Source organism: Pseudomonas sp. Tn43 (genome assembly GCF_014192635.1).
In the GTDB taxonomy this organism is placed as follows: Bacteria; Pseudomonadota; Gammaproteobacteria; order Pseudomonadales; family Pseudomonadaceae; genus Aquipseudomonas.
In genome coordinates this window covers 57,672-115,342 of the sequence record NZ_JACHYG010000011.1, presented here as the reverse complement: position 1 = coordinate 115,342, position 57,671 = coordinate 57,672, and the positions used below count along the sequence as shown (strand labels likewise).

Annotated in this window: 34 protein-coding genes (2 of these 34 cut by a window edge); 16 read left to right on the top strand and 18 right to left on the bottom strand. The window is 58.3% G+C overall.

All coding sequences use genetic code 11. The annotated features are described in order from the left end of the window. Positions 1–1,001: the 5' portion of an alpha/beta fold hydrolase gene (locus FHW68_RS23175; protein ID WP_183683296.1), read on the bottom strand. The gene continues 34 nt to the left of window position 1, outside the view; only the first 1,001 of its 1,035 coding nucleotides appear in the window; its start codon is at positions 999–1,001; the stop codon falls past the left edge of the window. 258 nt (positions 1,002–1,259) lie between these two features. On the opposite strand from FHW68_RS23175, the gene FHW68_RS23170 reads away from it, so the two are divergent. Both FHW68_RS23170 and FHW68_RS23165 read left to right on the top strand, forming a co-directional pair. Further along, positions 1,260–4,460 (top strand): hypothetical protein, encoded by a 3,201-nt coding sequence (locus tag FHW68_RS23170; RefSeq protein ID WP_183683294.1) that lies wholly within the window; start codon positions 1,260–1,262, stop codon positions 4,458–4,460. Positions 4,461–4,656: 196 nt separating this feature from the next. Then, complete coding sequence (locus FHW68_RS23165) at positions 4,657–10,230, top strand: dermonecrotic toxin domain-containing protein (protein WP_183683292.1); 5,574 nt, start codon at positions 4,657–4,659, stop codon at positions 10,228–10,230. Positions 10,231–10,274: 44 nt separating this feature from the next. Here FHW68_RS23165 and metE read toward each other — a convergent pair whose 3' ends face one another. Continuing rightward, entirely contained in the window at positions 10,275–12,599 is a 2,325-nt protein-coding gene (metE, locus tag FHW68_RS23160; protein ID WP_183683289.1) for a 5-methyltetrahydropteroyltriglutamate--homocysteine S-methyltransferase, read from the bottom strand. A gap of 119 nt (positions 12,600–12,718) precedes the next feature. On the opposite strand from metE, the gene metR reads away from it, so the two are divergent. Continuing rightward, positions 12,719–13,636: a transcriptional regulator MetR gene (metR, locus tag FHW68_RS23155; RefSeq protein WP_183683288.1), complete on the top strand. Its 918-nt coding sequence runs from the start codon at positions 12,719–12,721 to the stop codon at positions 13,634–13,636. A 310-nt stretch (positions 13,637–13,946) separates the two neighbouring features. On the opposite strand, the gene FHW68_RS23150 is transcribed toward metR, so the two are convergent. From FHW68_RS23150 to FHW68_RS23135, 4 genes are all read right to left on the bottom strand, one after another. Continuing rightward, the gene (locus FHW68_RS23150; RefSeq protein WP_183683286.1) at positions 13,947–14,462 is read right to left on the bottom strand and encodes a GNAT family N-acetyltransferase; all 516 of its coding nucleotides are present in this window, start codon (positions 14,460–14,462) and stop codon (positions 13,947–13,949) included. A gap of 1 nt (position 14,463) precedes the next feature. After that, positions 14,464–15,102 carry a LysE family translocator gene (locus tag FHW68_RS23145; RefSeq protein ID WP_183683284.1) on the bottom strand — a complete coding sequence of 213 codons (639 nt, stop codon included), beginning with the start codon at positions 15,100–15,102 and terminating at the stop codon, positions 14,464–14,466. Between the two features lie 23 nt (positions 15,103–15,125). Continuing rightward, entirely contained in the window at positions 15,126–15,560 is a 435-nt protein-coding gene (locus FHW68_RS23140) for an NUDIX domain-containing protein (protein ID WP_183683282.1), read from the bottom strand. 217 nt (positions 15,561–15,777) lie between these two features. After that, positions 15,778–17,136: an HD domain-containing phosphohydrolase gene (locus FHW68_RS23135; protein ID WP_183683280.1), complete on the bottom strand. Its 1,359-nt coding sequence runs from the start codon at positions 17,134–17,136 to the stop codon at positions 15,778–15,780. Positions 17,137–17,390: 254 nt separating this feature from the next. On the opposite strand from FHW68_RS23135, the gene FHW68_RS23130 reads away from it, so the two are divergent. From FHW68_RS23130 to FHW68_RS23110, 5 genes are read left to right on the top strand one after another with little or no spacing between them, the layout of a single operon-like run. Continuing rightward, the gene (locus FHW68_RS23130; protein ID WP_183683278.1) at positions 17,391–19,697 is read left to right on the top strand and encodes an EAL domain-containing protein; all 2,307 of its coding nucleotides are present in this window, start codon (positions 17,391–17,393) and stop codon (positions 19,695–19,697) included. After that, complete coding sequence (locus FHW68_RS23125; RefSeq protein WP_183683276.1) at positions 19,694–21,562, top strand: EAL domain-containing protein; 1,869 nt, start codon at positions 19,694–19,696, stop codon at positions 21,560–21,562. The genes FHW68_RS23130 and FHW68_RS23125 overlap by 4 nt, the downstream gene beginning before the upstream one ends. 38 nt (positions 21,563–21,600) lie before the next feature. Beyond that, positions 21,601–22,560, top strand: coding sequence for a cytochrome-c peroxidase (locus FHW68_RS23120; protein WP_183683274.1), 960 nt, complete (start codon positions 21,601–21,603; stop codon positions 22,558–22,560). Next, positions 22,557–24,368 carry a DAHL domain-containing protein gene (locus FHW68_RS23115; protein ID WP_183683272.1) on the top strand — a complete coding sequence of 604 codons (1,812 nt, stop codon included), beginning with the start codon at positions 22,557–22,559 and terminating at the stop codon, positions 24,366–24,368. Before FHW68_RS23120 ends, FHW68_RS23115 begins: the two co-directional genes overlap by 4 nt. After that, a complete protein-coding gene (locus FHW68_RS23110; protein WP_183683270.1) occupies positions 24,365–25,768 on the top strand; it encodes an ATP-binding protein in 1,404 nt (467 codons plus the stop codon). Before FHW68_RS23115 ends, FHW68_RS23110 begins: the two co-directional genes overlap by 4 nt. A gap of 329 nt (positions 25,769–26,097) precedes the next feature. Here the strand turns inward: FHW68_RS23110 and FHW68_RS23105 are convergent, their stop codons facing one another. The 3 genes from FHW68_RS23105 to FHW68_RS23095 are packed head-to-tail and all read right to left on the bottom strand — an operon-like array spanning position 26,098 to position 30,165. Next, entirely contained in the window at positions 26,098–27,708 is a 1,611-nt protein-coding gene (locus FHW68_RS23105; protein WP_183683268.1) for a glycosyltransferase family 39 protein, read from the bottom strand. A gap of 5 nt (positions 27,709–27,713) precedes the next feature. Continuing rightward, positions 27,714–29,222, bottom strand: coding sequence for a glucosyltransferase domain-containing protein (locus FHW68_RS23100; RefSeq protein ID WP_183683266.1), 1,509 nt, complete (start codon positions 29,220–29,222; stop codon positions 27,714–27,716). 1 nt (position 29,223) lies between these two features. After that, positions 29,224–30,165 carry a glycosyltransferase family 2 protein gene (locus FHW68_RS23095; RefSeq protein WP_095631368.1) on the bottom strand — a complete coding sequence of 314 codons (942 nt, stop codon included), beginning with the start codon at positions 30,163–30,165 and terminating at the stop codon, positions 29,224–29,226. 221 nt (positions 30,166–30,386) lie between these two features. On the opposite strand from FHW68_RS23095, the gene FHW68_RS23090 reads away from it, so the two are divergent. Beyond that, positions 30,387–31,511, top strand: a complete 1,125-nt coding sequence (locus tag FHW68_RS23090; protein ID WP_183683264.1) for an OpgC family protein — start codon at positions 30,387–30,389, stop codon at positions 31,509–31,511. A gap of 156 nt (positions 31,512–31,667) precedes the next feature. Here FHW68_RS23090 and FHW68_RS23085 read toward each other — a convergent pair whose 3' ends face one another. Then, a complete protein-coding gene (locus tag FHW68_RS23085) occupies positions 31,668–33,089 on the bottom strand; it encodes an amino acid permease (protein ID WP_183683262.1) in 1,422 nt (473 codons plus the stop codon). 679 nt (positions 33,090–33,768) lie between these two features. On the opposite strand from FHW68_RS23085, the gene FHW68_RS23080 reads away from it, so the two are divergent. Next, on the top strand, positions 33,769–36,882 hold the full coding sequence (locus FHW68_RS23080) for a transglycosylase domain-containing protein (protein WP_183683260.1): 3,114 nt from the start codon (positions 33,769–33,771) through the stop codon (positions 36,880–36,882). 171 nt (positions 36,883–37,053) lie between these two features. Further along, entirely contained in the window at positions 37,054–41,721 is a 4,668-nt protein-coding gene (locus FHW68_RS23075; protein ID WP_260296789.1) for a dermonecrotic toxin domain-containing protein, read from the top strand. Positions 41,722–41,779: 58 nt separating this feature from the next. Here the strand turns inward: FHW68_RS23075 and FHW68_RS23070 are convergent, their stop codons facing one another. The 6 genes from FHW68_RS23070 to FHW68_RS23045 form a co-directional block, all read right to left on the bottom strand. Beyond that, the gene (locus FHW68_RS23070) at positions 41,780–43,036 is read right to left on the bottom strand and encodes a hypothetical protein (RefSeq protein ID WP_095631363.1); all 1,257 of its coding nucleotides are present in this window, start codon (positions 43,034–43,036) and stop codon (positions 41,780–41,782) included. Between the two features lie 36 nt (positions 43,037–43,072). Then, a complete protein-coding gene (locus FHW68_RS23065) occupies positions 43,073–43,567 on the bottom strand; it encodes a CS1 type fimbrial major subunit (protein ID WP_095631362.1) in 495 nt (164 codons plus the stop codon). Positions 43,568–43,583: 16 nt separating this feature from the next. Then, positions 43,584–44,330: a pilus assembly protein gene (locus FHW68_RS23060; protein ID WP_095631361.1), complete on the bottom strand. Its 747-nt coding sequence runs from the start codon at positions 44,328–44,330 to the stop codon at positions 43,584–43,586. A gap of 59 nt (positions 44,331–44,389) precedes the next feature. Continuing rightward, positions 44,390–45,691: a hypothetical protein gene (locus FHW68_RS23055; RefSeq protein ID WP_260296786.1), complete on the bottom strand. Its 1,302-nt coding sequence runs from the start codon at positions 45,689–45,691 to the stop codon at positions 44,390–44,392. A 3-nt stretch (positions 45,692–45,694) separates the two neighbouring features. Further along, the gene (locus FHW68_RS23050) at positions 45,695–48,217 is read right to left on the bottom strand and encodes a CS1-pili formation C-terminal domain-containing protein (RefSeq protein ID WP_183683256.1); all 2,523 of its coding nucleotides are present in this window, start codon (positions 48,215–48,217) and stop codon (positions 45,695–45,697) included. Positions 48,218–48,326: 109 nt separating this feature from the next. Then, on the bottom strand, positions 48,327–48,815 hold the full coding sequence (locus FHW68_RS23045) for a CS1 type fimbrial major subunit (RefSeq protein WP_095631359.1): 489 nt from the start codon (positions 48,813–48,815) through the stop codon (positions 48,327–48,329). Positions 48,816–49,325: 510 nt separating this feature from the next. On the opposite strand from FHW68_RS23045, the gene FHW68_RS23040 reads away from it, so the two are divergent. Together FHW68_RS23040 and FHW68_RS23035 are read left to right on the top strand one after the other, a co-directional pair. Continuing rightward, the gene (locus FHW68_RS23040; protein WP_183683254.1) at positions 49,326–49,901 is read left to right on the top strand and encodes a PadR family transcriptional regulator; all 576 of its coding nucleotides are present in this window, start codon (positions 49,326–49,328) and stop codon (positions 49,899–49,901) included. After that, positions 49,898–50,689, top strand: a complete 792-nt coding sequence (locus FHW68_RS23035; protein ID WP_095631357.1) for a siderophore-interacting protein — start codon at positions 49,898–49,900, stop codon at positions 50,687–50,689. Before FHW68_RS23040 ends, FHW68_RS23035 begins: the two co-directional genes overlap by 4 nt. 194 nt (positions 50,690–50,883) lie before the next feature. On the opposite strand, the gene FHW68_RS23030 is transcribed toward FHW68_RS23035, so the two are convergent. Together FHW68_RS23030 and FHW68_RS23025 are read right to left on the bottom strand one after the other, a co-directional pair. After that, a complete protein-coding gene (locus tag FHW68_RS23030) occupies positions 50,884–51,540 on the bottom strand; it encodes a Pr6Pr family membrane protein (protein ID WP_183683252.1) in 657 nt (218 codons plus the stop codon). Positions 51,541–51,542: 2 nt separating this feature from the next. Further along, positions 51,543–51,773: a VF530 family DNA-binding protein gene (locus tag FHW68_RS23025; protein ID WP_095631355.1), complete on the bottom strand. Its 231-nt coding sequence runs from the start codon at positions 51,771–51,773 to the stop codon at positions 51,543–51,545. Between the two features lie 339 nt (positions 51,774–52,112). On the opposite strand from FHW68_RS23025, the gene FHW68_RS23020 reads away from it, so the two are divergent. From FHW68_RS23020 to lon, 3 genes are all read left to right on the top strand, one after another. Beyond that, positions 52,113–53,495 (top strand): carbohydrate porin, encoded by a 1,383-nt coding sequence (locus tag FHW68_RS23020; RefSeq protein WP_183683250.1) that lies wholly within the window; start codon positions 52,113–52,115, stop codon positions 53,493–53,495. A 216-nt stretch (positions 53,496–53,711) separates the two neighbouring features. Then, positions 53,712–56,120, top strand: coding sequence for a glucose/quinate/shikimate family membrane-bound PQQ-dependent dehydrogenase (locus FHW68_RS23015; RefSeq protein WP_183683249.1), 2,409 nt, complete (start codon positions 53,712–53,714; stop codon positions 56,118–56,120). 180 nt (positions 56,121–56,300) lie between these two features. After that, positions 56,301–57,671 carry the 5' portion of an endopeptidase La gene (gene lon / locus FHW68_RS23010; RefSeq protein ID WP_221217247.1) on the top strand. 1,047 nt of this gene lie beyond the right edge of the window, so only the first 1,371 of its 2,418 coding nucleotides appear in the window; its start codon is at positions 56,301–56,303; its stop codon lies off the right edge, out of view.

Below are 57,671 nucleotides of genomic sequence, written 5' to 3'. Positions count from 1 at the left end.
TGAGCCCAGTGTGAGGTGTCTTCGCGGTGGGCCTGTAAATACGGCAACACCGCCGCCAGCAACGGTGCCTTGAACGCCTCCTGGAAACGATGGGCCAGCCCAGGAATCAGCTTCAACTGACTGCCGCGAATGTGCGCCGCCAAATGCACGCCATGCATCACCGGCAACAACGGATCGGCGGTGCCGTGAACCACCAGCGTCGGCACCCGCAATTGATTGAGCAGCGCCACACGGCTCCGTTCAGCGAGGATCGCCATGATCTGGCGCTTCACGCCTTCCGGGTTGAATGCCCGGTCATAAGACTGCGCTGCCTGCTGCAACAACGCCTGCCGGTCATCGCTCACCGCCGGGCTACCCAACGCCGCCAGCAAATCGGCCTGTTGCTCCAGCGCCACTTCGCGATTCGGCGCACCACGTCGCGCGAGTAACTGCACCAGCGCCGCACTCGGCGCCGGCAAACCTTCGGCCCCCGAGCTAGTCATCAGCAAGGTCAGGCTCTCGATACGCTGCGGCGCCATGGCCGCCATATGCTGGGCGATCATCCCGCCCATGCTCGCGCCCAGCACGTGGAATTGCTCGACGCGCAAGGCATCCATCAGCCCAAACGCATCATCTGCCATGTCGGTCAGGGTGTACGGCGCCGATACCGGCAAGCCGAGTTTGTAGCGCAGCACTTCGAGCGTCAGGTTGGCATCGACCGGCGTCTGCCGCCAAGTGGAGAGCCCCACATCGCGGTTGTCGTAACGGATCACCCGAAAACCCTGCTGACACAACGCAACCACCACCTCGTCCGGCCAGTGAATCAACTGCCCGCCCAGGCCCATCACCAGCAACAACGCAGGGTCCGAGGCACGGCCAATGCTCTGGTAGGCCAGGCTCACGTGTTCCAGATCGACCCGCTCGGTCGGAACATCGACATCGCACCGCGAAGCCGCCAGGGACGGCAAGCTGAACAATAAAGCGGCCAGAAAAGTGGCCGCCGATAACAAAAAAGCACGCATGAAAAACACCGAAACGCAGAACTCCAGTAGAGCGCGAGTCTGATGAAGTTTGTTCAAGCGCGCTGCCACAGTTACGTGACAGTTTGATGAAGATTGCTGAATGGTCGTACCAGCCGGCGACAGCTACCGTCGGTCAGAAAAGGGCCTCACCCTGTTAGTTCTGACAGTAGCAATAATTCATCCTCTGGAATTCAATCGATCGGCGCGTGCCGAACGTTGATTGCGGGCTCGCGGTTAATTCAGACCTCGGAGCGTCCCATGAACACGATTGCAAATGTGCCATCCCTATTTGAAGACTCATCTTTTGATCATACGGATTACAACGACCCTCATACATTCGATGGCCAAGTCGATGTGCGCCCTCCTCAACCGGATTCGGGGACCATATTCGGCGTTCTTGCGCTGTTTGCCTTGCGATTTCCGTTTTCAGTCCCCTCCAAAAATGATGCCGTCATCGGCATCAACTACAAAACTGTCTATGATGACCCTCGTGGAGCATTGATAAAAATCCTCTTTTATACCAATCGAACTCCAGAAGATGTCATTACCATATGGTTCACTGGCATCGATGCCGTGCACACCATTGAAGTCCCTAAAGACATCAACGACGACGATGATGTAGAAACCTATATTCCAGCCATTTACTTTAAGCAAGCAGCCCAGTTCTCTTCAGATGGAAATATAGAGATTTGGTACTTCGTCAAACGTAAAAGCGATAACACTTCAGAGAAATCAACAGTACTGACCGCACGCATTAAAGTCGACCTGCCGGGCGGCAAAGACCCCGACCCTGACACGCCACATCACCAAGCCTTACTCGCACCAAAACTTCCAGAACAACTGGAAAAAGAAGGTGCTGTTACAGAATCCTGGATCAAAGCAGGTGTAACGGTGTCTGTGCCTCACTATTTATTTATGACGCTGGGGGATGTCATTCAGATCTTATGGGGGACGGCGACCGTCTCTTATACTGTAAGAGCGCTTATACAGCCTGGAGAGTTCATTGAAATCCTGATACCGGGTGAGAAGATCCTTGAATCTGGAGAGACCTATCTGGCAAAAATCCGATACTGGATAACCGATGAACTGCAAAACGATTCAAGTGACTTTTCGGAATTCAAGGAGTTTCCCGTCAGGGCCGGCGAAACTCGGTTACGAGCCCCGTTGGTAAAAGGTGTCGACAGCCAGGATCGACTTTTTCTGGATAAAATCGCTCCAAATCCCGGCATCATTCAGGTGCTGGCATTGGACTCTCCATTTATACCTGGAGATGCCGTCATTGTGACATTGAGTGTCTCTACTCAAGATGGCGACAGGGTGCTTTTTGTAAAAGAGCAGATTATAAGCGGCCCATCAATCATGGAGTTCGAAGTACCTTACGAAACCCTGCGGGAGATACCTCCCGGCCCGGTTAAGGTAAGGTATGACTTAAAGAAACCTGATCAGACCCTGATTCCGTCGAATCATTACTTGTTCATTCTGGTGGCCAAGGCCATTTTACTGACCAAGCCTTTGGTCATAGAAGCCAAACGCGGTTATGTTTCACACTTGCTCCCCCGAGCCATTGTCGAAGTCGCTCCTTATCTGGACATGCGCGTCAATCAAAAAATAACGATCTACTGGTTTGTTACCCGATTCAATGGGCAAACCCACCTCTATGAAACTTACCGCCCCGTGACCAAAGGATTGGTAAACCGCCCGGTTCCTTTCAATATCAGCGGACCAGAGCACATCAATCGATTCAACACGTCAAAACTGGAAGTATGGTTCAAGGTAACCGAGCCGGATGGCATGACTGAACGTCATTCCTACCGTGAACGCTTATATATCGGGGATGTACAACCTTATTACCCACCCCCTTCATTTCACCCCAGTTACGGCCCGGTTCTGGAAGATGGGATTCTTTTAATCGAAAAAATCAGTGTGTTTATCGACGCCTTTATCGAAGCATTGAAAGATCTAAAGCTCCGTGAAACATTGTTTTTTCGATGGGAGAACGAAAATGGCGAACCCATTTTCGAGGAAGTACTTGAAATAGTCCCAGCCAACATTAATCACGACTTTCTTTTTCTGCTGGAAGAACAACTATTTAAAGAGCAACTGGATCGCTATGCCCACATCTTCTATTGGATAGAAGATCCGGACGGCTGGCCAAGGGCATCGCAAGCGCTGGTATTTCGCATTGGTGAGATCATCCCCAAAATCGAAAGCCTGAAAGATAGTAAAGGCGAAATTCTGGAAGGAACGTTCGACAACAGAGTTGATTTGAAGGGTAGTGCCAGGCCGAACCGCTCAGTCAACGTTTACGACCGAGGCGTACTGAAAGCGCCCATTACGGCAGACGGTGATGGCATCTGTACCTATGTTATGGAAAATCTGAGTGCGGGGTTGCATAGCATTGTTCTGGAAGGCGACTACGGAAACAATCCAAGGTCCGATGCCCGGGATTTCAATGTATTGGTGGCACAGATGCCGCAGATCACCTCAATCAAAACGCCCCAGGGCAACGCGGTTCCTCACAACCAAAGTACCATCGCCAGAACGCTGACGTTATCCGGTAGCGCCAACGCCAACCAGCAGGTGGAAGTCTGGCAGGGCAATGTTTCGAAAGGCCCTGTTCCGGTCGACGCAAGTGAAAACTGGGGTCTGGTTGTGAGTAATTTGACTTACGCCCTTCATCATTTCACCGCCAAAGCGCTTTACGGAACCGGGCTGACATCTCCCACCAGGACTGTCCGTGTCGTAGAAGCCCTGACCCCTGTCATCACATCCATCGTGGATATCAGAGATCGCCCGATCGGTCGCGGTACCGGTACTTATAGCCGAACGGTCAAAATGACCGGTACCGCCACCGCCAATCAACAGGTACACATACTCCTCAATTCCGTGGTGAAACAGACTATTGCGGTTGGGGCAAACGGCATCTGGAGCACTTCCTTGCCAGGGCTGACTGTCGGCACTTACAGCATTGTTGTCAGACCGGTCTATGGTGGCCAGGATTCGGCTTCATGGGGCTTTAGCGTGCTGCAATGGCTCACCGACGATGTGACCACATTCGATCACTGGAATGGCTGGGTTGCGGGTCCGGCAGCGGCCCGCGGCGATTTGACCCTGCGATATGAACAGGGTAACTGGCGACTCAATAACTACACCTACTCCCAAAACTCCGCCGGGGTGGTGATGCAAAAAACCTTCCACAACCTGGAAGTGAATGGACTTTATCGCTTCTATGTAGCATTGGTTCGTTATGACGGTCGTTATGCCTATCCCATTCTGTCGCTGATGGTCGACGGAGTAGCGATAACCTCCCCCATCCATATCACAAGCAAAACCTGGACAACCCTCTGGGGGGATTTCCACGCCAGGGCTTCGCAGATGACGTTACAAATTTACAGCCACCTGAGTACCGGTAATGGCAACGATTGGGAGGGTGATAATTTCCGGCTCGTTCATCTTTGAGAAGTCAATCAGCGGAATTAACAACCCGCCCGCTTTCATCCGAGGGGCGGGTGCGTTGTTTTAGGGGCAAAGCACAGCAACGAGAAATGCCTTTCGATACCGATAACTATGTACCACCACCCCCCTTCACAACTGACCTCTAATGGCCGCGACGCCGGAACAAACCGGCCCTCTTGCCCTCTGGAGACCAGTCGCCATGCCCGACGCCCCCAAGCCCACATTGATCGATTTCGGCCTTTCCTGCCCGCTAGCCCCCAACCCGGATCAGAGCCTGCTCCTGACCGCCTTGCAACGCTGGCGCGGTTGTCACCAGCAATGGCTCGAACTGATGGCCCAAGTCCCGAAGGCTCGCACCTCGATCAGCCAATTGCTCAAAGAACACCAGGAGCTTGACGGCAACCGGGTCGGTTTCGGTTTCTTTGCCACCGCTAACCGACCTGAACACTTTGTCAGCCTGACTCACGCCTGCGCCTTTATACTGCAACAGCCCGCGATCGACGCTTCACTCAATACGCGATGCGTGGTGATCGGGCTTGAAAAAGAACACCGCCTTTACGGCAAATCTCCCGCTCAATTGCTCGAACAGCTCAAAAATCTCAACCCGGCGCACTTGCTCAATCATTCCTTGGAGCGTTGGTGGAATGCCCGAGCGCCCGGTACGGCAATATCGCGCCGAGCGTTGGCTATCCAGCTGTATCGTCAGCACTTCGAAGCCTCAAGCCTGGTGGTCCATACCCAGCGCATGTTGACGGCCGAACAGATGAACCCCTTGCTGGCGCTGATCGATGCCTTCAGCGCCAGCGTGACTGCCGACGTTCCGTCGATGGCTATCCATCAGCTGGCGCTCAGGTCCACTGACGATCGGCGAGTCGAGTTGCCCGGGGCTTTGCTCATCAGTACCGAGCAACCGGCCGCGCAATGGCTGTACCTGCCAGACCAGCAACCGGCCTGGAAGCACTTCCAGCACCGTCATGAGGTGGAAAACTGGCTGATCGCACACCCGCCAGAGAAGGTCGAAATGTCCCGATTCGGCAGCATCAGCCTCGAATACACCCGCATCGGAACCACGCCACTGGAGGTGGCTGCCGAGCAGTTGATTGCGCACGTATCGGTCGCCTGGATGGACAGCATTCGTCAGGGCAATGGCAGTGATATCAGCGAGCATGGCGCCACGGCGCTGGACGCCGCCGACCGGCTGGATCAGCAATACGCTGTTTTTGCCGAGCCTGCAGAACAGCCGGTAGTCATCAACCCCGAAGAGCCAGGCATCGATAGCATTGCGCAGTTCGGTTTGCTCAATCCCGATATCACGCTGGACATTCGCCAGCGTGCCGTGGCGTACCACTGCGCAGCCCTTGAAACCTTGCTTGGCACAGAGTCCGCGGGCGATCTGGATGACCCACGCCTGCAGAACCTGAAACAACTGCTCGACGCCCTGACAGCCGCCGAACAGGCCAGCCACACCGCCGCGTCGGCATTACTGAACGCCCGCGACGTGCTGAAGATGCTGGAATTGCGTCATACCCCGAACCCACATTACCGCGCGCTGTATCAGGCACGGCTGACAGGGTTGCGCGTCGAGTCCGAGATTCAACTGACCCTGAACCAGATCAGTCGTGAAGAGCACCAGATGCTCAAGGCTGTTCTGGATGCGCCCATCCGGATGGATCGCAAGGCCGAGGTGGCGGTCGCACGGCTGACGCTGTCGACCTCTGAAGGCGATGACGGCAGCCCTCAAACCGAGGAACTGGAAGGCGTGCTGCTGATCGCGCATCCATCGGTGCTGGACGGTACCGAGTCGCACAGCCTGTTGCTTTATTGGCCCGGCCGATTCGGTGGCTTGCAGCGTTTTGCTTCACGACGTGCACTGGAACAAACGCTGTTCAAACGGAGTGCCACCGACGACGTATTGACCTTGCAGTTGAGCGAGCTGACCGGCGACCCATTCCAATACACACTGCAGGATCAGCTCTACCGTTGCGAACAGCAGGTTGTTCAACTGATTGCCGACAACCCTGTGCCATCCCATGCCAGGCAGCGAGCAGCGGCGCTGGAAGCACTACGCGAACGCACCCTCGCCCGCCTGACAGTGCCGATACCCGCCGCCCGGGAATTGGCCTTCGCGCAACTCATCGAGCAAAACCACAGCAGTGCCCTGGCGCGAGCGCTGCCGCAGTGGCTCGACACGCTGTCTGATGCTCGGCGTTTGCAGCTCAAGCGTCTGTTCAAAACCTGCATTGCGGCCATGAAGCAATCCCATGAACTGCTCGAAAGGGACCTGCCGTCACGGGATGATTTCAGCAAAAAACGCATCGACGCCCGCCTGCGCCAGGACTTTTCCCTTACGCAAGGCTTTGTGGTGATGATCGATCTGCCCGACTCGACGCAATGGCAGAAGGTCGTGATCGAAGGTGCCGCAGCGGGAACACCTCAAGAGAATGTACTGATCGCCAGCAAAACCCGCAGCAAACTGTCCCTTGTCGAACTGGCGCAATCGAACATCGATCAGCCCCTGTGGTGGCGACTGTCGTTCATGCAGGTCGAAGTCACCGCGGATACCGAGCCAGATCGCACAGCGCTGAACACCGGCATCACCCCGCCTTACCTGCGCGAACTGGTGACCGAGCTGGATCTGGCCGGCCACTATGAGACACGGATCCGCGAGGCGTTTCTTGGCGCTCCCGGCGCCTCGGCCTTCGACCTTGAATATCGCCGTGAACGCCTGAGCGAACCCTGGCGCCTGATGCTCAAACTGCAAGGTGAGTTTGCCTTGTTGCAACGGCAGATCGATGCCCATGGACAACACGTGTTGAACATCGCCATCGACGCCAATACCCGGCAAGCCTTTGCAGCCCAGGGCAAGCGTATCGTGCTGCTGCCGGCGCATCTGACCGTGGGCGGCGAGGATACGCCGCAGCAAGGCCCGAGCACTTTGTCTGGTATCACTTTCATCGAGGAACAGGTCAGCGGCCTGACACTGCTCTATTTACCGGACTGCCCTGACGGAATCTACCTGCGCCAGTACGACAGCCTTGAGCAGGCACGCCAAGGCCTGTTCAACCTGTGCCTGCACACCGGCATGATCAACTATCTGGCCGGACGCGCGTTGGCGGGAGATTTCGCCTTTCATGTCAGCCGAATCAATCAGGCCCTGCTGCGCAACTTCACTGCGCTGATCGGCGTCGGCATCCCATGGCCGGCCACCACGTCCCTGGCCGCGCACTTGCTCAATGTGCATATGGGGCGCTTGCTGGAAGCCCATCGAAGCACCTCCCGCTCCAACGATGCGTTGTATCTGGAGCGCTGTGCATTGCAGTCCGGCGCGATGTTCAATTACCTGAAAATGGCCTTGGGCATGGTGCCTTTCGTGGGTTCGGCAGTCGCGCTGTATGACGCCTGGGACAGCGCCAACCTGGCGCTCGCCGCCTTCCTGCGGGGCGATGTCGGTCACGGTCTGGCCGACGTTGAATCGGTGTTGCTGTCATTGATCGACGCGGCCATGGATCTTCTTCCTGGCGCCGCTGCGACACCCGGTGCAGCCCGTGCCGTCACCCGCCGTCGCCAGTTGCGAACGCTGGCCGGGAAAGCCGGGGCCATGCGAGTGCCCTCGCGGCGACAGGCCCGTAGCGTCCTCGATTACTTCAAAGGTTATGAATACGAACACGAGATTTCTCTGGCGGGCCTGCAACCGGCCACACACGGGATCTATCGCAATGTCTACCGGCATGCTGACGGCGACTTCATGATCAGCCAGGGTCGCATCTACCGGATCGAATTGAGCGATGCGCCGCGTGGCTGGCGCTTGTACGGCACCTGGGCACGCGCCTACAAACAACCGATCGCCCTTGACGAGGCCGGCCACTGGAACACCCACTATGCCGTACACGGTACCTTGATGGAGGGCGGTGGCGCGGGTGGCGGTGCGGTGCTCGGGCTTCTGGCCGACGGCATGGACCCACTCTGGCCCGCCGCCATCCGTCACAGGCTGCCCCGCTGGTGGACTGATCGTCACTTGCGCCGCCAACTGACCCTGACCAACACCGCCGACGCCTATACCCGACGCCTGGACACTCAAACCCGCAGCACCAACGTTGCCCTGGAACGCTATTACGCCAGCGCCCCGGCCCAGCGCCCTCCCCTGCGATCGTCTCTGGAAAGCGCCTGCCTGACCGATATCGAGATCGCCCGGAACAGCTATCAGAACCTGGTGGACCTGTTGCCTTTGAGCCATGGCAGAAAACGCACGCAGATCGAGGACTTGCAAAGCCGCAGTGCCTGGGTGGTGGTCGACCGCACGGTACACCGAATCCAGTTCGGCAAAGAACGCCTGGTGGAACACCTCGACCGGATCGATGAACTCCTTACCCGTTCAGACACCACGCCCATCAACGACACCCGCGCCCACTTGCGCCTGATGGAACAACGCAAGAACACGCGCAAAGCCTTCCTTCAGGAATTCGATCAGGCTTATGCCGCCATGGAGCAGGTCAATCTCTGGAACCGTCGAATCACCCAGCGGGAGCATAAAGCCAGAATGGCGGCTGACGTGGCGACCGTGAACAAAACGTTAAGCGAGAGCAATTACCGTTACCTGAAAACGGCTCACCTCCTTGAAATCATCAGTCGTGTCGATGCCGTCGATGACACCACCTGGCTTTATTTCCACGCGCAACTGAAACAGGCCCGCACCCAAGTGGGGCGCGCACTCTTTACCCAGCACAATCTGCCGCAAGTGCGTGCCAGCCTGGCCCAGCGGAATCGGGTATTCGACGACTGCCTGGCAACCTACACCGATTTCCGTCGCAACCTGAACGCCTGGACACTGGGTTACCCGCAACATCTGGATCTGGAGCAGGTGGCGCCGTTTCTGGAGAACCTGGCGAAGGTCGAAGAGCTCGCGCGAAACGCTCTGCGCAACCGCACGGCTATCACGCCAACGGAAGGCACAACCGGCAAGAAGCTCTTTGAAACCGAAGACAGTCGACTGCTGGTCGGCGTCGAGCACACCGATGCCGCCACTCGGCAAAAGCGCTTCACGATCGAGGGCGTCGACGGTCGTACGGAAACCTGGTTACCGCGCTCCAGTGGCAAATACCACCTCAGTGAACCGGCTGTGTCGGCGCAAACGCCGCTGGCCTCGGATGTTCAGCCGTTGCTGGCCGAAGCCAGAAAAAGACTCGCAGCGGTGCCCACTTATAAAAACAGAGTCGAGGGTTATGCCCGGCAAGACATGCTGCCAGTGGACCTGGAACACATGATGAGCATCGAAGCCAGCGAGTTATCGATGCGCGCCCAAGCCATCGAACGCCTCTCGCCCCATGATCCATTGGTACGGCATTTGTCCGACCAGGTTCGGGACCTTACGCGAGCCGGACGCACCCTGCGCATCGAGCAGTCCATGAACAGCAAAACCCCGACCGAGGGTTATCTGGATTACCTGCTGGAACAACGGGTAATAGACATCCGCAAGGAAGGCGGACTGCGGGATCTGGGCAAGCGCCCGGACGGTCGGCGGGATTTTCTGCAGGAGTATGAAGTTCGCGATTTGACCCGCCAGCCGCCGCAACCCCTGTGGTATGCGCACTTTCATTACCCCTCGGCGAAGTCGCCGTTCAACGACTTCGTCAAAGGTCATCTGAAATTGCCTGAACAGCGCAACCTGGGCCTGCAATGGCAACAGGCGCAAGCCAGCAGCGGCGCTGCGGTGGAGCCAATCTGGCGGGGCGACATCGGTAAACCGCTGGCGCTCAAACATTTTTCACGGCTATGAAGAATGACAACGGAGCGTGGGAGGCGCGCTCCGTTGCCAGTCAATTAGCGGGCAGGTCGGGCCAATTGACTGCGCAACTGCCGCGCCGCTGCAACCATATTCACCAACGCCGCTTCCGTCTCCGGCCAGGCCCGGGTTTTCAAACCGCAATCGGGGTTGACCCACAAGCGCTCGGCCGGAATGCGCTTAACGGCTTTGCTCATCAACTTGACCATCTCGGCCGTGTCCGGCACTCGGGGTGAATGAATATCGTAGACGCCCGGGCCGATGTCGTTCGGGTAGTCGAACGCTTCGAAGGCTTCCAGCAACTCCATATCCGAGCGCGAGGTTTCGATGGTGATCACATCAGCGTCCATGGCCGCGATGGACTGGATTACGTCGTTGAATTCGCTGTAGCACATGTGGGTATGGATCTGGGTTTCGTCACGCACGCCCGATGCACTCAGGCGGAAGGCTTGCACCGCCCAGTCGAGGTATTCCTGCCATTGCGCCCGGCGCAGTGGCAGCCCTTCCCGGAACGCGGCTTCGTCGATCTGCACGATCCTGATGCCGGCGTTTTCCAGGTCCACCACTTCATCGCGCAAGGCCAGGGCCAGTTGATGTGCCTGAATTTTGCGCGAGACGTCTTCGCGCGGGAACGACCACATCAGCATGGTCACGGGCCCTGTGAGCATGCCTTTCATGACTTTGTCAGTCAGGCTCTGGGCGTAGGTGATCCAGTCGACGGTCATTGGCTTTGGACGGCTCAGATCGCCGTAGATGATCGCCGGTTTGACGCAGCGCGAGCCATAGCTCTGGACCCAGCCGAACCGAGTGAACAAGTAGCCGTCCAGTTGTTCGGCAAAGTACTCGACCATGTCGTTGCGCTCGGCTTCACCGTGCACCAGCACGTCCAGGCCCAAACGTTCCTGGATTTGCACGGCATGGCGAATTTCGTGGTGCATGGCATCGGTGTAATCATTGGCCGACAGCTTGCCTTGCTTGAAGGCCTGGCGTGCCAGACGGATCGAAGCGGTTTGTGGGAACGAGCCAATGGTGGTGGTCGGAAACGCCGGCAATTTCAACCGCGCCTGTTGTTGTGCAATGCGTTGGGCAAACGGTGAATGGCGTTGACTGTCCGCGGCGCCGATGGCATTGATTCGGGCCTGAACGTCCGCTTTGTGGATACGGGGAGACTCGGCGCGGCTGGCCGCAATGGCAAGGCTTTCAGCCAGGGCGGCTTGCACCTTCGGCGCTTTCGGGTCGTTGAGGGCATCACGCAGCACGGCAATTTCGCCGCACTTCTGCACGGCAAATGCGAGCCAGCTTTTCAATTCAGGATCGAGTTTGTCTTCACGGTCCAGGTCCACGGGGCTGTGCAGCAGCGAGCAGGAACTGCTGACCCACAAGTTATCGCCAAAGCGTTCCTGGGCCGAGTGCAATTGCGCCAACGCTTGCTCGAGTTCGCAGCGCCAGACGTTGCGACCATTAACCAGCCCCACCGAAAGAATTTTGTAAGTCGGCAGACGATCCAGCACTTGGCCAAGTTGGTCCGGCGCGCGCACGGCGTCGATGTGCAAGCCTTGCACAGGCAGGCCGACAGCAAGCCCGAGATTGTCTTCCAGGCCACTGAAGTAGGTCGCCACGAGTTTTTTCAGCGGCGAATATTGAAGGATGTGGTAGGCGCGTTCGAAGGCGTTTTTCCAGGCCTGTGGCAGGTCGAGGGTAAGGATCGGTTCGTCGATCTGCACCCACTCCACGCCTTGGGCCGCGAGGCGACCGAGAATTTCGCCGTAGATCGGCAACAGGCGCTCAAGCAAGTCGAGCTTGTCGAAGTCATTGCCTTTGGCCTTGCCCAGCCACAAGTAAGTCAACGGGCCGATGATCACCGGTTTGACGTTGTGGCCCAGGGCTTTGGCTTCGTCGACTTCGTCAAACAGTTGTTCCCAGCTCAGTTTGAACTGTTGATCAGCGGTGAATTCCGGGACCAGGTAGTGATAGTTGGTGTCGAACCACTTGGTCAGTTCCTGAGCGTATTGCGCCTTGTCATGTTCACCGCCACAACAGGCCGCAGTAGCCCCACGGGCCATGGAGAACAGGGTGTCGAGGGTCGGCAAACCACGGGAGTCTTTGGCACCGTCGAAGCGCTCGGGAATCACGCCAAAGGTCAGGGAGTGAGTCAGCACCTGGTCGTACCAGGCGAAGTCGCCCACAGGCAGCAGGTCGATGCCAGCGTCTTTCTGCAATTGCCAGTGGGTGGCGCGCAATTGACGGCCGACGCTTTTCAGTGTGTCCTGGTCAAGATCGCCCTTCCAGTAGGATTCGAGGGCTTTTTTCAATTCGCGGTCGGCGCCGATGCGCGGGAAACCAAGTGTGTGGGCCAAGGCCATGTGAAATTGCTCCCTTTAAAAGTAGCTGTAAAACATGGCGCTATTGTCGACAGCCCACCCAACATGAGACAAACTCAACCTTTTCGTGTTGATCACAAGTTTTCCTCATGGAGCCCCCGGTGCTTGAAATCCGTCACCTGAAAACCCTGCACGCCTTGCGCGAAGCCGACAGCCTGGTGGATGCGGCCGACCGTCTGCACCTGACCCAGTCAGCGCTGTCCCACCAGTTCAAGGAGCTGGAAGAGCGCATGGGCATGCCGTTGTTCGTGCGCAAGACCAAACCGGTGCGCTTCACCAGTGCCGGCTTGCGCCTGCTGCAACTGGCCGACGCCGCCCTGCCGCTACTGCGCGGTGCCGAGCGCGACATTGCGCGGCTGGCCGGCGGCACGGCGGGGCGTTTGCACATGGCGATCGAGTGCCACAGTTGCTTTCAGTGGCTGATGCCCACCATCGACCAGTTCCGCGACGCCTGGCCGGAAGTCGAGCTGGACCTGGCCTCGGGTTTTTCCTTCGCCCCGCTACCGGCGCTGGCCCGAGGCGACCTGGACCTGGTGGTGACCTCCGACCCGCTGGAACTGGTCGGGATCACCTACGTGCCGTTGTTCACCTACGAAGCCATGCTCGCAGTGGCTAACCAGCATCGTCTGGCGAGCAAGCCGTACATCGTGCCGGAAGATCTGCTGACGGAAACCTTGATCACCTACCCGGTGGAGCGCGATCGGCTGGACATCTTCACCCGCTTCCTGGAGCCGGCCGACATCGAACCGGCCCAGGTGCGCACCTCGGAACTGACGGTGATGATGATGCAACTGGTGGCCAGCGGTCGGGGCGTGTGCGGCATGCCCCATTGGGCGCTGCATGAATACAGTTCACGGGGTTACGTGAAGGCCAAGCGATTAGGAGAAAAAGGCCTGTTCGCGACGCTCTACGCCGGGATTCGCGCCGACATGCTGGATGCACCCTACATGCGCGACTTTTTGCTGACGGCCAAGGACACGTCGTTTTCGACGCTGGATGGGGTGAGTGCTGTCCGATAGAGCGACCTATCTCCTGTAGGAGCGAGGCTTGCCCGCGAAAGCGGTGTGTCAGCCCACAGCAATGTTGAATGTGAAACCGTCTTCGCGGGCAAGCCTCGCTCCTACAAGGGATAGGGGTGGTTTCAGAGCTCACGCCACAGGCTTGGCGTCCCCGAGCCTAGTGAAGAACCTGTGGCGAGGGGGCTTGCCCCCGTTCGGCTGCGCAGCAGTCGTAAAAACGGTGAATGCGCTGTGTCTGAACACAGGCGATTGCAGGTTTTGAGGTCGCTTCGCAACCCAATGGGGGCAAGCCCCCTCGCCACAACAACCCTTATGCCAAAGATTCAGCGGTGAGCTCTCGCCACATATGGATCTTGTCGAAGTAGTCTTCGCCAACCCGCACCGCCAATGGTTCCAGGCCGAACTGCACGAAGCCACATCTCTGATACAGCTTGAAAGCGGCTTCATTGCCGGCGGTGACGGTCAGCTGGATCAGCTTCAGGCCCTGGTGAGCCCGGGCTTCAGCCAACGCGGCCTGAACCAGTTGATAACCGAGCCCGCGCTGCTGAGCCTTGCCGGTCACGTACAGGCCGAACAGCGTCGCCTTGTGCCGGGCCTTTTCCCGCGGCTCGAAGGCCAGCCCGACGATGCCCGCCAGCTTTCCCTCCTCGAACGCCCCGAATACCCGGTCCAGCTTGCCGGTCAGCCGCGACTCCCACCAACTCAACGGCATCACCGCGCGCTCGCGCACGCTGGAGGTGAATGCCCGGGGATGCAAGTCGTAGGCTTCGAGCATCAACGCCCGGTAATCCAGGGCATGGCTGGCATCAAGCCGTTGAATCCACATATCAGGCCACTCGCCGCTGCTCGAGCATCAAGCGCACCGCCAACCCGGACAGCACCAACCCCATGAAGTAACGCTGCATCGCCAGCCAGTTCGGGTTGTTGACGAACCAGGAGGCGATACCTGCGGCGAACAGCGCGATCAGCAAGTTGACGCTGAAGCTCACGCTGATCTGGGTCAGGCCAAGGATGATGCTCTGAGTGAATACCGAACCGTGTTCAGGGGTAATGAACTGCGGAAACACCGACAGGTAAAACACCGCGATCTTCGGGTTCAGCGCGCTGGTGAGAAAGCCCATGGTGATCAGCTTGCGGGACGAGTCCGCGGGCAACTGCTGCGCCTCGAACGGTGAACGCGCACCGGGCTTGACCGCCTGCCAGGCCAGCCACAACAGGTACAACGCGCCAGCCCATTTCAATACTTCATAGGCCATCGGCACCGCCACGAACACCGCGGTCAAACCCGCGGCGGCCGCGAACAGGTGCACCAAAAACCCGGCAACCACGCCGAGCAACGAAGTCACGCCAGCCTTGCGCCCCTGGCAAATGGAACGAGAGATCAGGTAGATCATGTTCGGCCCGGGCGTGAGCACCATCAACAGCGCGGCGGCGGCAAAAATCAGTAAGTCTTGAAGCGGGATCATGGGCGCTCTCCGTCCTTGGATGATCAGGCAGTTTCGATCAGTGAGGCTCGATAAAACGGCAGGATGAGGTCCCGTGTCAATGGCGCCAGCATGACATCACCGTCGGTGGCCGGATCAATCCAGCGCACCTCTTCGATTTCCGCCGCCGGGGAAACGTGCGAGTCGATGCTCAATTGAAAGAGTTCGGCTTGTACGACAAACCCCGGCTCATTGGCCGCCGGTGCCGAGAATTGCCCCAGGTAGGCGGCGTGCGCCGGATCGATGACCAGTCCCAGTTCCTCTTCCAGTTCACGGGCGAGGGCATGGACCGGTTGCTCACGGGCCTCGATCTTGCCTCCCGGCTGCATGAACGCCTGGGTGCCGCGCTTGCGCACCAGCAGGGTACGACCGTCGGGGCCGATCAGCAGGGCAGCGGCAATGTGGATGAGGCGGGGCGAAGCGGCGGATGGAAGTGTCATGGATCAGGATAGGCCTTGGGTAAAAGACGCAAGGATCACATGAGCACTGGTCCTGTGGCCAGGGGGCTTGTCGGAACGCCGCATCGCCCCGTTTGAGTGCGTAGCACTCACAAGATCTGTGGTGTATCAGATATTTTGGGGCTGCTTTGCAACCCAACGGGGGCAAGCCCCCTCGCCACAGGGCTCCCACAGGGAATCAGTGCTAAGTCTGGAAAGCTCAACTCGTCTCGAGTAGCGCGCCCTCCACTTCCTCCGGCACTTTCACGAAAATGCTGTACCTGGCCCCTTCCATCGCCTCGAAAGCAATCAGCTTTTCCACCAGCGGCCCGTTCAACACCTTGCCGGCATTGAGTAGCAGCATGCCGTTGTCGGCATTGAGATTGCGCGCCAGGATCATGCCCGCCGCCAGATCCCGGGTGGTCAGCACCTTGACCGTCGGATCGGCCAGCGTCACGTCACTCAGATAAGTGGCGCAAACCTGAATGAAATCCTCCACCAGCTCCGGGTCATAGAGGCGACCGGCGTACTGGCGGATATACACCAGGGCTTCATCGCTGTTCATCTGCCGTTCAAGGATCAGGCCGCGCTGCAACTCGATGAAATCCACCGCCAGTTTCAACAACCGCGAACCGAACGGAATCGCTTCGCCCTTGAGCCGATCCGGAAAGCCGCTGCCGTCCCAACGCTCCTGATGATGCAGGATCAGCCGCGCGGCGTCCTTCATCGGATCGAGCGTCATCAGCAGCGACTCACTCTGCTTCGGATAACCCCGATAGCGCTCGCGGTCATTGTGATGCAGCAGGTCCGAGGGCGTGCTCATCATGCTGTCGGTCCAGCTCAATTTACCGATGTTGTAGAGCGCCGCCGCCATGGTCAGGTCCCGACGGGTGCCTTCGTCCAGGCCATGCAGTTTGCAGTACACCCGCACCAGTTCGATGATTTGCCGGTTGGTCTGTTTGGCAGGCGGCAGGCGCAGGTTGGCCAGCAACGAAAACACCTCGGTGCCAGTGACATAACTGCGTTTGAGCTCTTCATAGGCCAGGTCCAGCATGTCGGCAGTCTGCTGCAGTTCGGCAGTACGGGCCGCGACGTGTTTTTCCAGGGTGGTGTTGAGCCGCTTCAGTTTCTCGTTCTGGTCCCACGTCTGCTGCACCAGTCGCAAACGCTCACGCTCGGAATACTGGTAGGCAAGTGATTGTCGCAAGGTCAGCAGCATTTCCTCATCGTGCCAGGGTTTGCTGATGTAACGATGAATCTGCCCTTCATTGATAGCCTTGATAATGGCCGACGGATCGGCATAACCCGTCAGCATGATCCGGATGGTGTCTGGGTAGCGCTGGTGGATATGGGCCAGCAGCGTGGCGCCGTCCATATTGGGCATGCGCGCGTCACTCATCACCAGATCGACCGGCTGCTGCGCCATGATCTCCAGCGCCTGGGCACCGCTGGTGGCCAGCAGCACCTCGTAAGGCTGACCGCGCAACAGACGGCGCAGGCTGTTGAGAATCGACTCCTCGTCGTCGACCAGCAGTAATCTGGGCTTGTCGGTCACCGTCGTGGGCAGTTGCTCTTCCATGGCATTACCTCAAGTGAAACGTGTGTCTTCATATCGCGCGGGACGGCTGTGCTGGCGCTGCCGAGCCTGACCTACAGGCTAGATGATTTTCAGCCCGATCCCGGAAATGATTCGTTTCAGTCCACCGGGCGAAGTGCTGGCCGGGCGACTATGCTCAGATCACTCGGATCCAGAACGATTCTTGCTCCACCAGCGATCAGGGAAGGGATACCCTCTATGAGCTCATCGCACCAACCTGCTGTCGGTACAGGCGCATGTCAGTGAACACGCTGCTTGCGCGCATTAATCGTCGGATTCTCATCGTCGATGACACCGCGTCCATCCATGAGGATTTCACCAAGATTCTCAGCCCGCCTTCGATCGAAGACGACAGCCTGATCAGCGCCGAAAACGCCCTGTTCGGGACCTCGACGTCGGTATCGCAGCAAAGCTTTGTCATCGACTCCGCGTTTCAAGGCCGCGAAGCGCTGGACAAGGTCGAGAGCGCACTGGCGAATGACTCGCCCTATGCGATGGCCTTTATCGACATGCGCATGCCGCCAGGCTGGGACGGTCTGGAAACCATCGAACGCTTGTGGCAAGTCGATCCCAAGCTGCAGGTCGCGCTCTGCACCGCGTATTCCGACTATTCCTGGGAAGACATCGCCGAACGTCTGGAACTGGGCGATCGCCTGCTTATCCTGAAAAAACCCTTCGATGCCATCGAGATCCGTCAGATGGCCAGCGCATTGACCGCCAAGTGGCAAATGACCGAAGACGCGGCGCTGAAGATGTCCTTGCTGGAGCACGCGGTCGAAGAGCGTACCCGGGAATTGTCCGACGCCAACATCATCGTGCAGAACAGCCCGACCATTCTGTATCGGCTGCGGGGCGAACCGTCGTTCCCGTTGATGTACATCTCCCACAACATCACCAAATACGGGCACATCGCAGCGGCCCTGGTGGCTTCATCCAACTGGGCGCAGGAGCTGATCCATCCTGACGATCAGGCAAAAGTCGATACAGCGATGGCCAGGGTACTGGACCGTCATGCGTCGGGGGCTTCCATCGAGTTTCGGATGCGCACCGGTGACGGAGACTGGCGCTGGGTCGAAAACCGCTATATCCCGGTGCGCGATGATGAAGGCCGCTTGCTGGAAGTCGAAGGCATCATCATCGACATCACAGAACGCAAACTGGCCGAGGAAAAAATCGCCCTGCTGGCCCGCACCGACGGGCTGACCGGGCTGGCCAACCGCGCGACGCTGATCGAGCGGTTGCACCAGGCATTCGCCGCCGCCCGGCGCGGGGCCACACCGTTCGCCATGTTTTACCTGGACCTGGATCACTTCAAACGGATCAACGACACCCTGGGCCATCCAGTGGGGGACCTGCTGTTGCAAGAAGTCGCCGGGCGCATAAAGAACTGCGTGCGCGAAAACGATGTGGTCGCCCGACTGGGTGGCGACGAGTTCGCGATACTGCAACTGGACGTCGGCGATCCGACCCAGTCAGCGGCCCTGGCCTCCAAGGTCCGCGATGCACTGGTGCTGCCCTACTCCCTGGTCGGCAACGATGTGCGGGTTTCGGTCAGCATCGGCATCAGCAGCTATGCGCCGGTCAGCCTGAGTGCCGACAGCCTGTTGACCCAGGCCGACATGGCGCTGTATCGCTCCAAGGAAAAAGGCCGCAACCAGTACCACTTCCATTCCGAGGAAATCAATCAGGAAGTGGTCGAGCGCATGACCATCGCCAACGACTTGAAAGCGGCCATCGAACACGACGAACTCGAACTGCGCTACTGGCCCGAAGTGGACCTGAGCAGCGGCAAGATCCTCGGCATGGAAGCACAAGTCAGCTGGAACCACCCCTTGCGCGGTTTGCTGGATGCCCAGGCGTTTTTGCCCGCGGCGGAAAAGACCGGCACCATCATCGCCCTCGGTCACTGGGTGCTGGAGGGCGCCTGTCGGCAAATGCGTCAGTGGCGTGACGAAGGCATGGCGCCACCGGTGGTGGCGATAAAACTGTCCCTGGCTCAGCTCAAAAGTGGTCCTGAACTGATCTATGACGTATTGCGCACCACCGCGCGCTGGGAACTGTGTCCGTGGGACCTGCGCTTCGACGTCACCGAAGCCACCCTGGCCCAGACCAAGTGGACGCACAACGATGTACTGCCGCGCCTGCGTGAGTTGGGGGTGAAAATCGCCATCGATGATTTCGGCACCGAATACTCCTCCTTCGATTACCTCAAGACTTATCAGGTCAATCACCTGAAGCTCGCCCAGAGTTTCATCGACATGGCCGCACGCGACCCCGCCAGCGCGACGACGTTGCGCGCCATCATCAACTTCGCCCGCGATGTAGGGATCGGCATTATCGCCGAGGGCGTAGAAACCCAGGAGCAACGCAGTTCGCTGATGGCCACCGGCTCACCCATGAATGCCCAGGGTCACTACTTCAGCCAAGCGGTCAGCAGCCAGCAAGCCGCCGAGTTGCTCAAGGCCGGGAGCATCCTGCGCGCCAACCACGCAACTGCAACGACGCCGGATGATCCGCCGCGTGCCACGGAGGACAAGGAATGAAAACTCCGTTCGTCCAGGCCAACCGGCGCATCCTGATCATCGACGACACACCTTCGATCCATCAGGATTTTCGCAAGATTCTCGGCCCCGATACCGACGATGAAAAAACACTCGCCGGCACTGAAGCCGCGCTGTTCGGCACCCCGCAGTCGGAACGGCTGGTATTTCAGCTCGACTCCGCCTACCAGGGCGAAGAAGCCCTCGAACTGGTCAAATGCGCCCAGGCACAAGGTCGGCCTTATGCCATGGCGTTCACCGACATGCGCATGCCCCCGGGCTGGGATGGCCTGGAAACCATCGAACGGCTCTGGAAGGCCGACCCTCACCTGCAAATCGCACTGTGCACGGCGTTCTCCGATTACACCTGGGAAGCCATGGCCGAACGACTGGAATTCGGCGACCAGTTGCTGGTGTTGAAAAAACCCTTCGACAGCCTGGAAATCCGCCAGATGGCCAGCGCCCTGACCTGGAAATGGCAGCTGGCACAGGACGCGGCCATGAAAGTGCACACACTGGAGCAAACCATCGAGGCCCGGGTCCATGAGTTGCTCAAGGTGTCGCACCTATTGCAGTACGACGTATTGACCGAATTGCCCAACAGCACCTTGCTGGGTGATCGGCTGAACCAGTCACTGGCCCTGTCACGTCGCCATGACAAACAACTGGCGGTAATGTTTCTGGGGCTTGATCGCTTCAAGCGCATCAACAATGCCTTGGGTCATCCGACCGGTGACGAGATGCTCAAACGTGTCGGGCAAAATCTGGTGGCGTGCGTGCGCGCATCCGACTCGGTGTTTCGTTACGGCTCCGATGAGTTCGTGGTCATCCTGGCTGACATCCACCACCCCCAACAGACCAAGGGCATCGCTGAAAAGCTCTTGACCGCCATACGCGCGCCTCAACACATTGCCGGCCACGACCTGAGCGTGACGGCCAGCCTGGGCATCAGCATCTACCCGGAGGACGGTTTCGATGCCATCGCGCTGATAAAAAAAGCCGAAACCGCCATGCGCAGCGTCAAGGACAGCGGCCCGAACGATTTCAGTTTTTTCATCGATGAGATGAACCAGCGCGCCCGGGAACAGCAGAGCATCGAATCGGGTATTCGCCTGGCGCTGGAACGCAACGAATTTGTCCTGCACTACCAGCCAAAACTTGATCTGGACAGCGGCAAGGTGGTCGGCGCCGAGGCATTGATCCGTTGGCAAAAACCGGGGCAAGGCTGGGTTTACCCGACAGATTTCATCGGTGTGGCCGAGGACAGCGGCTTGATCGTCCCCTTGAGCAAATGGGTGCTCGCCCAGGCCTGTCGCCAAGCCCGCGCCTGGCAGGTCAAAGGTCTGCCGAAACTCTGCATGTCGGTAAACGTGTCGGCCATCGATTTTCGTCAGCGGGACTTTGTCAAAGGGATCGAACAGGTACTCAAGCAAACCGGTATGGACCCCACCTTGCTGGAGCTGGAGATTACCGAAGGCGTATTGATGCAGAACGTCGATGCCACGATGGTCGCGCTGAATCGGCTCAAGGTATTGGGCGTACGGCTGGCTATCGATGACTTCGGCACCGGCTATTCGAGCCTGAGTTACCTGCAACGGTTTCCCATCGATGTGTTGAAAATCGACCAGTCATTCATTCGTGGCCTGAGCCGTGACAGCAACGATGCGGCCCTGGTCAGCGCCATCATCAGCCTGGGCAAGAGCCTCAAACTGAGCGTCATTGCCGAAGGGGTGGAAACCCTCGAGCAATTGAATTTTCTCAAGGCGCACCATTGCGAGGAAGGCCAGGGTTATTACTTCAGCAAAGCCGTGGAGCCGGAGGCCTTCGTGCACTACCTGATGTCCATGCAGCCCGACGCAGCCAAATGATCGATGTGCAACGACACCCTTTGCCAAGGAATAACAAGATGTCGCGCTCCTTCTACTACCTGCTCCTGATGGCTTTGACCGGTTTTTGTCTGATAGCCAATGGCGAACTATTGAACGGCCCGCTCAAACCCCTGCCCCCTGTCCCCCCGCAAAATCCTTTACAAGTGGAGCTCGGTCGCCAGTTGTTCAATGAGCCGCGTCTGTCAGTCAATAACAGCTTGTCCTGCGCCAGTTGCCATCGTCTGGAAATCGGCGGCGCCGACGACAAGGCATTTTCCATCGGCTTCAACGGCGTGCCTCTGGCGATCAATACCCCCAGTGTGTTCAACGCCAGCCTGAATTTCCGGCAATTCTGGAATGGCCGCGCCGACACCCTGGAACACCAGGTCCATGAAGTGGTGCAAAGCCCCAATGAAATGGGCAGTCATTGGGAGCATGTCGTCAAGACGCTGGCCGCCGACCCGACTTACAAAAGCGCATTCGCCAAGGCCTACCCGGACGGCGTGACCATGAACAATGTGCAAAATGCGCTGGCCACTTACGAGCGCACGCTACTCAGCGCCAACTCGCGTTTCGACCAATACCTGATGGGCAACACCGAGATTCTCACCATCGAGGAGAAATACGGCTACCAACGCTTTCAGGAGTACGGCTGCATTGCCTGCCATCAAGGGGTGAACATCGGCGGCAACATGTTCCAGAAATTCGGCGTCATGGGCGATTACTTCGAGGTTCGAGGCAATCCCACCGAAGCCGATCTGGGCCGCTATCTGGTCACCAAGGCTGAAGAAGACCGCAACGTGTTCAAGGTTCCGAGCCTGCGTAACGTCGCCGTCACCGCACCGTACTTTCACGACGGCTCGGCCAAGACCCTCGAAGAAGCGGTGGACGTGATGTTCAAGTTCCAGCTTGGTCGCGTGCCCTCTGACAAGGACAAGACCTTGATCATCAAATTCCTCAAGACCCTGACCGGTGAGTGGGGAGGCAAATCCTTATGAAAACGTACCACCGTCGCAACCTTTTACTGCTCAGTGGCGTGGCTGTGTTGCTGGCCTCGACACTGCTGTTTCTGTACCTCAAATCAAGCTCCGACCAGACCTCGACATACGCTGAGTCCCGGGACCTGATTGGCCGGATCAAACAGTTCAACGCGCAATGGGAAACCGAGATCCTCAAGTCCAGGATTGCCATCAGTCACAACTACGACCCATTGGTTGCACCGCTGACCGAGATGACACACCTGTGGCAGCGGTTCGAGACGATGGAGTCCGGCCATGGGCGCAACGACTCGCCCACCTGGCGCGCCAGCCGTGAGGCCTATCACACCGCCATCAAGGAAAAAACCCGACTGGTGGAGCAGTTCAAATCGCACAACGCGGTGCTGCGTAACTCACTGGCGTTTTTGCCCACCGCCGAAGACGACATCCAGCAACCGCTGACCCAACTGCTCGACGAAGACAAACTGCAACTACAGAACATCGCCACCGACACCTACGACTTGCTCCTCAGCAGCCTGGAATTCGCCCAGGTCACCTCCGACGACAAAGCGGCCGATATCCTGGTCGGGTTGAACAAACTGCGGGTGAACAAGGAACGATTACCGGAGCAGTTTCATAGCCCGATCGATGTCTTGAGCAATCACATCGCGCTGATCCTGCGGGAACAACCCGTGGTCAACCGGCTGCTGGAAAACATCGAAGCCGTTCCCGTGGCCGCACGGCTGGACGACATGACGGCGCTGCTGAACAAGGACCAGCAGCAAACCGATGCAGCCAACCGGCGCTACCACCTCTACATGCTGGTATTTTCGACGCTGCTGGTGATGGTGCTGGTGTATCTGGCCATTCGCTTGATGCGCAGCTTCGGGGAGATCAATCGGGTCAACAAGGAGCTGCAAACTGCCAACGACGTCCTCGAACAACGGGTCGAGGAGCGCACCCGCGAACTCAAGGATACCCAGAGCGAACTGCTCGACACCGCTCGCCAGGCCGGCATGGCTGAAATCGCCACTAACGTGCTGCACAACGTCGGCAACGTGCTCAACAGCGTGAACATCTCCACCGACCTGGTCACCCGCAAGCTGCGTAACAGCAAGACCCAGGGACTGGGCAAGGCGATGCAGCTGATCAATGCCCATCAGGATGATCTGGGCGCCTTCCTGACCCAGGACGAGAAAGGAAAACTGCTGCCCGGTTACCTGAATCAACTGGTGGATGCCATTGCCCTTGAACAACAAGGCATGGCCGATGAACTCGGGCAACTGAGCAAAAGCGTCGATCACATCAAGGACATCGTCGCCACCCAGCAATCCTACGCAGGTGCCAACAGCCTGATGGAGCCGTTGCACATCAGCGAACTGCTGGAAGACGCCCTGCGGATGAACGCCGGCGCCCTGACCCGGCATCACGTCACGGTGGTCAAGGAGTACGGCGACGTACCGCAAGTAATGGGCGACAAACACCGGTTGTTGCTGATCCTGATCAACCTGATCAGCAACGCCAAATACGCCATGACCGACCTCAGCAACCGCCCGCGGCAAATGACTCTTGGGGTGAAGGTCGTCGAGGACACGATCCTGCAAATCAGCGTCAAGGATGACGGCGAAGGCATCAAGCCGGAGAACATGACGCGGATCTTTGCCCATGGCTTTACCACCCGCAAGGAAGGTCACGGCTTCGGCCTGCACAGCTGTGCCCTGGCCGCCATCGAGATGAACGGCCATCTCACCGCCCACAGCGACGGACCGGGCAAAGGTGCCCTGTTCACTTTGCAGATCCCGTTGAAACCCGTCATGGAGGAAGCATGAGCGATCTTTCAAACCGACGCATTCTGCTGATCGACGACACCCCATCCATCCATGAAGATTTTCGCAAGATCCTCACCCCGACATCAGCGCAGCATGCAGAGCTGGACGAAATGGAAGCCGCGCTGTTCGGCAGCGAAGTGAAACCCGCCAACCTGCTGTTCGAGCTGGATTCGGCCTATGGCGGTCAGGAGGGGCTGGGCAAACTCCTCCAGGCATTACAGGAAAACCGTCCCTATGCGCTGGCCTTCGTCGACATGCGCATGCCCGAGGGTTGGGACGGCGCGCAGACCATCGAACACCTGTGGGAAAAAGATCCGTTGCTGCAAGTGGTGGTGTGTACCGCCTATTCCGACTATTCCTGGGACGAACTGCTGGAACGCTTGCACGCCCATGACCGCCTGCTGATTCTGAAAAAACCGTTCGACAACATTGAAGTCCAGCAGATGGCCAACACCCTGCTCACCAAATGGGAAATGACCGAGCGGGCGTCTGTTCAGATGAGCCATCTGGAGCATCTGGTGGATCAGCGCACGGCCCAGTTCAAGCAAGCCAGCGAGGCGTTGCAGCGGGAAATCGACGAGCGTAAACAGCTTGAATCGCAATTGGTGCAGTCGGAAAAACTCGCTTCGCTGGGGCAACTGGCGGCGGGCGTCGCCCACGAAATCAATAATCCCATCGGCTTCATTTCCTCCAACCTCGGCGCCCTCGATGGCTACTTCAAACAACTGCAGGACATGCTCGATGCCTATCGGGAGGCGGAAAGCGCCATTGCCTCAAGCGAGGTCATCGAGCAACTCGGCAAGTTGCGTGAACGGGTGGAACTGGACTTTCTGCGCGAAGACATTCCGCTGCTGATCAAGGAATCCAAGGAAGGCATCGGCCGCGTCGGGCAGATCGTCAAAGACCTGAAGGACTTCTCCCGCGTCGACTCCAATCAGGAGTGGCAGTGGACCAATCTGCAACAAGGCATCGAGTCGACCTTGAACATCGTGGCCAATGAACTCAAGTACAAGGCCGATGTGGTGAAGGAGTTTCAACAACTGCCCGACATCGAATGCCTGCCCTCGCAAATCAATCAGGTCATCATGAACCTGATCGTCAACGCGTCTCAGGCGATAGGACCGGAACGGGGCACCATCACGCTACGCACGGGCCTTGAAGGTGAAAAGGTGTCGATCGAGATCGCGGACACAGGATCAGGCATTGAACCGGACAACCTGCAGAAAATATTCGACCCCTTCTACACCACCAAACCGGTGGGCCAGGGGACCGGACTGGGGTTGTCCCTGTCCTATGGCATCGTGAAAAAACACCAGGGCGATATTTCGGTACGTAGCGAAGTCGGGGTGGGCACCACGTTTCGGGTTGAGTTACCGGTGCGGCAATCCTGGCCAGCCTAAACACGCTCCTACCCGGTTGCTCCAATATTGCCATCGCCCGTAAGCTGGAAATCTCTGTTGTCCGCAGGAGATCTCTGTGGCGAGGGGGCTTGCCCCCGTTCGGCTGCGAAGGAGTCGTAAAACCTGCAAAGGAGATCTGTCAGGACGTATGCAGTGAGTCGTTTGGGACTGCTGCGCAGTCCAACGGGGGCAAGCCCCCTCGCCACAAAAGCCTGCATGCCACTGCCTACCATTACTGAGTCCGCCCCCAAGGAAACCATTTGGGCTTGTCCCTCCTGAGCCGCTACGCCCTTTTCCAAGTGACCCGCCGTAAGGTCTGGTGCCGCAGATTAATCATTACCAGGCGAAGGATTGTATTGTTGTGTTGATGGATGCGTTGTGACGTCAACCTCAAGGGGCGTTGACGCTTGCCCCCGAATAAACAAACGGGCTTCGCTGTCCCCTTCCTTTAGCACCTGCACCTGCTTCCAGTGCCTGGGGAACAGGGCGTCGTGTTCAGGACGAGCGTAACCCGTTACCCACCAGATCCGCTTGGCTGTCAGTTGCAAGGTGGAAAAATCGTCGAAGAGAATGGAACGCAAATGACGAGGAATGAGTGCCCAGCCACCGTATTCGGCGCTTCCCCACAAGCGGCCTGTCGGTGGTTTGAAGACGTATAACTTCGGCTGAATGCCTGTGGGGTTGTAGTACGTGAACGGCAAGTACCAATAGAGGTTATCCACAACGATTTCGTCACCCGGACGGACTTCGCGGCCAAGCCCTGCGACCACGGCGTCGAGTTTTGCGTCTTTGCGAATGCTTGTCCCGTTCATTTCATCGGTTTGTGCGTAGACCGCCGAAAGCCCGTGTACTTCTGCCAATAACACCAACGCCATGGCGACAGCGGCCAGAATGGCATGGCGTTGGCTCAGTGCGTCCAGGGCGAGCGCAACGATCAGGGGCAACGCGGCAGCCGCGAACACCAGGTACCTGGCGTTGAAGACCGGCACGATCAGCGACACCAGAAACACGCTCAACACAGGCACAAAAAAATAACTCACCAGCAAGACATTGAAAGGTCGCGGCTGGCGTGACTTGAGTAGCACCGCCGCGGCGCAAACAACGATCAACGCCGAGGACAACACACGCCATAAGGTTGAATAACTGGCCGAATCGCCCATCATCACCAGTTGCCAAACGAAGGTCAGCGCTGTTTGCCAAGTGAGCGGCGGAATCCACTCAAGCCCGTCCATTCGCAATAACTGATCGATGAAATGAGGAATCCACGGCAGGTACAACACGACGATTGCGCTGTTGACCATGACCCACGCACGAAACGTTATTGCCTTGGGCCGACCGTTCTCTCGCGCTCGCCACCAACAAAGCCAATGCACCAGAACGCACAGTGCGGCGAAGTAGTGCGTGTAGAAAGCAGCCGACATCAGCAGCACGTAAAAAACCGGATAACGTTTTTGAGCCGGTGCCTTGAGCCAGCACACCAGCGCCACGGTCGCGCCCATCAGCCAGAAGCCGAGCAAGGTGTACATGCGCACTTCCTGGCTATAACGCACCGACATCGGCAGCAACGCCAACAACACGGCGGCAATCCAGGTGGCCTTTCGCGTCGTCACCAGACTCATCAATTTGATGCACAGCAACAGCGTGCCGACATCCGCCAATGCACTCAGGGATCGCGCAGCCAACACGCCATTGCCGAACAGCACCATCCAGAAATGCAGCAAGACATAGTAAAGCGGCGGATGAACATCCCGTGCCGTCGTAGCCCAGATGTACGCAGGCGAGCCTTCAGCCAGCAGGATGCTGTAGGCCTCGTCGTACCAGATGACCGGCACGGTGATGGAATGAAACCTTGCGAACAACGCGAGGACGATCACCGCCACCAGACCTGCCCTGTCGGCCATCCGGGCTGGAAAACGTTCGGGAGGGATCGAGGTAATCATCAGGCTCACCACTGCAGCGTGGTGATCGGGGTCGGCTCTTTCATGACGATGAAACCGTAATCGCCCAGCAGATAGATGCGATAGAACTTGCTCTCCACCAGCGGTGGATAACCCTGATAACCGACCAGGGTTGCGTTGCGCCGCTCCCTCTCGGCGACCACATTGGTGATGCCCGCCTTCGGCAGGTTTTCGGCCAGCATGAAGAAGTTGATGTTCAGCAGATATTGCAAGACCGGCATCTGCTTGAACGACCCCGCGGCCCCCACCAACCAGTGATCGGAATAATTTACCGCCAGGTAAATGCGCTTGGCCTGGTGCAGTTGCCGATGGGCCGCAATGTCATGCGCCAGGGAAAACAACGCGCTGGACGCAAAAGTGTTCTGCACCGTCAGCACGCGGCCATAGGCATAAGACAACGAAAGCATGGCCAACAGCGGCACTGCCAACAGCAGCGGCAGCCGCTCATGGATGGGCGCCAGCGCCAGATGGCTCAAATAGAACAACAGCACCAGCAACACCGCGAACCCCATCAAGGTTCTGGCGCCTTCATTGAAGTCGCGGAAAAACAGCGCAACCCCCGACACCAGTAACGTCACGACCGGCACGGTTAGCACACACACCAGGCCCATCACGATTTTTCTCAGCCCCGACTCCTGGCGTTCCATCACGTTGCCGGCCAACCGTACGCTGCCCGCCAGAGCACACAACAGCAGCACGGCGAACACCCAGGTAAATCCACCGTGAAACAGCAGCGCGACTTTTTCCAGCACCCGGCCGATGTTGATTTCAAGTTGCAGCAAGGGCGCTGCTGCCCAGTTGAGCAACAAGGCGCGATCCTGATTCATGTAGGGGTAAGCCGTGACGCTGTAGATCAACCCGCCGAGCCCTGCCTGGGCGAGTTTCCAGCCGATCAATTCGTACCATTGCCGCCAGGCCCATTTGTCATTCGCACCCCTGAGCAGTTCCAGGCAACACAGACCCAGAAACACATTCAGGCTCACCTGATAGAGCCCCAGCGCCAGCGCAATCAGGAAGGCCGGCACCAGCCATTGCAAAATGCGCGAGGGGTGACGAAAAGTGATCGCATAAATCACTGCCACCAGGCCCATGGCGATGGCAGGCCCGTCGTATTGATACGACAGGTTTTGCAAAAAAAACGGGTTGTACCAGAGCGGCAACAGTACCAGGCAGCAAGATAGCGTCGGCCGTGGGTAGTAATGGAACGTCAGGCTGGTCAACGCAAAAGCCATGGCCAGCGTGGCGATCAACAGCGGCAATGGAAAGATGTTCGGTGCGCCATCGCTGAACGTCAGCAGGTTATAGAACAGCTCGGTGAACAACCGTCCCTGCCCGGCCCAAGCCGTACCGGCCGACAGCGAACGCCAGTTGTCATCGATGTAGGGATAGTCCGCGAGGATCAGCGCAATGACATACACCAGCGTCGCGATCAAAAAAAACAGCCAGACCCGACGACGCCCGAGCTCTTTGCTGAAAAAGTCGCTCAGCCGGCCCATGCTAAAGCCCGGTCCGGTCTTTGCCGCCAATGACGTCTTTGACCACATAACGCGGCCGATGCTTGGCTTCGATGTAGATGCGGCCGACGTACTCACCGAGGATGCCGATACCGATCAATTGGACGCCGCCGAGAAACAGAATGGCCGTCATCAGCGAGGGATAACCGGGGACATTGTTACCGAAGAAAATCTTGTCCAGCACCATGTACACCGCGTACAGCACCGCGAAGATCGAAATGCCGCCACCGATATAAGTCCACAATCGCAACGGCACCGTGCTGAACGAGGTAATGCCTTCCAGCGCCAGGTTCCACAGTTTCCAGCCATTGAACTTGCTGCGTCCCGCCACTCGCCGGGCCCGCTCATATTCCACCACTGCCGTGGTGAATCCGGCCCAGGAAAGAACGCCCTTCATGAACAACTGGTGCTCGGGAAGCGCACGAATCACATTGACCACCTTGCGGTCCATGAGCCGGAAATCCCCGACGTTTTCTTCGATCCGGGTGTACGAAATCCTGTTCAGCAAATGATAGAAAAGCGATGCGCTGTGACGTTTCAGATAACTGTCACTGTCACGATTACGGCGTTTGGCGAGCACCACATCAGCGCCCTTCTGCCACTCGGCAATCAACTGCGGGATGACGCTGATCGGATCCTGCAGGTCCACGTCCATGGGAATCACCGCATCGCCGGTGGCGTATTCCAGGCCGGCAAACAACGCCGGTTCCTTGCCGAAGTTGCGGGAAAAGTTGATCAGCAATACCAGATCATCGACCTGTGCCAGCGCCTTGGCCTGCTCAGCCGTCCGGTCGGTACTGCCGTCATTGATGAACACGATCTCGACTTCACAGGGGTCAAGTTTCAATTCGCGACGCACCGCCTGGTAGAACAGATTGATCGCCTGCTCTTCATTGAATACCGGGACAATCAGCGAAACTTTCACGTTTCACACTCCTGAAAAACGAAGTGTAGATGTTGGACAGACCGCCATCAGGGGGCGTTCTGGGCGCGAACGGCCCGGCAGACCGACGGACACGCCGTCGCGATCCGTTCGCTATAGACCCCTGAGACATTCGGTAATATCCAGCCTTTTGCAATTGCCGACGAATCACGCCACCCTGCGCGCCGCTCGCCCCTACTCAACCGGTTCAAGAGCCCGCCATCATGACGTTTGAACGCGACCACCGAATCGACTTTTTTCGCGGCTTGGCCTTGATCTTCATCTTTTGGGATCACGTGCCACAGAACCCGTTCGCGCAGTTCACGGTGCGTAATTTCGGGTTCAGCGATGCGGCAGAAATTTTTGTGTTCCTGGCCGGGTACGCGGCCGTGCTGGCCTACGGCAAAATCGCCCGGCGCGACGGTTTCCTGATCGCCACGGTAAAAATCCTGCGACGCGCCTGGCTGCTTTATGTGGTGCATATCTTTTTGCTGGCGCTGCTGATGGGTATCGTTTTTTTTGCCAACAGCCACGTGGAAACCCGTGACCTGGTGCAGGAAATGGGCTTGCAGTACTTTCTCAACAATCCGCAACAGGCATTGATGGATGAGCTGTTGCTGCGCTTCAAACCGAACCTGACGGACCCGCTACCGCTGTATATTTTGTTGCTGCTCGGACTGCCGCTGGTGCTGCCAATGCTGCTGCGCAAGCCTGGATACGTGGTGGGATTGTCGGTGGTGGTGTATTTGCTGGCGCCATGGCTTCAGTGGAACCTGGCGGGCACCGACGGTGGCGTGTGGTTTTTCAACCCGATGGCCTGGCAACTGCTGTTTATTCTCGGCGGCGCGGCGGCGATTCACGGGCAAAGGCCTGGGGCGCCGCAACCTCGACCGCTGACCCGGCAGCCGGTTTTTATCGCCGCGCTAACCTATCTGATGGTCACCGGGCTGATTGCGGTGTCATGGAAATGGCCGGCCATGCATGAAGCCTTCATGCCCCAGACACTCGCCGAATGGCTTTATCCGATCAGCAAGACCAACCTCTCGCCGGTACGCCTGCTACATTTCCTCGCCCTCGCCTACGTCACCGCCAGGTTGTTGCCCGACAACGGCTGGACGCAACACTGGCTCGCGCGGCAAAGCTGTCGCATGGGCCGTTATTCGCTGGAAGTGTTTTGTTTCGGCGTGCTGCTGGCGCCGTTGGCGGACATGCTCAACGCCTTGGGCGCGAATGCCCTGACGATGCAGGTATTCAGCGCAATGTTGGGGGTCGGGCTGATGATGCTGCTGGGGGCCTGGCTGGATTTCAACAAGCGGTTGAATCGCTCGATTGTGGTGTCGGCGGCTTAAGATCAAAAGATCGCAGCCTCGTTGCACTCGACAGCTCCTACAGGGTGTACACCATCCCAATGTAGGAGCTGCCGAAGGCTGCGATCTTTTGATCTTCCAAAACGCAAAAGCCCCGGTCATCCAAACCGGGGCATTTGTATTTCTGGCGTTACAGACTCAAGAAGCCGAACGCACCGCACCTTGCGACACATTGGTCGGTTGCAGCTTGAACAGGTAGAACAACACCGTCAGCAGCATCAGGAAAGCAGGCCCGACATACAGCGCCACGCGAGTATCCGGGAAGTACGCCATCAGGCCGACCACCAGCACCAGAAACGCCAGCGCCAGATAAGAACTGACCGGGTACAGCCACATGCGGTATTTCAGGCCGGCACGTTCGCTGGCGCTCAGGCCTTGGCGGAACTTGAGCTGGGCCAGCAGGATCATCGCCCAGGTCCAGATCGCGCCGAAGGTGGCAATCGCGGTGACCCAGACGAAGACTTTCTCTGGCACCAGATAGTTAAGCAATACGCCCAGCAGCAAAGCACCGATCGACAGCAGCAAGGCGCGACGCGGCACGCCATTGCTCGAGGTCTTGGCGAAACCGGCCGGGGCCTGGCCGTTCTGCGCCAGGCTGTAGAGCATGCGCCCGGTGCTGAAGATGCCGCCGTTGCAGGACGACAGCGCCGCAGTGATCACCACGAAGTTAATGATGCCGGCGGCGGTCTTGATGCCCAGGCGCTCGAAGGTCATCACAAACGGGCTGCCCTGGGTGCCGATTTCGTTCCACGGGTAGATCGACAGGATCACGAACAAGGCGCCGACGTAGAACAGCAGAATCCGCCAGAACACCGAGCCGATCGCATCGGGAATGGTCTTCTGCGGGTTCTTGGCTTCACCGGCGGTCAGGCCAATCATCTCGACGCCCAGGTAGGCGAACATCACCATTTGCAAGGACATCAACACGCCTTGCACACCGTTGGGCATGAAGCCGCCGTGGGCCCAGAGATTGGAGATTCCCAGGGCGACGCCGTCGTTGCCGAAACCGAATGCGATCACGCCAATGCCGCCGACCACCATCGCAATGATGGTGACGATCTTGATCAGGGCGAACCAGAACTCGAACTCACCGAAGGCCTTCACCGCGATCAGGTTGATCGAACCCATGCTGATCAAGGCCGCCAGCGCCCAGATCCAGCGCGGCACGTCGGGGAACCAGACGCCCATGTACACCGCCACCGCAGTGATTTCCGCGACGCAGGTCACCAGCCACAGGAACCAGTAGTTCCAGCCGGTCAGAAAACCTGCCAACGGGCCGAGATAGTCTTGAGCGTAACGGCTGAACGAGCCGGCGACCGGGTTATGTACAGCCATCTCGCCGAGGGCGCGCATGATGACCAGGATCGCCAGACCGCCAATGATGTAGGAGAGCATGATGGCCGGTCCGGCCATTTCGATGGCCTTGGCCGAACCCAGGAACAGGCCGACGCCGATACAGGCACCGAGCGCCATCAAGCGAATATGCCGTTCGCCGAGTTCGCGTTTAAGCGGGCCGCCCTGAGCGGTTTCGCCGTGAGGCAGGTGATTGCCGACTGGCATAAGTACAACCTCGTCTTGTTATTGGATATGACCACCGAGTGTCGAGGCGCCGACCGATAAGCCAGTGCCTGTTGATACCGGGCCTGCCTCGTGGGCAGACACGTCTTGCAGGACAAACCTGCAAGATCAGCGGGACGCGCAGTATAAAAAGCTTCCAGCAGGATTTTTCACTCTATAAACCACAACATTCAGCCATAACTCGCGGCGAAAGCGCGGTTTACGGAGGGGCATTACCTACCTTATGCAGGATTATTCGCCACTGAAACGGCGCCGAGTATTGCACGGCAATGGTGCATCGTCATGCCTCTACTTCGGCAGCATTTACCGCCTTGATGCGTCTGGCCCAGCTGTTTCAGACAATCACCCCTTGCGGTGAAGGAGCTGAGTCTGGAGCGGGGACATGGTGCTGCTGTGGCAAGGGCGCTGTTGTGTGGCAAGAGAGCTGCTGTGTGGCAAGAGAGCTGTTGTGCAGCAAGAGAGCTGTTGTGCAGCAAGAGAGCTGCTGTGTGGCAAGAGAGCTGCTGTGGCGAGGGGACTTGCCCCCTCGCCACAACAGCCCCCTTGCCACAAGAAATGGTGTGTACTCGATATTTGGTTGTTCACTATTTCCTCACCAACGCCAACCACCGTCTAAGCTTCAAGCAAGTCCGATCAATCTGCGTGAATGGATCAGTCGACTATGGGCGCTTTGTGGCAAACCGATTCGAGTAAAACCGTGGTTCCGACTGAACGAGTGGATGAAGCGCCTTTACCTGAGAAACCCCGTCGCTCCCGGCACGGCTGGGGGGCTTTCTGGTTGCTGTTGCTGATTATCCTGATTGTCCTGGGCCTCGCCGCGGCCAAGGAAATGCGCACTTCCAAGTTTCAGGCCCGGGAAATCAGCCAATACGCCGCCTCGCTGAAGTACGAGCTGAAACCCGGGCCCAGCGATGCGATTCGTTACCCTGGCGCAGGCCCGTTCGATCAGCGCTTGGGTTACAGCGCCATGGACGAGTTTCTACCGCGCCTGCTCAAGCGCGATTACGTCATAGCAGCACAAACCCGCTTTTCCCCCGCGCTGATGGACTACACCGACAAGGGTTTTTTTGTGCCCTATGCCGAAAAAATCCAGGCTGGGCTGTCGATCACCGATTGCCGCGCGGCCCCGCTGTACCAGTTCAAGTACCCCCAGCAACTCTATTCAAGCTTTGCCGCGATCCCGCCGGTCGTGGTCAGCAGCCTGCTGTTTATTGAAAACCGTTTTTTGCTCGATCCCCGTCAGCCTCAAGCCAACCCCGCCGTGGACTGGCCGCGGTTCGGCAAGGCGGCGTGGTCCCAGGTGGCCAAGCTGTTGGGCCTGCCCGGTCAGTCGGCAGGCGGCAGTACGCTGGCCACGCAACTTGAGAAATATCGGCATTCGCCCGATGGCTTGACGGTGTCGGGCGCGGAAAAGATCCGCCAGATGATTTCCGCCAGCGTGCGCGCCTATCAGGCGGGGCCGGAGACCCTGCAGGCGCGACAAAACGTGATTCGCGACTACCTCAACAGTGTTCCGCTGTCGGCGGTACCGGGCCATGGTGAAGTGCATGGCATGGCCGAAGGCCTGCGCGTCTGGTACGGCGCCGACTTCAACAAGGCCAACGAACGGCTGGCCAGCACCGACACCGACCCGCAAAGCCTGTCGGAAAAAGGCCTGGCCCTGCGCGAAATGCTGTCACTGATGATTGCCCAGCGCCGCCCTTCCCATTACTTGACCAAGGGCCGTGATGAATTGGCCAGCCTCACCGACAGCCATATTCGCCTGCTGTCGCAAAACGGCGTGATCGATGCGCCACTCGCCACGGCGGCATTGGCCAGTAAAGTGATTTATCGCGACTGGGCCACCCAGCCCACTATCCAGCCCATCGAGACCAACAAAGGCATCAGTGTGGCGCGCAGCCGCCTGGCCGGTTTGCTCAATCGTCCACTGTATGATCTCGACCGCCTCGACCTGTCCGCCACCAGCACCTTGCAAGGCGAACTGCAAACCGAGGCCACCGCGTACCTCAAGCATCTGGCCGATCCCGCTTATGCAGCGGAAATCGGCCTGATCGGCGAACGCCTGCTCACCCCCACCAACACCGCGCAGGTGCGCTACAGCTTCACCCTGTTCGAACTGACGCCGGACGGTTCGCGCGTGCGGGTGCAAACCGACAGCACCGACCAGCCATTCGACATCAATGAAGGCAGCAAACTGGAACTGGGCTCCACCGCAAAAATGCGCGTGCTCACCACCTACCTGCAGATCATGGCCGAACTGCACGATCGCTACGCCAGCATGAGCGTCGCCGAACTGAAAAAAACCGAAGTCGCCGACCCGGATCGTCTGTCCCGCTGGGCCGTCGATTACATGATTCAGAACACCGACCGCAGCCTGCCGAAAATGCTCGGCGCCGCGCTGGATCGCAAATACTCCGCCAGCCCTGGCGAGGCCTTTTTCACCGGCGGTGGACTGCACACGTTCGTTAACTTTCGCAAAGAAGACAACGGCCGCCTGCCGACCCTGCGCGATGCGCTGCGCGAGTCGATCAACCTGCCGTTCATTCGGCTGATGCGTGACCTGGTGCGCTACAGCACCTACGCGGGCCCCAACAGCAGCGCCGAATTGCTCAAGGACGACCGTGACCCACGGCGTCAGGAATACCTGGCCTCATTCGCCGACAGAGAAGGCACTTCATTTCTGTTGAAGTTCTGGAAGAAATATCGCAACAAAGACACCCAGGCGCGGCTCGAGACCTTTCTCCATGGCATGCGCCCGACGCCGATTCGCATGGCCGCCGTGCATCGTTATCTATTCCCCCAGGCCGACCAGGAAGACTTCAATACCTTCGTACGCTCACACCTCAAAGGCGCCAAGCTCACAGAAAAACTGACCGATGAACGCCTCGAACGCCTCTACCTGAGTTACGGCCCTGGCAGTTACGACCTGCCGGATCAAGGCTTCATCGCCAAGGTTCACCCGCTGGATCTGTGGCTGATCGGCTACTTGTTGAACAACCCCGACGCCAAGTTCAGCCAAATTGTCAAAGCCAGCCAGTTCGAACGCCAGGAGGTTTACAGCTGGCTATTCAAAAGCCGTCACAAGGGCGCCCGCGACAGCCGCATCCGCACCATGCTGGAGATCGAAGCGTTCCTCGACATCCACCAGCGCTGGCAGAAAGTCGGCTATCCGTTCGACCATCTGGTGCCATCGCTGGCCACTGCGATCGGCAGTTCGGGCGATCGCCCCGCTGCGCTGGCTGAATTGATCGGCACCATTCTCAACGATGGTGTGCGGATGCCGACATTGCGTATCGACAGCCTGCACTTCGCGGCAGATACGCCCTATGAAACCCGCCTGGTCAACAATCCGATGGTTGGCAAACGAGTGATGCCTTCGGAAGTGGCCGCCGCGATGCGCGAAGCCCTCTCGCAGGTGGTGGACGCCGGCACGGCCAAGCGCCTGGCCGGCAGCTTCAAACTGGCCGATGGCACCCCGTTGGCCATGGGGGGCAAGACCGGCACCGGCGATAACCGCATTGAGGCCATCGGCTCCGGCGGGCGGATTCTCAGCTCCAAATCGATCAACCGCACGGCAACGTTCGTGTTCTATATCGGCGACAAGCATTTCGGCACCCTCACCGCCTATGTTCCCGGTCGCACGGCGGAGAATTTCAAATTCACCTCGGCGTTGCCCGCGCAGGTGCTCAAGGGCATGGCGCCGATTCTGTCGCCCTATCTGCAACCGGGCACCCAGACGTTGTGCCAGGGAACGGTGACAACGGCTGTGCGCTAAGCCGGATCAACCCAGTGACCCGGCGTGGCGGTATCCATCTATTTTTCACTCTTCAATTTTGAGTGCGAAGTGCATTGGCGACCGCCATTTCCTCCCGGTATTTGAACTTTTTTTTGGCAGCCCCGTTACCTAGGCTGATCGTCCCAGCAATGATCAATGGACGATCCAGACATGCCTACTGCGCCACCCTCCCAACCCAGCAAAAGTGTTCATCACCAAGTCATCAAAAACGCCATCCCGCCGTGGCTGGCAAACGCCTCGGCACATCGCGTCAATGCCCTGAAAAATGTCCGACTGACGCTGCCCGAGTGGCACCGGAACGCCCCGGCGGCCGCTCACCAACAGCTTCAGAACGCCGTCAGACAACATTGGCTCGCCCAGAACAACGTGGATCGGATGCTCAGCGGCCTGCAGGATGCGTACGCCTTCGCCGAGCCCTTGCTGCAAAAAGCCTTGAAGGACCGGTTCGGTATAGAAGATGAGGTCAAGGACATCTGGCTGCATCTGTATGCACCCATAAAGGGGGCCTGGTGGGTGCGTGACTTCGCATCCGCCACACGAAGCCGAACCGTGTCTTTGCTCGATGCGGCGCTGCACAACTTTGCCAGCGGCGAAACATTCCATGCAGATTCGGACTTCATCACCCGGCCCGACGCCCGGGGCCATTTCACTACCCAACATTTTCAGCCACAGGTGACGGTCGAACAGTTCCAGGCGCTCTGTCGTGAACTGGACATCGGCGCTCAATATGAACGGCATTTAAAATCGTTTTTACAGCCGGCCGATGCCTTTGCCAGAAACGTGTTGCGCCATAAAGTCATCGACAGCCAGAAAAAAAACCTGGCTGCCGCCGCCAGCATGGCGGTGATGAAAAAAGATATCGGAGCACAAGCCCACCGCGTGATTCAGGGCATGCTTGATGCGCGCAAGCATCTTCAATGGCATGGCAAGCCCGTTCATTACTACAGCCTGAGCATGATGGACGCCGCGCTGACCGGTATTGTGGTGATCGCCCCCGATGTGCTGACGGCGACCACTGCCACACCGTTGATTGCCTATGTCCCCCACGATCCCGAACACCCGCTCAAGGAATATTCCTCGGGGCTGGCATTCATGACCGAACTGACCCGCCAACTGCGCGATGGCTCGACGACAGAAACCGCCGCCGCCGATAACTACCAGGCGTTCTTCAGTCAGTTTGTTGCGCAACATCAGCGCGGCCATTTCTTCGCCCGGCTCAATGACCGGCTAAGCAAGGTGAAATGGCAGCAGGCACCTCCCGGCGGCAGCCTGCCCAGTTGGCGGGAAACACCGGTGGATAATCCGAACCTGCAATTCAGCCTTACCAGAATCGAAGACGATCGTGAGACCCGCTATACCGGTGATCTCTGGGCGTATGTCTACCAGCGCAAACTCAACAAGATTTTCAACGATGCCCGGGAAATCGCGATTTCCACCGCCTACGCCGATCGCATGGCCCGTTGGGCGTGGTGGGACAACCTGGAAAAAATGCTCTCGGACATTCTCAATGTCGCGTTGCTGGTGGTCACGCCGTTCGTGCCCTATCTGGGCGAACTGATGCTGGCCTACACGGCGTTTCAATTGACCGAAAGTGTGTTCGAAGGCGTTCTCGACCTGGCTCAGGGCCGCTTGGCCGAAGCCGGGGAGCAAGCCATTGGCGTGCTGGAAAGCGTGGTTCAACTGGGCGCATTCGCCGCTGGCGTAAAAATCGGCAGCAGCGCCGGTTTGCGCCTCTCGCCATTTGTCGAGAGCCTCAAGCCGGTACAGATGGGCGATGGCCAGACCAAGCTGTGGAACCCCGATCTGTCGGCTTATCAACAGCCGGACCTTGCCTTGTTCAATGGCGCCAAGCCTGATCAATTGGGCATTTACCGGCATGAAGGCAAACAGTTGGTGCAGTTGGACAGTCAATTGTTCGAAGTGGAACAAGACCCCGCCACCGGACACCATCGCATCCTGCATCCGCAACGCGTCGACGCCTACGCACCGACGTTGCGGCACAACGGCCACGGAGCCTGGGTCAGCGAAACCGAACATCCGCGCCAGTGGGAAGGTTCGACGCTGATGCGGCGTCTCGGTCATGCCGCCGACGACTTCAGTGATTCACAACTGGAACAGCTGCGTCAGATCAGTGGCACGGATGAAGCTGTATTGCGCAGAATGCATGTAAAAAATGCCCCCCCTCCGCCGCTCCTGACCGACACCTTGCAACGCCTCGCACCGTCTGCCCAGAATGTCATTGCGGCGCCGCCTTCCGATATCGCCGGGCTGCTCAAAGATTTCCCCGAACTCCCCGCCAGCGTTTCGGAAAAAATCCTGGCCGGCGCCACCGCCGTTGAACATCAGCAGATCGCACAGCACCATCGTCTGCCGCTGCGCCTGAAAACCCAGGCACGGGAGCTGCAGTTCGAGACGCAATCGGTCCGGGCCGCCCAAGGCCTGTACGGCGATACCCGGAGCAACATCGATACCGAACGCCTGGTGCTGGGAGCCCTGCGTATTCACTCCGACACATTCGCTGACTTGCGCATCGAAATCCGTCAGGGGACGCTCGATGGAGCGCTTCGTTGCAGCGCTGGCGCCGAAGACGCGACGCACGTGCGGGTACTGATTCGCGACGACTCGGGAAATTACCAGCTGGGTGATGCGTCGAATCCGCGGCGTGATGAAGCCGTTGGCCTGTTGGAAGCCATCCTCCTGGCCACGCAAAACAATGGGCGAAATGCCTTGGGCTATAAACCGGGTGATGTCGAGTTCTTCAGGCAATGGATGATTGCCAAGAGCGCTGCCCCCGCTGAGCGTCGAAGCGTTCTTGCCACGCCGCCGATTCGCGCCGTTGTCGAGCATGAAACGATGTTCCTGGTGCGCGGAGGAGCCCTCAGCCGGGGCGGCGAAACCCTGCAGGAGCGCATTCAGGATCTGCACCCCGACTTCAGCGCCAACGAGGTCGAGGCCTTTGCCAATGCCTTGATCGCAAAAGGCGAACCACTGCAGGCTATTGAACAACAGGAAAACGATTTCGATGAACTGCGCGTAATCCTTAACCGTTGGGAATACCAGCAACCGCAGACCTGGGGCCCTGGTAGCCAGGGCTTTCGCGAAAAAGGGGGGCGGCATATCGCCGAACGCCTGATCGAATGCTTCGAACGCAAGAATACCGAATTGGGTACGCGTACCGATCCGGACAGGTATTCGCTCGACCTGTCTCGGGAATTGCTGTCACTGGATTTGCAGACCTGGTGGTCGAAACGCCCCGAGCTGAAGAAGTTTCTCGACAAGATTACTGTGCTGAAACTCGATAACACCCGATTTTCCAGCGAGTCGAATGGCCTGTTGAAGGACTTCCCGAACCTGCGCGAACTCAGTGCCAAAGCCTGTGAGCTGACACGTCTGCCCAAAAGTATCGGTTCCATGCACAGACTTGAACGCTTGAGGCTGAGCGACAACCAGATTGTGCTGGATGCGCCGGCGGTGCAGCAGCTGAAAAACCTGACGTACCTGGAAATCCTCAGACTCGAAAACAACCCGTTGGCCTTGCCGCCGCATATTGGTCGCATGCCGCGATTGAAGGTGGTGACGCTGCGCAACACCGGGCTTGCCACCTGGCCGGAGGGAGTGCTTGCCAAAGCCCGTCCTCGCGGGTTTTTCCTGGATTTGCGCGATAACCCCATCATCCAGATGCCTGACGTTGTTCCCGGCTCGTCACAAGCGGCAATCGTGGCCCGCACGCGGCTGAGTATCGAACGCCTGACAGAACCCGACTTGTTGCACTATCAAACGCTGCGTCGTTCCGTGGGGTTGCCGCCCGAATCTGTCGCCCCTTCAGCCAGGGCGAATCCACCGCTGATCATTTCCAACAATTACGAGGCGCACTGGCGCGCTGTGCCGGGTTGGGGAGTTGATCGCAACATTCTATTGTCGGAACTGATGGATGAACCCCATGCCGAACGCTTCGTGGCCACGTTGCTCGATGCTCAGTACTCTGCCGACTTTCTGGCCGGCGGTGAAGCCCGGACGAACCTGTTGCAGCGGGTATGGCGGGTGATGGATGCCGTTCATATCGACACTCGCCTGCGGGAAAAACTGTTCATCATGGCCATCGACCCGGTCCGCTGCGCCGACGCCGGCGCGCAGTTGTTCAACAACATGGGCATAGAGGTACTGGCCTCCGAGGCCTATTCCTTTTCCATTGGCGCCGAGCAACTGGAGCAAAAACTGGTCACCCTGGCCAAAGGTGCCGCCCACCTGGAAATGGTCAATGACATTGCCCGGGCCGACATGGCCAGCCGTCCCGGCACCCCGGACGAAGTCGAAGTCTACCTGGCTTACCAGACCGGCCTGGCCCGGCGCTTGAATCTGCCATGGCAATCGGAGCACATGCTGTTCCGGGAAGTGTCAGGTGTCAGCGACGCGATGATCGATCAAGCCTATGACACGGTTCTGGCGCTGGCCGAAGGCGACGGTCTGGTGGACCGGATGCTGGAGCAGGCGTTTTGGGAAAACTACTTGCTTGAACGCTATCCCGTAAGGATGGAAACCAATAAGCGGCGATTCCAGAACAAGAGCGCGCAGCTCGATGATTTGCAAACCGCGCAACGGCAATGGGCCGACAAAACCCTCACTGAATTGCAGCGTCGCGATCTGAAAAACCGGCTGACAACATTGATGGACGGATTCTCGATCCGTGAAACAGAAGTATTCATCGATGAGCCGCTGGGTGATGAAATCATCAACCGCTTGCTGGTCGATCTGGGGAATGACGAAAAAGAACTGGCCAGAAGCCTGACTCGCGCAGCGTTGAGCCGAGCCGCCTCGTAAAACCTTGACTCGCCTGCCCGGCCGCACGGTCAGGCGAGTTGCCAACACCCACGCGTCTTCAGACTTCCGAGTCCCAGATCACCGTGACCCTGCCCGAATAACGGCCGCCCATGCCTGGCAGCAACATGAATTCCATCACGTACTTTGGAACTTCGAAATGCAGAACCCCGGGTGTATTGTCCACATAAAAAGCGGGTTGCAAGTGGAGCGCGTTGGCTTGCCCGGTTCGCAGTCGCCGCCGCTTGACGGGTTGGCCGGCAAGGTCGTTCAAGCCATTGGGCAGACTGACACTGACCTGCAATTCGACGCCACCTCCTGTGTGCGGATTGATGATCTGGCAGTCGGTGACTATCCCCGGCGTTTCACATTCCAGTTGCATCTTGAAGCGCGAAGAAGCCGAGATGTTGAACGTCTGATCACGGAATAAACTCACCGGACGGCGCCCGGCCTGTAGCCAACTTTGCCAGCCGCCGGCCGGAACCAACTGAACTTTTTCACCCCCGGGCGGAATATCGACTTTCAGGATGTGCTGCACATCCAGCACGAAATCCAGGGTCAGGTCCGGATCGTTCGGAATCATGACATCACCGAAATCGAAATCGCCTCCCGGCCCAAGGCGATAACTCAAACTACCGGTATAGAGCCCTGAGAACATGCCTAGCGGATTAGGGGTACGCAGTTCGTAGGCAAAGTCCAGGTAACCGTAGGTCATGCCAGGAATTGTAAAGTTGGCGGTCTTGACGCAAGGGGTTTCATTCGGGGTTTTCCAGAAAAAGGCGTAAGTGCTCGCCCCGTAAAAACCAACGCCCGTGGTTTCGCAAGGCGGCGCAGAATTTACCCAGCCATAACCTTTCCATAGCCTGTTGTGCCCCTCCTGTGCGTTCGAGGCGCCAGTCAGGCTGGCCGCCGTATCACTCAACACATAATTGGAGCCAATGCCGGCAATACGCACTTCGACCGTTTCCATACGTCCTGTCTCTGCGTTCGTGACTGTCAACCTGCGCCAGTTCCCCGGTACCTTGAACATGGCACTGTTACGCGGATCGGCGCCCGCTTGCATGGCCTTGTTCGACTCGAGCCGCGTCATCAAACGCAGACTGAAGGTGTTGCTGGCGCGACAGATATCCGGGTAGTACTCGCAATAACCACTTTCCGGGGTCTTGTTCACGAATTCATTACGTAGCGGGTTAGCAGGATCCGGCGTGAAAAGCGCCCGGATCTCCTGGGTTGCCGCCTCTGCCGAGGGTGCGATGGCCAGCAGCGCCAACAACCGGCCATGGCGCAGCCATCCCCGAAGTGAAGTCTTGAGGTTCATGGTTTGCTCTATGAAAGTTGTTCAGATGAGATAGGGTCAGGGGGCTGCAGCACTGAAAACCAGGTGGACAGTGCCGTAGTAATGACCCGGTTTGTACCCACCTGCCGGAATTTTTGGCTGGATCTCCAGCGCAAAACGCCCGCCTGCCCGCGCCTGAAACCCCGTCACCACCTCTCGGGGTTGTGGGTCATGGCTCAGTTCCTGGCCATTGAAGCTGACACGCAAATAGATGTTCTGGTCCTCATGCCCATTGGAAAGATACGGCTCACTTTCCAGACGGGCCTCAATGGCACTGGTGTCGTGTTTGACGTCGAAGTTTTTGCGCAATCCGCCTAACGTCGATGTGCCGGGATTCCATTGCAGTTGCTGCTCAAGGTGTATCCAGTTCGATTCAGCAGGTATCACGTAGAACCCCAACGTCGGAATATCCACGGACACTTCGAAGGTGTGCTCCTCCCGCGCCGCGAAGACCGACGCGCTGATCAACATCAGAACACCGATGCTCCATGTGAAGACCGATTGCTTGCTCATGTCAGATCCCTGTTGATCATTGCTTGCTGGCGATGCGCAGCGTTTTTTTCTCGCTACCCTCGACCAGATTGAAGCGGTACTCGCGGCCCGGTTTCTTCTCGAACTCGAAACTCTTGCCCGCCAGAACATGGTGCTTGGTGGTCGGCTCGCAATCGGTTTCGACTTTTTTCGAGCAGTTACGAAACTCGTCGATCACCACCACGGTGTTGCCGTTGTTGCGCAAGCGATAACGCTCGGGGCTGTCATCGATCACACTATTGAAACGTGCCTGGCTCGGGCGAACGAAGAACACTGTGCCGAACCCGGTCATGACGTTGACGCCGGCAGAAAGGTTCTTTTTGTACTCGTCGCGGTCCTCCGTGGACACGGCAAACTCGTCTTCCTTTTCCGGCACCACCGGCACGAACCGCACGCGGAAATAGCGCTCGGTGTCGCGATTGCCCATGTGCAGCAGACGCACGCCTTGCATGCCATTGGCCGGTACGATCAAGCGTGCGGGGCTGGCCATCAAACCATCACGGCTGCTCGCATCCGCCTGGGTCTTGACCGGCACTTCACGTGAGCTGCCATCGGCGTCATAAACGATTTCAAGGATGTTGACCTTGACGAACGCGGTGCTGTCGCCGCTGTTGAACACACGCTTGAGGTACGTGCTCTTGTCGCCATCCAGATAGTCGTAAACCGTGCCGACGTTGATTTGCGGTCCGGCCTGAAGGCTCAGGGACAATCCGCTCAATCCCATCAACAGCAACAGACGTCTCATACCTTTGAACCTCTTTGCGTTGAACACAACTCTCTTCCTCACAAACGCTGCAGCACCCATCAGACTTCGGAATCCCAGATCACCGTGACGCTGCCCGAATAAGGGCTTTGCACCTTTTCGCTCAACATCCATTCCACTTCCTCCTTGGGCACTTCAAAGTGCAGAACGCCTGGCGCACGGTCCACATAGAAGCCGGGTTGAAATATTTGCGCGCCAGTCGGTCCTGCCCGTAATCGCCGACGCTTGACCGGTTGCCCCGCCTGGTCCGTCAAGCCGTTGGGCAGACTGACACTGATCTGCAACTCGACAGGCCGCCTGCCTATTGCGTCCTCGATAACGCATTCGAGGGTTGCCCAGGACTCACACTCGACATACATCTTGAAGCGCGACGACGCCGAGATATGGAAGGTCTGGTCGCGGAACAGGCTCACGGGGTTGCGTCCTGCGTGTAACCAACTCTGCCAACCGCCCGCCGGGGTCAGCCGGACTTTTTCGCCGCCGGGAGGAATGTCGACCTTGAGGGTGTGCTGAACGTCCAAAATGAAATTAATCGACAAACTGTCATCGCTGGGCAACATGATGTCGCCCATGTCGAAATCGCGCCCAGGGCCGACACCATAGGTGTAAGTGCCGACATACCGTCCGGTTTCCATTTTCAGCGGATCAGGCGTTCGAAGTTCGTAACCGATTTGCAAGGCGTTATAGCGCAGACTTTCAATTCGATAAGCGGCTTTAGGCGCGCAGACGCTGCCTGGCCTGGTCAGCCAAAAGAATGATCGCCAGGTAGGTTCGACATACATGCCGCCGGTATAAGCGCAGGGACTTGGTGGAAAGGTCCAGTTATAGCCACTCCACAGCATTTCGTGCGCCAATGAATTATTAGCCGGCGCCCCTTCGCCAATGATGTTCTGGACGGTGTCAGGCAAGTGATATCGAGCGCCAATTGATGCAATCCGCACTTCAAGCGTCGACCGTGCACCACTCGTCTCATGAACAACTTGCAGGGGCCGCCAATCGGTCGGAGGGTTGAACATTGCCCCCTTGCGCCTATCACTGTGTCCGGCTTCTATCGGAGCGATTGAATTGAATTCGATCGGAACCAAAATACTGAAAATGGACAACTGGTCACAAAAAACAGGGTAAGCGGCGCAGTGCCCGGAATACGGTGTTGTATTTGTAAATTCATTGCGCATCGGGTTGGCAGGGTCAGGCTTGAACAAGGCTGTTACCTCGATTGATGCCGCGCGTGCTGGCACTGAGGTCGATAGAATCAGCAGCCACGCGATGCAGCCCGACAAGAACAGCCCAATTGCATTGCAAGCGCTCAGCCTTATCCCTTTGTGCAAGAAAAAATAATTCATCGATCAACCCGCCCCATCGTTAATCGTTCGAACGACCGCCAGCGTGTCCGGCGAACAGCGCAGATCGCCGATCATCAGCACGTTGTTTTCACTGCGGTGCTTGTCCACATCCAGGCGGAACTGGCACAACAACTGATCGGCGTAGCGAACTTCCAGCGTCGGCGAGCCGGCGTTCATTTCCATCGAGAAAAAGCCATCGACCTCACTCACACCGCGACTGGCGTGATTGATTACGTGATGACCTTTGAGTGGCTGGCCTTGCGGGTCGAGCAGGCGCCCGAGCACGGTCAGGGTTTTCATCACCCGCACCTTTCGATACTCCACGCCACCCTTGTTCAGGTGATAGCGAGTGCGGGCCGGTTCGATGCTGGCCGCCGGGGCGTGATTGCCTAAAAAATCGAAGCTCACCGAACTGTTCTTGTAGGCCGTGAGCGCAATGAAGTTGCGCCCCGGACGCAACGCCGCACTGCCGCCACTGAGGTCGTCGGCGCGCAGGGCGATACCGTCGATATCGGACTCGACGTCGACAATCATTCCGGCGCCGCGTCCCTGATGCTGGCTGGTCAGGGCCATGTGCTCGCCGCCGACGACCAGGGTGCTGTCGAGGTTCAGGCCACCGGTAAAATTGCCGTTGTAGGACGACCGCTGGACAAAACCATCGCCATTGATCGCGTCGGTGTGAAAGTTCGCCAGGCTCGACAGGCCAACGCCGTAGGTATCGGTAAGCGCAGTCACCGAAACGCTCTGCAGCACATGGTCTTGCAGGTCTTTGCGGTAACCGAGCGAAGCGTTGTTGTCGCGGCTGCCGTCACGGGCCGTACGCGAGCCAATGCTGCCGGACACTTGCTGACCTGGCCCGCCCAACGCCATGTTGATGCTCAGATCGACTCCGCGATTGCGTGCATCACCGCTGCTGAAGCTGCCCGGACGGTCAAACAGCGACAACCGCCAATTGGCATCGCTGCCCAACACTACGGTACGTTGCGTCCAGCCCAGGTCCACGCCCACGCCTTCGGTGTTGCCATCGCTGTGCGAAACCCGGGCGTTGATCGAACTCTGACGGCTGACTCGATGATTGAGCGCCAGCGACGAGTTGCTGGTCTGGCCGGTGAACACGTTGCGTTGGCGTACGCGGGTGCCGTCGGGCAACGTGTCGTAGGTGTTGCGCGTGTCGAGCCAGCTGCGGTTGTGGCTGATCACCAGGCTGCCGGAACCATAGTTGTAGAGGCCTTGCAAATCGGCGCCGGTGCCATGGTCTTCGGTCTGGTACAGGTTGGCGTAAAGGCTGGTGCTGTTGCCCAGGCTCCAATCGATGGAGCTGCCGTATTGCAGCTTTTCGCGCACCTGGCGTGCCGACAGTCCGAGGATCACCCGAGGGTGCAGCAGGTAGTTGATCGAGGCACCCGCGGTGGCGTCGCCACTGGCCTGCTGATCCCAGTTGCTGAGCAATTTGCTTTCCTGGCCGGCAAACAGGTTGTAGCGCCAGCGCTCATCGAGGTTGCGCCAGTTGTTGGGCTTGTACACCAGCTCCTGGGTGCTCGAGGTGGTCTGGCCATCTTCGATCAGGCGTACTTCCACTTCGTAAATACCACCGGGTAGCGGCCGGGTATCGAGGGTCTGCAAACCGGCCGGCACCGACTGGGTGTTGATCAGCAGGCCATCGCGAAAAATCTCTACCGAGGCCTGGCGATTGGCGGTGACGTAGATCGGGTAGACGCTGGGTTTCGGACTGTCGATCGCCAGGCTGTCGGAACTGCCATACATCACGCCCACGGCGGTGTCAGGGCTGGTGCCAAATGAACGGGGCTGGCGAGTCAGCCCTTCGGAATTGGGGGTGAAGTAGCCCAGGCGGAAAAAACTGCCTTGCAGTTCGCGCTGGGTGTAAAGCTCATGAACGGCGTGATAAGTCTTGTCGTCCGGCCCGCCCAGGCGCGCCAATTGCATATTGAAAGTCTGGCTCCAGTTGCCCAGGCTGCCACTGGCTTCGAGGCCAAAACGACCGCCCAGGTTCTGGTCCTGGCCGCCGTTGAGGTTGAGCTGGTTGCGCACCATCAAGCCACTGCTGCCGCCTTGTGGCTGGTCATAAAAACGCCTGGCTTCGCTGTCGCGTTCGGCGTTTTCGGTGACGATCGAAAGCAGAGAACTTTCGAGGTTGTAATGAACGGCCAGCATTTGCTCCGGGCATTGGCCAGTGCAGGCGCCCAGTGCCACACCGGGTTTGAGGATGTCGGCCCAGGTGTCACGCTCGCTGGCGCTGAAGCGGCTGTCGCGGGTGTCGGTGAAGTCGAGCAACGTGACCCGGTCGTCACGAGACAACACAATCATCGCTTCACCCAACGGTTGTTGATCCAGCTCGACCCGAACCGCCAACGGAACATCGAAAAAATGTTCCTCGAAATCCGCCGGCAAACCTTTGGCCTGGGCCAGTAAACTTCGAGGCGTATTATCAACGGATAGGGGCGCCGCAAATGCACTGCTACATAACAACAGCGCAAGCGCCGCCGCGATGGGCGTCATCGGGAACATGAACGAATACTCTGATTACAAAAAAAGTTGAATCCCGACCGACAAGTTAATGGATTGCCGGCCGGTCACGTTACTTAAGCAAGTAAGCGCTTATGACGCTTGATCAAATTCAAAGAGCAACGGGAGGAACAGCGTCAAACATCATGGTCACCGCACCGGTGTAATCGCCCGGAGCGAAAGTGGTGCCAACAGCCTTGATATTGAGTGGCGCACGGTAATTGACATTCGACTCGGTCTCGCCAACCACCATTTGCGGTGTAGTGGAAAGGACCACACCGTTGAGCGCCACTTGCAAGTCGATCGATGTCGCCCCCGCAATCAGCTTCGGCACGCTTTCAAGGCTGGCGTGCACCGAACCGTTGTTGTTACGCATGTCGAAGAAGCCGTTGACCTCGCCCATGGTGCCGGTGGACGGCCTGTAGCTCATGTCCTGATCCTTGTTGACCAGGTCCGGATCGACCGGGACCACGTAGAAGCCATTAGTCGGTACATGCGCAACCAGACTGATGGAATGGCGGGCTTCACCTGCGGCAAACACGACGGAAGAGCTCAGAGCCAGAACAGCCAGAGGAGCAGCAAACGCGATTTTCTTGAACATAGTCATTACCTGTTTTTTTGAAAGAGTCGATTCATTAAAAGTTTCAGGGAGCCGACAGTCACGAGCAGCCGCTCTTTATCTGAACTTTCAACGCCGAAGAATGATCGACCAATTATTCTGGAAAGTAAGCAGGCAAGTTCCGGCGAACCTGTAGCCAAAGCACCATGGCGATAGCAAGAAAAAACCCGCAATAACACTAAAACCGATGGATGACTGTAAGAAACAGATTACAAACAGGAGGTGATACGCAATAACAACACAACAATGAAAGAGCAACTTCCGTAAGACCGATACCACATACCCCGAAAACAATAGCCGAAAACACTACATTAGAGAGTTAACACTAATTTCAACGTTTGTACCTGCATCAAACACCCTTATTTTTGATATTGAGAGGTCTTGAGCAGACGCCCACTGACGTCGCTTGACGTTGGCCACTGGTCAGGAGGTCTTGTCTTTTTCATAAGATATATCTTAAGTTGTATCTAAACACGACGAGAGAAAGCAAAAATGAGAGACCATCATTCCTCCCACCGCGAACACGGTGACAGCCGCGACGGCTTCGAAAGACGCCCTGGCCGCGAACGCGGTGGACGCGGGCCCCGGGTCTTCGCCCCCGGCGACCTGAAACTGTTGCTGCTGGCCCTGATCGCCGAGCAGCCGTGCCATGGCTACGACCTTATCCGCCAGATCGAAAGCATGTTCGACGGCGCCTACAGCCCCAGCCCCGGCGTGATCTACCCGACCCTGACCTTCCTTGAAGAAAGCGAAATGATCCTGGGCGACGCCGAAGGCGGAAAAAAACGCTACAGCATCACCGACGCCGGACGTCTGTCTCTAAGTGAACAAGCGATTGCCCTGGACGGTGTGCGCATGCGTATCGAAGTCAGCAAGCGTTCGTTGCGCGGCCATGATCGTCCCGCCGAAATTCACGAGGCGGTGCACAACCTGCGCCATGCCTTGCAAATGCACCATGGCCGCTGGAGCCCGGAAGAAATCCTGCGAGTGCGCGATCTGCTCAACAACACCGCCAAGGCCATCGTCGACGGCCCCACTGTTCAACCTGTTCAGGAGAAAACCGAATGAGCGACATGATCCTGCAATCGCCCTCCATTCACCGCGTCATGCACGAGCTCAAACGCCGTCGCCTGGAAGTGTTGCGAGTGGTCGACCTGACCCCGCGTATGCGCAGGATTACGCTGGGTGGTCCTGAGCTGGCGGGCTTCGTCAGCCTGGGAACGGACGATCATGTCAAACTGCTGTTCCCCCAAAACGCGGCAGAACAGGCGGCGCTGGAAAACCTGGTCCTCGGTGCCGGCAAGGACAACGGACCGATGCCCGAGATGCGTGACTACACGCCACGCCGCTACGACCTGGATACCCTGGAACTGGACATCGACTTCGTCCTGCACGGCGATGGCCCTGCCTCGACCTGGGCCGAACAGGCCAAACCGGGCCAATTTCTGCACATCGCAGGGCCACGGGGTTCAATGATCGTGCCGGACATCTTCGACAGCTACCTGCTGATCGGCGATGAAACCGCCCTGCCCGCCATCGCCCGCCGGCTCGAAGGCCTGGCTGCCAATCGGCGAGCACTGGTGATCGTGGAAGTGGAAAACGGCGCCGAACAACAACGCCTGGAAAGCGCGGCCCAGGTCGATGTGATCTGGGTGTTGCGCGAGAGAGGCAGGAACAACCTGCTGACCACCGTGCAACAGATCGAGGTGCCTGATGGCAATCTGTATGCGTGGGTGGCGACTGAGTCGAAGCTGTCGCGGCAGATTCGCCGGGTATTGCTCGATGAGCAGGGCCTGAACGAGCAATTCGTCAAAGCGGTCGGCTACTGGCGGCTGGATGACAGCGACGAAGAATAACCACAAACCCAAATGTGGCGAGGGGGCTTGCCCCCGTTCGGCTGCGTAGCAGTCACAAAATCAGCAAACACGGTGCACCAGAAAAATCGGTTGCAGGCTTAAGCACCGCTTCGCGGCGCAACGGGGGCAAGCCCCCTCGCCACAAGGCACCCTGTCCCCAATCCAAGCAAGCTCGCCACAGTCAGTGGCGTTGTTCACTGCCGATCCATGCGCCACCGGTCCAGCCCGACCACCAACACTGCAATCAGCACAAACCCCGCCAACAATCCCCCGGCATTCACAAACACCTGTGCATAACCCAGTTTGTCCACATCAATGAACGGATACGGATAAACCGCCAGCAGATGCCCGCGCCATAACGCATAGCCGAAGTACACCAGCGGATAGGTCACCCACAGCGCAATGTGCCGCAGGCGCAACGTACCTTTGGGCACACAGCACCACCAATAAACCAGAAACAGCAGCGGCATGACGTCGTGCATCAGCTCATCGGCCAGCCATTGCCAGCCTTCCGGATGCCACAAGTGGCGCAACAACAGGCTGTACGCCACGCCGACCACGGCGATGCTCACCGCAATCCCGCTGCTCACCCAGGGCTGCAAAAACCAGCGCCGCGCCGCCGATTCTCGGGACGTCAGTTCACAGGTCAGCACCACCGCCACCAACGTGTTGGTCAGCACGGTGAAGAAACTGAAAAAACTCACCAGCCCACCCAGCAGACTGGCCGCAACACTCCAGCGCAAATAAAGAATCAGGTACAGCTGAATGCTCAGACCCGCCCAGCCCAGAATCGCCGCCACGGCAACACAACGACGCCTCGCGGCAGCACCTGGCGCCGAAGGTTTGACCATGCTCAGACCGGTCGCTTGGTGCGCATCAGCTTCACGTACAAGCGCTCGACCTTCTCCCGCGCCCATGGGGTTTTGCGCAGGAATGTCAGGCTCGACTTGATGCTCGGGTCACTCTTGAAGCAGCGGATATCGATGCGCTCGGCCAGCCCTGACCATTGGTAGTGTTCGACCAGGGTGTTGAGGATCTGCTCCAGCGTCACGCCGTGCAGCGGGTTGGTGTTCTGTTCGGTCATGCCGGGCCTTCGAGCGAGTGGGAATTGGAAGCCGCGCACCTTAGCCGAGGGCTTCGTTGGGGGGAAGCTATCTGTTGGCTCTGTGTTAAATGTAGGTGACCTTGAAAAGATCGCAGCCTTCGCCAGCGCCTGCAGGGGAAGCGCCTACACCCGTGAATGTTCGAGCGACCACAGACTCTTTTCTGCACACTATTACCAAATCCGAAATGATCCATGTCAGTAAAACCCCTTTCTCTATGTGTAACAGAACATTATCCTTACGCCCGTCCAGCTGAAACGCTTCTCCCCTGCTTCATTCAGTTCACTCCTTTTAGAAAAAAGACCAAGAATTTCTTCTCTATGCCTGATTTTCAAACTCCGCGAGACAGCGCTGTCTTATCCCCTGTGGCCAGTCGAAAAGCCCTGAACCTGATGGGCGGATTCACCGCGTTGGGCTTCGCCTCTTGCATCCAGGCTGCGCCGGCCTTCGATAGCGATTCGCCGTGGATGCTCGGCGACTGGAACGGTACGCGCACCGAACTTTCGCAAAAGGGCTACGACTTCAAGGTCGATTACACCGGTGAAATGGGCAGCAACCTGCACGGCGGCTATGACCATGACCGCACCGCTCGCTACAGCGATCAGTTCGGTTTTGGCACTCATCTGGACTTGCAGAAGATTCTCGGCTGGGACGACGCTGAATTTCAGCTGACCATCACCGAGCGCAATGGCAATAACATCAGTAACGATCGGATCAACGATCCGCGGGTCGGCGGTTTTACCTCGGCTCAGGAAGTCTGGGGCCGCGGCCAGACCTGGCGTCTGACACAGATGTGGTATCAGCAGAAATTCTTCGATCACAAGCTCGATATCAAAGTTGGCCGCTTCGGCGAGGGCGAAGACTTCAACAGCTTCCCCTGCGACTTCCAGAACCTGGCGTTCTGCGGCTCCCAGGTCGGCAACTGGGCTGGGGACATCTGGTACAACTGGCCGGTCAGCCAGTGGGCGATGCGCGTCAAATATCACCTGACGCCAGAGTTCTATGCGCAAGTCGGGGCTTACGAGCAAAACCCGTCCAACCTGGATCGCGACAACGGCTTCAAACTCAGCGGCAGCGGCACCCAGGGCGCGATCCTGCCGGTGGAACTGGTCTGGACTCCAAAATTCAATGGCCTGCCAGGTGAATACCGTGCCGGTTATTACTACAGCAACGCCAAGGCCAGCGATGTCTACAAGGACAGCAACGGCCAGCCAGCGGCCTTGACTGGCGAGGCTTATCGCAGCGCATCGAGCAAGCACGGTGTGTGGCTCGGTATTCAGCAGCAATTGACCAGCCGCGCCAGTGATCACTCACGGGGCTTGAGCGTGTTCGCCAACGGCACGATGCACGACAAAAAGACCAACGCCATCGATAACTACGTCCAGGCCGGCGTCGTCTACAAAGGCTTGTTCGATGCCCGCGCCAGGGACGACATCGGTTTTGCCCTGGCCCGTGTTCACGTCAACCCGGCCTTTCGCAAGAACGCCCAGGCCACCAATCAGGCCCACGCCGTCTTCGACTACGACGACCCCTCGTTCCTGCCGCCGCAAGACACCGAATACAGCAGCGAGCTCTACTACGGCGTGCACGTCACGAACTGGCTGACCGTGCGCCCGAACCTGCAATACATCCGTCACCCCGGTGGCGTGGACAAAGTCGACGACGCGCTGATTGGCGGGATCAAGATCCAGTCATCGTTCTAAGAATCACCACAAACCCTTGTAGGAGCGAGGCTTGCCCGCGAAGGCGATCTATTAATCAGCATCTTTTGATGAATGTTAATCCGTCTTCGCGGGCAAGCCTCGCTCCTACAAGAGATGCGGCGTCCAACCGTTTTTTATATGAACCCTGCCCGCACCAGATCGTCATCTACAGTGAACTGGCGCGGGCTTACTTAAAACGTCACGGAGAACCACACTATGAGCGCTGATGGTGCTTTCAGTCGAAGCCGTCTGCTGCCGAGCCTGCTCGGTATCGTGCTTCTGCTAATGGGCCTGGCCTTGCTGGCCGGGGGGGTCAAACTGAGCATGCTCGGCGGCTCGCTGTATTACCTGCTGGCCGGTATCGGCCTGATGCTGACCGGGGGGCTGCTGCTTGCCGACCGTTATGTGGCGCTGAGCCTGTACGCGGTGGTGCTGTTCGCCAGTACGGTCTGGGCATTGTGGGAAGTTGGCCTGGACTGGTGGCAATTGGTGCCACGTCTGGCGCTGCTCTTTGCCCTCGGTATCGTCATGCTGCTGCCATGGTTTCGTCGCCCATTGCGTACCGGCCAATTCAACCCGATCGGCACCGGTTTACTGAGCGCTGCCGTGGTCATCGCCGGTATCGCCGCGCTGGCCAGCCTGTTCACCAACCCCGGTGAAATCAAAGGCGAACTGGACCGTGACGCCGTGCCTGGCATGAGCAACACCGCCCCGGCCATGCCTGATGGCGACTGGAACTCCTACGGCCGCAGCGCCCATGGCGATCGCTATTCGCCACTGGCGCAAATTACCCCGCAGAACGTCAACAAACTGGTGCCCGCCTGGACCTACCGCACCGGCGACCTGCCAGGGCCGAACGACCCGGGCGAAACCACCGCCGAAAACACCCCGCTCAAAGCCAACGGCATGCTCTATGTGTGCACGCCGCACAGCCAGGTGATCGCGCTGGACCCGGACACCGGCAAGGAACTCTGGCGTTTCGATCCGAAGCTCTCCACGCAAAACGCGGCGAACTTCAAGGGTTGGGCACACATGACTTGCCGTGGCGTGACCTATCACGATGACGCCGTCTATGCGTCCGAGCAAAGCCCTACCGGCACTGCCAACGCGCCAGTGGCCAGTGTCTGCCCGCGCCGGATCTTCCTGCCGACCGCCGACACCCGCCTGATCGCCCTGAACGCCGACACCGGCAAAATGTGCGAAGACTTCGGCAACGGTGGCCAGGTTGACCTGACGACCAACATCGGTGAATTCACCGCCGGCGGTTATTACTCCACTTCGCCACCGGCGGTCACCAAAGACCTGGTGGTGATTGGCGGCCACGTGACCGACAACGTTTCCATCGACGAACCAAGCGGCGTGATCCGCGCGTTCGACGTGCACACCGGCAAACTGGTGTGGAACTGGGACAGCGGCAACCCGGACGACACCACACCGATTGCCGAAGGCAAGGTCTACACCCGCAACTCGCCGAACATGTGGTCGATCTTCAGCGTCGATGAAAAACTCGGCATGATCTATCTGCCGATGGGCAATCAGACTCCGGATCAGTTCGGTGGCGCGCGCACCCCTGAATCGGAACTGCACGCCGCTGGCCTGACCGCGCTGGACATCGCCACCGGCAAAGTGCGTTGGCACTTCCAGTTCACCCACCACGACCTGTGGGACATGGACGTCGGTGGCCAGCCAACCCTGATGGACCTGAAAACCGCAGACGGTGTGAAGCCGGCAGTGCTCGCGTCCACCAAGCAAGGCAGCATCTATGTGCTGGACCGCAGCAATGGCCAGCCGATTGTGCCGATCAAGGAAATCCCGGTGCCGCAAGGCGCAGTGGAAGGCGACTACACTTCGCCGACCCAACCGATGTCTGACCTGAACTTCGTGCCGCCGACCCTCAAGGAACGCGACATGTGGGGCGTGACCCCGTTCGATCAGATGCTGTGCCGGATCGACTTCAAATCCCTGCGCTACGACGGCATGTTTACCCCGCCGTCGCTGCAAGGCTCGATCGTTTATCCCGGTAACTTCGGCGTGTTCGACTGGGGCGGCATTTCCGTCGATCCGGTGCGTCAGATTGCGTTTGTGAACCCTAGCTTCATGGCGTTCAAATCGAAACTGATTCCGGCCGCCGAAATCGCCAAACAAGGCCCTCGCGTCAGCGAAACCGAAGGCGTGCAGCCCAACAAAGGCGCGCCTTACGGGGTGATCCTCGAAGCCCTGCTGTCGCCAATGGGCCTGCCGTGCCAGGCACCGGCCTGGGGTTACGTGGCGGCGGTCGATTTGACCACCAACAAAACCATCTGGATGCACAAGAACGGCACCGTGCGCGACAGCTCGCCGGTTCCGATCCCTCTGAGCATGGGCGTACCGAGCCTGGGCGGAGCCTTCACCACTGCCAGTGGCGTGGCCTTCCTGAGCGGCACCCTCGACCAGTACCTGCGCGCCTACGACGTGAAGAACGGCAAGCAATTGTGGGAAGGCCGCCTGCCAGCAGGCGCGCAAACCACACCGATGACCTACACCGGCAAAGACGGCAAGCAATACGTGCTGGTTGTTGCGGGCGGTCACGGATCGCTGGGCACCAAACAGGGTGACTATGTGATTGCGTACAAGCTGTCGGAATAAGCGCTAGCGGCAGTTAAAGGAAAGGCGACTCCTGTGAGGGGGTCGCCTTTTTTGTGCTCGATTGCTTCAGGTCATTCATCCCCTGTGGGCGCTGAACACACATGCTGAAATATCCTGCCCCATTGAAACCACCCCCCACCTGCCCCATCTAAGACCCATACCCCATTGCGCAGGTGCCTCATGACCGACCAGCAAGAATTCCCCGAAGACACGAGCGAATACGCCGAAACAGACAACGTTCAACACCACTCCATTGGCAAAGGTCTCGCCCTGCCTGGCCAGAACCTGCCAGACAAGGCCTATATCATCCCGATCCATAACCGGCCCTTCTTCCCGGCGCAAGTATTGCCGGTGATCGTCAACGAAGAGCCTTGGGCCGAGACCCTCGAACTGGTGAGCCAATCCGACCACCATTCCCTGGCCCTGTTCTTCATGGACTCGCCCCAGGAAGACCCGCGCCATTTCAATACCAAAGCCCTGCCGGAATACGGCACCCTGGTCAAAGTCCACCACGCCAGTCGCGAAAACGGCAAACTGCAATTCGTCGCCCAGGGCCTGACCCGGGTGCGCATCAAAACCTGGCTCAAACACCATCGCCCGCCATACCTGGTGGAAGTCGAATACCCGCACCAGCCCACCGAGCCGACCGATGAGGTCAAGGCCTACGGCATGGCGCTGATCAACGCGATCAAAGAACTGCTGCCGCTCAACCCGCTGTACAGCGAAGAGCTGAAAAACTACCTCAACCGCTTCAGCCCCAACGATCCATCACCGTTGACCGACTTCGCCGCCGCCCTGACCTCGGCCACTGGCAGCGAACTGCAAGAAGTGCTCGACTGCGTGCCGATGCTCAAGCGCATGGAAAAAGTCCTGCCGATGCTGCGCAAGGAAGTCGAAGTCGCGCGCCTGCAAAAAGAAATCTCCGCCGAAGTGAACCGCAAGATCGGCGAGCATCAGCGCGAGTTCTTCCTCAAGGAACAGCTCAAGGTCATCCAGCAAGAGCTAGGGCTGACCAAGGATGATCGCAGCGCCGACATCGAACAGTTCGAGCAACGCCTGACGGGCAAGGTGTTGCCGCCTCAGGCGCAGAAACGCATCGAAGAGGAAATGAACAAGCTGTCGATCCTGGAGACCGGCTCACCGGAATACGCGGTAACCCGCAATTACATCGATTGGGCGACCTCGGTGCCCTGGGGCGTATACGGCGAGGACAAACTCGACCTCAAACACGCGCGCAAGGTACTGGACAAACACCACGCCGGCCTTGATGACATCAAGGACCGCATCCTCGAATTCCTCGCGGTCGGCGCCTATAAAGGCGAGATCAGCGGCTCCATCGTGTTGCTGGTCGGCCCGCCGGGCGTGGGCAAGACCAGCGTCGGCAAGTCCATCGCTGAAACCCTGGGCCGGCCGTTCTATCGCTTCAGCGTCGGCGGCATGCGCGACGAAGCGGAGATCAAGGGCCATCGCCGCACTTACATCGGCGCGCAACCGGGCAAGCTGGTCCACGCGTTGAAAGACGTCGAAGTGATGAACCCGGTGATCATGCTC

Bases quoted from the DNA above. Each gene is read 5' to 3' on its own strand.
- FHW68_RS23065 (WP_095631362.1), bottom strand. From the start codon at position 43,567: ATGAGCAAGCAATCGGTCTTCACATGGAGCATCGGTGTTCTGATGTTG.
- FHW68_RS23080 (WP_183683260.1), top strand. From the start codon at position 33,769: ATGGGCGCTTTGTGGCAAACCGATTCGAGTAAAACCGTGGTTCCGACT.
- FHW68_RS23025 (WP_095631355.1), bottom strand. From the start codon at position 51,773: ATGACCGAACAGAACACCAACCCGCTGCACGGCGTGACGCTGGAGCAG.
- FHW68_RS23060 (WP_095631361.1), bottom strand. From the start codon at position 44,330: ATGAGACGTCTGTTGCTGTTGATGGGATTGAGCGGATTGTCCCTGAGC.
- FHW68_RS23105 (WP_183683268.1), bottom strand. From the start codon at position 27,708: ATGATTACCTCGATCCCTCCCGAACGTTTTCCAGCCCGGATGGCCGAC.
- FHW68_RS23090 (WP_183683264.1), top strand. From the start codon at position 30,387: ATGACGTTTGAACGCGACCACCGAATCGACTTTTTTCGCGGCTTGGCC.
- FHW68_RS23045 (WP_095631359.1), bottom strand. From the start codon at position 48,815: ATGTTCAAGAAAATCGCGTTTGCTGCTCCTCTGGCTGTTCTGGCTCTG.
- metE (WP_183683289.1), bottom strand. From the start codon at position 12,599: ATGGCCTTGGCCCACACACTTGGTTTCCCGCGCATCGGCGCCGACCGC.
- FHW68_RS23055 (WP_260296786.1), bottom strand. From the start codon at position 45,691: ATGAATTATTTTTTCTTGCACAAAGGGATAAGGCTGAGCGCTTGCAAT.
- FHW68_RS23165 (WP_183683292.1), top strand. From the start codon at position 4,657: ATGCCCGACGCCCCCAAGCCCACATTGATCGATTTCGGCCTTTCCTGC.
- FHW68_RS23135 (WP_183683280.1), bottom strand. From the start codon at position 17,136: ATGGAAGAGCAACTGCCCACGACGGTGACCGACAAGCCCAGATTACTG.
- FHW68_RS23040 (WP_183683254.1), top strand. From the start codon at position 49,326: ATGAGAGACCATCATTCCTCCCACCGCGAACACGGTGACAGCCGCGAC.
- FHW68_RS23085 (WP_183683262.1), bottom strand. From the start codon at position 33,089: ATGCCAGTCGGCAATCACCTGCCTCACGGCGAAACCGCTCAGGGCGGC.
- FHW68_RS23020 (WP_183683250.1), top strand. From the start codon at position 52,113: ATGCCTGATTTTCAAACTCCGCGAGACAGCGCTGTCTTATCCCCTGTG.
- FHW68_RS23120 (WP_183683274.1), top strand. From the start codon at position 21,601: ATGTCGCGCTCCTTCTACTACCTGCTCCTGATGGCTTTGACCGGTTTT.
- FHW68_RS23145 (WP_183683284.1), bottom strand. From the start codon at position 15,102: ATGATCCCGCTTCAAGACTTACTGATTTTTGCCGCCGCCGCGCTGTTG.
- FHW68_RS23170 (WP_183683294.1), top strand. From the start codon at position 1,260: ATGAACACGATTGCAAATGTGCCATCCCTATTTGAAGACTCATCTTTT.
- FHW68_RS23140 (WP_183683282.1), bottom strand. From the start codon at position 15,560: ATGACACTTCCATCCGCCGCTTCGCCCCGCCTCATCCACATTGCCGCT.
- FHW68_RS23075 (WP_260296789.1), top strand. From the start codon at position 37,054: ATGCCTACTGCGCCACCCTCCCAACCCAGCAAAAGTGTTCATCACCAA.
- FHW68_RS23070 (WP_095631363.1), bottom strand. From the start codon at position 43,036: ATGAACCTCAAGACTTCACTTCGGGGATGGCTGCGCCATGGCCGGTTG.
- FHW68_RS23115 (WP_183683272.1), top strand. From the start codon at position 22,557: ATGAAAACGTACCACCGTCGCAACCTTTTACTGCTCAGTGGCGTGGCT.
- FHW68_RS23130 (WP_183683278.1), top strand. From the start codon at position 17,391: ATGTCAGTGAACACGCTGCTTGCGCGCATTAATCGTCGGATTCTCATC.
- FHW68_RS23015 (WP_183683249.1), top strand. From the start codon at position 53,712: ATGAGCGCTGATGGTGCTTTCAGTCGAAGCCGTCTGCTGCCGAGCCTG.
- FHW68_RS23030 (WP_183683252.1), bottom strand. From the start codon at position 51,540: ATGGTCAAACCTTCGGCGCCAGGTGCTGCCGCGAGGCGTCGTTGTGTT.
- FHW68_RS23100 (WP_183683266.1), bottom strand. From the start codon at position 29,222: ATGGGCCGGCTGAGCGACTTTTTCAGCAAAGAGCTCGGGCGTCGTCGG.
- FHW68_RS23150 (WP_183683286.1), bottom strand. From the start codon at position 14,462: ATGTGGATTCAACGGCTTGATGCCAGCCATGCCCTGGATTACCGGGCG.
- FHW68_RS23050 (WP_183683256.1), bottom strand. From the start codon at position 48,217: ATGTTCCCGATGACGCCCATCGCGGCGGCGCTTGCGCTGTTGTTATGT.
- FHW68_RS23125 (WP_183683276.1), top strand. From the start codon at position 19,694: ATGAAAACTCCGTTCGTCCAGGCCAACCGGCGCATCCTGATCATCGAC.
- FHW68_RS23035 (WP_095631357.1), top strand. From the start codon at position 49,898: ATGAGCGACATGATCCTGCAATCGCCCTCCATTCACCGCGTCATGCAC.
- FHW68_RS23110 (WP_183683270.1), top strand. From the start codon at position 24,365: ATGAGCGATCTTTCAAACCGACGCATTCTGCTGATCGACGACACCCCA.